This window comes from Streptomyces sp. NPDC048248, from assembly GCF_043201875.1.
GTDB lineage: Bacteria > Actinomycetota > Actinomycetes > Streptomycetales > Streptomycetaceae > Streptomyces.
The window spans coordinates 55,355-112,326 of the sequence record NZ_JBICZL010000008.1 but is presented as its reverse complement, the minus strand read 5'-3'; the positions used below and the strand labels follow the sequence as shown (position 1 = coordinate 112,326).

At 70.9% G+C, this 56,972-nt stretch carries 53 protein-coding genes and 1 pseudogene (2 of these 54 running past the window's edge); 46 read left to right on the top strand and 8 right to left on the bottom strand.

All coding sequences use genetic code 11. The features are described 5' to 3' along the window. Nucleotides 1–101, bottom strand: the 5' portion of a protein-coding gene (locus ACGFZW_RS18645) for a peptidylprolyl isomerase (RefSeq protein ID WP_393894223.1). It extends 721 nt beyond the left edge of the window; 101 of the gene's 822 nt are visible here — the first part of the coding sequence; its start codon is at nucleotides 99–101; the stop codon falls past the left edge of the window. Between the two features lie 171 nt (nucleotides 102–272). Here ACGFZW_RS18645 and ACGFZW_RS18640 point away from each other — a divergent pair, with 171 nt between their 5' ends. The 4 genes from ACGFZW_RS18640 to ACGFZW_RS18625 all read left to right on the top strand — a co-directional run bounded on the left by ACGFZW_RS18640 (nucleotide 273) and on the right by ACGFZW_RS18625 (nucleotide 4,673). After that, nucleotides 273–986, top strand: coding sequence for an MBL fold metallo-hydrolase (locus ACGFZW_RS18640; RefSeq protein WP_393894222.1), 714 nt, complete (start codon nucleotides 273–275; stop codon nucleotides 984–986). Nucleotides 987–997: 11 nt separating this feature from the next. Beyond that, nucleotides 998–2,260 carry a histidine--tRNA ligase gene (gene hisS, locus ACGFZW_RS18635; protein ID WP_393894221.1) on the top strand — a complete coding sequence of 421 codons (1,263 nt, stop codon included), beginning with the start codon at nucleotides 998–1,000 and terminating at the stop codon, nucleotides 2,258–2,260. A 340-nt stretch (nucleotides 2,261–2,600) separates the two neighbouring features. Beyond that, nucleotides 2,601–3,248 (top strand): vitamin K epoxide reductase family protein, encoded by a 648-nt coding sequence (locus tag ACGFZW_RS18630; protein WP_393894220.1) that lies wholly within the window; start codon nucleotides 2,601–2,603, stop codon nucleotides 3,246–3,248. 66 nt (nucleotides 3,249–3,314) lie between these two features. Then, complete coding sequence (locus ACGFZW_RS18625) at nucleotides 3,315–4,673, top strand: replication-associated recombination protein A (RefSeq protein ID WP_393894219.1); 1,359 nt, start codon at nucleotides 3,315–3,317, stop codon at nucleotides 4,671–4,673. 93 nt (nucleotides 4,674–4,766) lie between these two features. On the opposite strand, the gene ACGFZW_RS18620 is transcribed toward ACGFZW_RS18625, so the two are convergent. Continuing rightward, nucleotides 4,767–5,519: a DUF2470 domain-containing protein gene (locus tag ACGFZW_RS18620; RefSeq protein ID WP_393894218.1), complete on the bottom strand. Its 753-nt coding sequence runs from the start codon at nucleotides 5,517–5,519 to the stop codon at nucleotides 4,767–4,769. Between the two features lie 182 nt (nucleotides 5,520–5,701). On the opposite strand from ACGFZW_RS18620, the gene rpsD reads away from it, so the two are divergent. Next, nucleotides 5,702–6,313, top strand: a complete 612-nt coding sequence (gene rpsD / locus ACGFZW_RS18615) for a 30S ribosomal protein S4 (protein ID WP_393894217.1) — start codon at nucleotides 5,702–5,704, stop codon at nucleotides 6,311–6,313. Nucleotides 6,314–6,344: 31 nt separating this feature from the next. Here the strand turns inward: rpsD and ACGFZW_RS18610 are convergent, their stop codons facing one another. Then, the gene (locus ACGFZW_RS18610) at nucleotides 6,345–8,537 is read right to left on the bottom strand and encodes an ATP-binding protein (RefSeq protein ID WP_393894216.1); all 2,193 of its coding nucleotides are present in this window, start codon (nucleotides 8,535–8,537) and stop codon (nucleotides 6,345–6,347) included. Nucleotides 8,538–8,718: 181 nt separating this feature from the next. Between ACGFZW_RS18610 and ACGFZW_RS18605 the strand changes: the two genes are divergently transcribed. From ACGFZW_RS18605 to nusB, 14 genes are all read left to right on the top strand, one after another. Next, nucleotides 8,719–9,150 carry a DUF948 domain-containing protein gene (locus ACGFZW_RS18605; RefSeq protein ID WP_393894215.1) on the top strand — a complete coding sequence of 144 codons (432 nt, stop codon included), beginning with the start codon at nucleotides 8,719–8,721 and terminating at the stop codon, nucleotides 9,148–9,150. 8 nt (nucleotides 9,151–9,158) lie between these two features. Then, the gene (locus ACGFZW_RS18600; protein ID WP_393894214.1) at nucleotides 9,159–9,506 is read left to right on the top strand and encodes a DUF6167 family protein; all 348 of its coding nucleotides are present in this window, start codon (nucleotides 9,159–9,161) and stop codon (nucleotides 9,504–9,506) included. Continuing rightward, nucleotides 9,506–12,175 (top strand): alanine--tRNA ligase, encoded by a 2,670-nt coding sequence (gene alaS, locus ACGFZW_RS18595; RefSeq protein ID WP_393894213.1) that lies wholly within the window; start codon nucleotides 9,506–9,508, stop codon nucleotides 12,173–12,175. The genes ACGFZW_RS18600 and alaS overlap by 1 nt, the downstream gene beginning before the upstream one ends. Before the next feature lie 14 nt (nucleotides 12,176–12,189). Next, entirely contained in the window at nucleotides 12,190–12,654 is a 465-nt protein-coding gene (gene ruvX / locus ACGFZW_RS18590; protein WP_393894516.1) for a Holliday junction resolvase RuvX, read from the top strand. A gap of 128 nt (nucleotides 12,655–12,782) precedes the next feature. Further along, nucleotides 12,783–14,405: an endolytic transglycosylase MltG gene (gene mltG, locus ACGFZW_RS18585; protein WP_393894212.1), complete on the top strand. Its 1,623-nt coding sequence runs from the start codon at nucleotides 12,783–12,785 to the stop codon at nucleotides 14,403–14,405. After that, nucleotides 14,402–15,229 (top strand): shikimate dehydrogenase, encoded by an 828-nt coding sequence (locus ACGFZW_RS18580; protein ID WP_393894211.1) that lies wholly within the window; start codon nucleotides 14,402–14,404, stop codon nucleotides 15,227–15,229. The genes mltG and ACGFZW_RS18580 overlap by 4 nt, the downstream gene beginning before the upstream one ends. A gap of 141 nt (nucleotides 15,230–15,370) precedes the next feature. Continuing rightward, nucleotides 15,371–16,555 carry a chorismate synthase gene (gene aroC, locus ACGFZW_RS18575; RefSeq protein ID WP_393894210.1) on the top strand — a complete coding sequence of 395 codons (1,185 nt, stop codon included), beginning with the start codon at nucleotides 15,371–15,373 and terminating at the stop codon, nucleotides 16,553–16,555. After that, nucleotides 16,552–17,109: a shikimate kinase gene (locus tag ACGFZW_RS18570; RefSeq protein ID WP_393894209.1), complete on the top strand. Its 558-nt coding sequence runs from the start codon at nucleotides 16,552–16,554 to the stop codon at nucleotides 17,107–17,109. The genes aroC and ACGFZW_RS18570 overlap by 4 nt, the downstream gene beginning before the upstream one ends. Continuing rightward, nucleotides 17,106–18,197, top strand: a complete 1,092-nt coding sequence (gene aroB, locus ACGFZW_RS18565; protein WP_393894208.1) for a 3-dehydroquinate synthase — start codon at nucleotides 17,106–17,108, stop codon at nucleotides 18,195–18,197. Before ACGFZW_RS18570 ends, aroB begins: the two co-directional genes overlap by 4 nt. Further along, nucleotides 18,194–18,634 (top strand): type II 3-dehydroquinate dehydratase, encoded by a 441-nt coding sequence (aroQ, locus tag ACGFZW_RS18560; protein WP_393894207.1) that lies wholly within the window; start codon nucleotides 18,194–18,196, stop codon nucleotides 18,632–18,634. Before aroB ends, aroQ begins: the two co-directional genes overlap by 4 nt. A 242-nt stretch (nucleotides 18,635–18,876) precedes the next feature. Then, nucleotides 18,877–19,770 carry a Pro-rich N-terminal domain-containing protein gene (locus ACGFZW_RS18555; RefSeq protein WP_393894206.1) on the top strand — a complete coding sequence of 298 codons (894 nt, stop codon included), beginning with the start codon at nucleotides 18,877–18,879 and terminating at the stop codon, nucleotides 19,768–19,770. A gap of 72 nt (nucleotides 19,771–19,842) precedes the next feature. After that, complete coding sequence (locus ACGFZW_RS18550; protein WP_393894205.1) at nucleotides 19,843–20,949, top strand: aminopeptidase P family protein; 1,107 nt, start codon at nucleotides 19,843–19,845, stop codon at nucleotides 20,947–20,949. Between the two features lie 65 nt (nucleotides 20,950–21,014). Further along, entirely contained in the window at nucleotides 21,015–21,581 is a 567-nt protein-coding gene (gene efp / locus ACGFZW_RS18545; RefSeq protein ID WP_393685949.1) for an elongation factor P, read from the top strand. A 2-nt stretch (nucleotides 21,582–21,583) separates the two neighbouring features. Beyond that, nucleotides 21,584–22,018, top strand: coding sequence for a transcription antitermination factor NusB (gene nusB, locus ACGFZW_RS18540; RefSeq protein ID WP_393894204.1), 435 nt, complete (start codon nucleotides 21,584–21,586; stop codon nucleotides 22,016–22,018). A 192-nt stretch (nucleotides 22,019–22,210) separates the two neighbouring features. Here the strand turns inward: nusB and bldD are convergent, their stop codons facing one another. After that, complete coding sequence (bldD, locus tag ACGFZW_RS18535) at nucleotides 22,211–22,711, bottom strand: transcriptional regulator BldD (RefSeq protein WP_136743645.1); 501 nt, start codon at nucleotides 22,709–22,711, stop codon at nucleotides 22,211–22,213. Nucleotides 22,712–22,932: 221 nt separating this feature from the next. On the opposite strand from bldD, the gene pyrR reads away from it, so the two are divergent. From pyrR to ACGFZW_RS18460, 15 genes and pseudogenes are all read left to right on the top strand, one after another. Beyond that, entirely contained in the window at nucleotides 22,933–23,565 is a 633-nt protein-coding gene (pyrR, locus tag ACGFZW_RS18530) for a bifunctional pyr operon transcriptional regulator/uracil phosphoribosyltransferase PyrR (RefSeq protein ID WP_393894203.1), read from the top strand. Nucleotides 23,566–23,657: 92 nt separating this feature from the next. Further along, nucleotides 23,658–24,653: an aspartate carbamoyltransferase catalytic subunit gene (locus tag ACGFZW_RS18525; RefSeq protein ID WP_393894202.1), complete on the top strand. Its 996-nt coding sequence runs from the start codon at nucleotides 23,658–23,660 to the stop codon at nucleotides 24,651–24,653. Between the two features lie 2 nt (nucleotides 24,654–24,655). Beyond that, a complete protein-coding gene (locus ACGFZW_RS18520; protein WP_393894201.1) occupies nucleotides 24,656–25,942 on the top strand; it encodes a dihydroorotase in 1,287 nt (428 codons plus the stop codon). Continuing rightward, nucleotides 25,939–26,514: a hypothetical protein gene (locus tag ACGFZW_RS18515; protein ID WP_393894200.1), complete on the top strand. Its 576-nt coding sequence runs from the start codon at nucleotides 25,939–25,941 to the stop codon at nucleotides 26,512–26,514. Before ACGFZW_RS18520 ends, ACGFZW_RS18515 begins: the two co-directional genes overlap by 4 nt. Then, the gene (gene carA / locus ACGFZW_RS18510; protein ID WP_393894199.1) at nucleotides 26,511–27,653 is read left to right on the top strand and encodes a glutamine-hydrolyzing carbamoyl-phosphate synthase small subunit; all 1,143 of its coding nucleotides are present in this window, start codon (nucleotides 26,511–26,513) and stop codon (nucleotides 27,651–27,653) included. The genes ACGFZW_RS18515 and carA overlap by 4 nt, the downstream gene beginning before the upstream one ends. Next, on the top strand, nucleotides 27,646–30,957 hold the full coding sequence (gene carB / locus ACGFZW_RS18505) for a carbamoyl-phosphate synthase large subunit (protein WP_393894198.1): 3,312 nt from the start codon (nucleotides 27,646–27,648) through the stop codon (nucleotides 30,955–30,957). Before carA ends, carB begins: the two co-directional genes overlap by 8 nt. A 135-nt stretch (nucleotides 30,958–31,092) precedes the next feature. Further along, nucleotides 31,093–32,202 carry a quinone-dependent dihydroorotate dehydrogenase gene (locus tag ACGFZW_RS18500; protein WP_393894197.1) on the top strand — a complete coding sequence of 370 codons (1,110 nt, stop codon included), beginning with the start codon at nucleotides 31,093–31,095 and terminating at the stop codon, nucleotides 32,200–32,202. Continuing rightward, on the top strand, nucleotides 32,199–33,098 hold the full coding sequence (gene pyrF, locus ACGFZW_RS18495) for an orotidine-5'-phosphate decarboxylase (protein WP_393894196.1): 900 nt from the start codon (nucleotides 32,199–32,201) through the stop codon (nucleotides 33,096–33,098). The genes ACGFZW_RS18500 and pyrF overlap by 4 nt, the downstream gene beginning before the upstream one ends. Before the next feature lie 198 nt (nucleotides 33,099–33,296). Further along, complete coding sequence (locus tag ACGFZW_RS18490) at nucleotides 33,297–33,620, top strand: integration host factor (protein ID WP_043263484.1); 324 nt, start codon at nucleotides 33,297–33,299, stop codon at nucleotides 33,618–33,620. 38 nt (nucleotides 33,621–33,658) lie between these two features. After that, entirely contained in the window at nucleotides 33,659–34,276 is a 618-nt protein-coding gene (gene gmk, locus ACGFZW_RS18485) for a guanylate kinase (protein WP_393894195.1), read from the top strand. A 70-nt stretch (nucleotides 34,277–34,346) separates the two neighbouring features. Then, complete coding sequence (gene rpoZ, locus ACGFZW_RS18480) at nucleotides 34,347–34,619, top strand: DNA-directed RNA polymerase subunit omega (protein ID WP_017242218.1); 273 nt, start codon at nucleotides 34,347–34,349, stop codon at nucleotides 34,617–34,619. 124 nt (nucleotides 34,620–34,743) lie between these two features. Next, entirely contained in the window at nucleotides 34,744–35,979 is a 1,236-nt protein-coding gene (gene coaBC, locus ACGFZW_RS18475; RefSeq protein ID WP_393894194.1) for a bifunctional phosphopantothenoylcysteine decarboxylase/phosphopantothenate--cysteine ligase CoaBC, read from the top strand. A gap of 239 nt (nucleotides 35,980–36,218) precedes the next feature. Next, nucleotides 36,219–37,427, top strand: a complete 1,209-nt coding sequence (metK, locus tag ACGFZW_RS18470; RefSeq protein WP_393894193.1) for a methionine adenosyltransferase — start codon at nucleotides 36,219–36,221, stop codon at nucleotides 37,425–37,427. A 160-nt stretch (nucleotides 37,428–37,587) separates the two neighbouring features. Then, a pseudogene (locus tag ACGFZW_RS18465) lies at nucleotides 37,588–38,195 on the top strand (GNAT family N-acetyltransferase). A 227-nt stretch (nucleotides 38,196–38,422) separates the two neighbouring features. Beyond that, nucleotides 38,423–40,564, top strand: a complete 2,142-nt coding sequence (locus tag ACGFZW_RS18460) for a primosomal protein N' (protein ID WP_393894192.1) — start codon at nucleotides 38,423–38,425, stop codon at nucleotides 40,562–40,564. 393 nt (nucleotides 40,565–40,957) lie between these two features. Here the strand turns inward: ACGFZW_RS18460 and ACGFZW_RS18455 are convergent, their stop codons facing one another. After that, complete coding sequence (locus tag ACGFZW_RS18455) at nucleotides 40,958–41,500, bottom strand: hypothetical protein (RefSeq protein ID WP_393894191.1); 543 nt, start codon at nucleotides 41,498–41,500, stop codon at nucleotides 40,958–40,960. A 261-nt stretch (nucleotides 41,501–41,761) separates the two neighbouring features. On the opposite strand from ACGFZW_RS18455, the gene fmt reads away from it, so the two are divergent. Then, on the top strand, nucleotides 41,762–42,700 hold the full coding sequence (gene fmt / locus ACGFZW_RS18450) for a methionyl-tRNA formyltransferase (protein ID WP_393894190.1): 939 nt from the start codon (nucleotides 41,762–41,764) through the stop codon (nucleotides 42,698–42,700). 247 nt (nucleotides 42,701–42,947) lie between these two features. Continuing rightward, on the top strand, nucleotides 42,948–44,381 hold the full coding sequence (locus ACGFZW_RS18445; RefSeq protein ID WP_393894189.1) for an RsmB/NOP family class I SAM-dependent RNA methyltransferase: 1,434 nt from the start codon (nucleotides 42,948–42,950) through the stop codon (nucleotides 44,379–44,381). Nucleotides 44,382–44,552: 171 nt separating this feature from the next. On the opposite strand, the gene ACGFZW_RS18440 is transcribed toward ACGFZW_RS18445, so the two are convergent. After that, complete coding sequence (locus ACGFZW_RS18440; protein ID WP_393894188.1) at nucleotides 44,553–44,807, bottom strand: hypothetical protein; 255 nt, start codon at nucleotides 44,805–44,807, stop codon at nucleotides 44,553–44,555. A gap of 235 nt (nucleotides 44,808–45,042) precedes the next feature. Between ACGFZW_RS18440 and rpe the strand changes: the two genes are divergently transcribed. From rpe to ACGFZW_RS18405, 7 genes are all read left to right on the top strand, one after another. Next, entirely contained in the window at nucleotides 45,043–45,723 is a 681-nt protein-coding gene (rpe, locus tag ACGFZW_RS18435; protein ID WP_393894187.1) for a ribulose-phosphate 3-epimerase, read from the top strand. A 338-nt stretch (nucleotides 45,724–46,061) separates the two neighbouring features. Continuing rightward, on the top strand, nucleotides 46,062–47,051 hold the full coding sequence (locus ACGFZW_RS18430) for a sugar-binding transcriptional regulator (protein ID WP_393894186.1): 990 nt from the start codon (nucleotides 46,062–46,064) through the stop codon (nucleotides 47,049–47,051). Between the two features lie 175 nt (nucleotides 47,052–47,226). Continuing rightward, entirely contained in the window at nucleotides 47,227–47,706 is a 480-nt protein-coding gene (locus ACGFZW_RS18425) for a ribonuclease domain-containing protein (RefSeq protein ID WP_393894185.1), read from the top strand. Next, nucleotides 47,703–48,206, top strand: coding sequence for a barstar family protein (locus ACGFZW_RS18420; RefSeq protein WP_393894184.1), 504 nt, complete (start codon nucleotides 47,703–47,705; stop codon nucleotides 48,204–48,206). Before ACGFZW_RS18425 ends, ACGFZW_RS18420 begins: the two co-directional genes overlap by 4 nt. Before the next feature lie 116 nt (nucleotides 48,207–48,322). Further along, nucleotides 48,323–49,786 (top strand): GuaB1 family IMP dehydrogenase-related protein, encoded by a 1,464-nt coding sequence (locus ACGFZW_RS18415; protein WP_393894183.1) that lies wholly within the window; start codon nucleotides 48,323–48,325, stop codon nucleotides 49,784–49,786. 403 nt (nucleotides 49,787–50,189) lie between these two features. Further along, nucleotides 50,190–51,662 carry an amino acid permease gene (locus tag ACGFZW_RS18410; protein WP_393894182.1) on the top strand — a complete coding sequence of 491 codons (1,473 nt, stop codon included), beginning with the start codon at nucleotides 50,190–50,192 and terminating at the stop codon, nucleotides 51,660–51,662. 10 nt (nucleotides 51,663–51,672) lie between these two features. Beyond that, nucleotides 51,673–52,128 carry an Lrp/AsnC family transcriptional regulator gene (locus ACGFZW_RS18405; protein WP_393894181.1) on the top strand — a complete coding sequence of 152 codons (456 nt, stop codon included), beginning with the start codon at nucleotides 51,673–51,675 and terminating at the stop codon, nucleotides 52,126–52,128. A 74-nt stretch (nucleotides 52,129–52,202) separates the two neighbouring features. Here the strand turns inward: ACGFZW_RS18405 and ACGFZW_RS18400 are convergent, their stop codons facing one another. Next, entirely contained in the window at nucleotides 52,203–52,709 is a 507-nt protein-coding gene (locus tag ACGFZW_RS18400) for a nuclear transport factor 2 family protein (RefSeq protein WP_393894180.1), read from the bottom strand. 425 nt (nucleotides 52,710–53,134) lie between these two features. Here ACGFZW_RS18400 and ACGFZW_RS18395 point away from each other — a divergent pair, with 425 nt between their 5' ends. Then, nucleotides 53,135–53,944, top strand: coding sequence for a carbon-nitrogen hydrolase family protein (locus ACGFZW_RS18395; RefSeq protein WP_393894179.1), 810 nt, complete (start codon nucleotides 53,135–53,137; stop codon nucleotides 53,942–53,944). A gap of 152 nt (nucleotides 53,945–54,096) precedes the next feature. Then, nucleotides 54,097–55,791 (top strand): flavin monoamine oxidase family protein, encoded by a 1,695-nt coding sequence (locus tag ACGFZW_RS18390; protein ID WP_393894178.1) that lies wholly within the window; start codon nucleotides 54,097–54,099, stop codon nucleotides 55,789–55,791. A gap of 141 nt (nucleotides 55,792–55,932) precedes the next feature. Here ACGFZW_RS18390 and ACGFZW_RS18385 read toward each other — a convergent pair whose 3' ends face one another. Further along, nucleotides 55,933–56,565, bottom strand: coding sequence for a DUF5995 family protein (locus tag ACGFZW_RS18385; protein WP_393894515.1), 633 nt, complete (start codon nucleotides 56,563–56,565; stop codon nucleotides 55,933–55,935). 306 nt (nucleotides 56,566–56,871) lie between these two features. Here ACGFZW_RS18385 and ACGFZW_RS18380 point away from each other — a divergent pair, with 306 nt between their 5' ends. Next, on the top strand, nucleotides 56,872–56,972 hold the 5' end (the start) of the coding sequence (locus ACGFZW_RS18380; protein WP_393894177.1) for a phospholipase. It continues 352 nt past the right edge of the window; only the first 101 of its 453 coding nucleotides appear in the window; it begins with the start codon at nucleotides 56,872–56,874; its stop codon lies beyond the right edge, outside the window.

Sequence of the window (56,972 nt, the reverse complement as noted above, 5' to 3'; positions counted from 1 at the left end):
TTGCGGCGTTTGGTCTTCCGGCGGGCCGCGGACCGCCGTTGCTGCTGGCGCTCGAACTTCTCCCGGGCGAGCTTCCGCCGCCGCTGATCGCTGCTGACCACCGGTCGTCTCCTTGTCGTGAGCGTTGCGCCGCTCTTGTCTGCCGTGGCCGTACCGTATACGGGTTCGCCCCGCCGGGAGTCCCGCCGGTAGGCTCTCGAGCTGCCGAGATGTTCCGGGATCGGTCCCGCGGACCGCTCTCCGCCGACCTTCACCGACCTTTAAGGACGAACGTGCTGATTGCCGGGTTCCCCGCCGGGGCCTGGGGGACCAACTGCTATCTGGTCGCCCCCGCCGCAGGCGAGGAGTGCGTCATCATCGACCCGGGCCACCAGGCCGCCCAAGGAGTCGAGGACGCCGTCGCGAAGCATCGGCTCAAGCCCGTCGCGGTCATCCTCACCCACGGCCACATCGACCACGTCGCCTCGGTCGTCCCGGTGTGCGGCGCGCATGACGTCCCGGCCTGGATCCACCCCGAGGACCGCTACATGATGAGCGACCCGGAGAAGGCCCTCGGCCGCTCCATCGGTGCGCAGCTCATGGGCGAACTCACCGTGGGGGAGCCGGACGACGTCAAGGAGCTGACCGACGGCGGCGCGCTGGAGCTGGCCGGCATGGAGTTCTCCGTCGCGCACGCGCCGGGCCATACCAAGGGGTCGGTGACGTTCAGGATGCCCGAGCAGGCCGACATCCCGCCGGTCTTCTTCTCGGGCGACCTGCTGTTCGCCGGCTCCATCGGACGTACCGATCTGCCGGGCGGCGACCACGCCGAGATCCTGCAGTCGCTGGCGCGAGTGTGCCTGCCGCTGGAGGACTCCACCGTCGTGCTGTCCGGCCACGGCCCCCAGACCACCATCGGCCGCGAGCGCGCCGTCAACCCCTATCTCCGGGAAGTGGCCGCCGGCTTCGGAGACGGCTTCACCGCCGCTCCGCGACGAGGAATGTGACGAGACCTTCCGTGAGCACCTTTCAGGCCCCCAAGGGCACGTACGACCTGCTCCCCCCGAATTCCGCGACCTATCTCGCGGTGCGCGAGGCGATCTCCTCGCCGCTGCGGAACTCCGGGTACGGCTATATCGAGACGCCCGGCTTCGAGAACGTCGAGCTGTTCGCGCGGGGTGTCGGTGAGTCCACCGACATCGTGACCAAGGAGATGTACGCCTTCGAGACCAAGGGCGGCGACCAGCTCGCGCTGCGCCCCGAGGGCACCGCGTCCGTGCTGCGCGCGGCGCTCGAGGCCAACCTCCACAAGGGCGGCAACCTCCCCGTCAAGCTCTGGTACTCCGGCTCCTACTACCGCTACGAGCGTCCGCAGAAGGGCCGCTACCGCCACTTCTCGCAGGTCGGTGCCGAGGCGATCGGCACGGAGGACCCCGCGCTCGACGCCGAGTTGATCCTCCTGGCCGACCAGGCGTACCGCTCGCTCGGGCTGCGTGAGTTCCGCATCCTGCTGAACTCGCTCGGCGACGCCGAGTGCCGGCCCGTCTACCGCGCCGCCCTGCAGGAGTTCCTCCGGGGTCTGGAGCTGGACGAGGAGACCCGCCGCCGGATCGAGATCAACCCGCTGCGGGTCCTGGACGACAAGCGCGACGCCGTGCAGAAGCAGCTGGTCGGGGCCCCGGCCCTGCGCGACTACCTGTGCGAGGCGTGCAAGGCGTACCACGAGCAGGTGCGCGAACTGCTGACCGCGGCGGGCGTGCGGTTCGAGGACGACGAGAAGCTGGTCCGGGGCCTCGACTACTACACCCGCACCACCTTCGAGTTCGTCCACGACGGCCTGGGCTCGCAGTCCGCGGTGGGCGGCGGCGGTCGCTACGACGGTCTGTCCGAGATGATCGGCGGTCCCGCGCTGCCGTCCGTCGGCTGGGCGCTCGGCGTGGACCGTACGGTCCTGGCGCTTGAGGCGGAGGGCATCACGCTCGACATCCCCGCCGCAACCGCCGTCTACGCCGTCCCGCTCGGCGAGGAGGCCCGCCGGGTGCTGTTCGCCGCGGTCACCGCGCTGCGCAGGGCCGGCGTCGCCACCGACTTCGCGTACGGCGGCAAGGGCCTGAAGAACGCCATGAAGTCGGCCAACCGCTCCGGCGCGCGGCTGGCGCTGGTGGCCGGCGAGCGGGATCTGGCCGAGGGCCTCGTCCAGATCAAGGACCTGGAGAGCGGCGAGCAGACCCCGGTCGCGCTGGACGGCGTCGTCGACGAGATCCGGCGCATCCTGGGCTGAGCCCACGCACGGCAGGCAAGCGCATGAGGGGCCCGGACGGTGACAGCACCGTCCGGGCCCCTCATGTCGCGTGGGCGGTGCGAAGAGGGGCTTCCCCGTCAACGCGGGGCCCGGCCCTTCATCCCGCTGCATGATTCGTCCGCGGGCTCACCGGCGCCCGGGGCGGCGTGGCCCGGGCCGGAAACCGGCGGTGGCGCCGGTCGGGGCGCCCCGCGGCCGTTCGTCTTTATGTTCATCGAACGGTGACCCGTAGTGAAGGTGAGGCAGAATGAGGGACGGCCGCGGCCCCGCGGCTCCGCTAGCTCACCCTCATCTCCCATGGGATCGACGGAACGGCGATATGACGACGACAGCGATTGACGGCGACGTGTCCACCGAAGACGACCGCGCGAGCGGCGCGGGCACCATTGGATCGGGTCGCGGTCTCGCCTGGCTCTTGGTGATCACCGGCGCACTGGGCATCCTGGCCTCCTGGGTCATCACGCTCGACAAGATCGAGCTGCTGAAGGACCCGAACTTCAAGCCGGCCTGCAGCCTCAACCCGATCATCTCCTGCGGCAACGTGATGAAGAGCTGGCAGGCGGAGGTCTTCGGCTTCCAGAACCCGGTCGCCGGGCTGGTCGCGTTCGGCGCGGTCGTCGCGATCGGCATGGGTCTGGTGGCGGGCGCCCGCTACCGCCGCTGGTTCTGGATCGGCCTGAACATCGGCACGCTGCTCGGCACGGTCTTCTGCATGTGGCTGATGTCCCAGTCGCTGTACGTCATCAACTCGCTATGTCTGTGGTGCACGCTGACCTGGTGCGTCACCATCCTGATGTTCTGGTACACCACCGTGCACAACATCAAGCACCGCATCATCCCGTGCCCCGAGGGCCTGCGCAGGAACGTGCTGGAGTTCCACTGGGTCGTGCCGGTTCTCTGGTACGGCGTGATCACACTGCTGATCCTCACCAAGTGGTGGTCGACGTACTGGAGCACCCTGCTCTAGGTCCCCGCCTGCCGGTCAGGACCGTGGCAGGCGGCGTTGTCAGTGGCGTGACATAGGCTCGTGAGCGTGGAGCCCGACCTGTTCACCGCCGCTGCCGAAGACCGTCAAGAGAAGGACCCCGCGGGGTCTCCCCTCGCCGTGCGGATGCGCCCGCGCACCCTCGACGAGGTCGTGGGACAGCAGCATCTGCTCAAGCCGGGCTCGCCCCTGCGCCGCCTGGTGGGGGAGGGCAGCGGAGGACCCGCGGGGCCGTCCTCCGTCTTCCTGTGGGGGCCGCCGGGCATCGGCAAGACGACCCTCGCGTATGTCGTCAGCCAGGCGACGAACAAGCGCTTCGTGGAGCTCTCCGCGATCACCGCGGGCGTCAAGGAGGTCCGGGCGGTCATCGACGGCGCCCGGCGCGCCTCGGGCGGATTCGGGAAGGACACCGTCCTCTTCCTCGACGAGATCCACCGCTTCAGCAAGGCCCAGCAGGACTCCCTGCTCCCGGCCGTCGAGAACCGCTGGGTCACCCTGATCGCAGCGACCACCGAGAACCCGTACTTCTCGGTGATCTCCCCGCTGCTTTCCCGCTCGCTGCTGCTGACCCTCGAACCGCTCACGGACGACGACCTGCGCGGCCTGCTGCACCGGGCCCTGACCGACGCCCGAGGGCTCGCGGGCGCGGTGACCCTCCCCGAGGACACCGAGGCGCATCTGCTGCGTATCGCGGGCGGCGACGCCCGGCGGGCGCTGACGGCCCTGGAGGCGGGCGCCGGATCGGCGCTGTCCAAGGGGGAGAAGGAGATCACCCTCCAGACGCTGGAGGAGTCCGTCGACCGCGCTGCGGTGAAGTACGACCGCAGCGGCGACCAGCACTACGACGTCGCCAGCGCCCTGATCAAGTCCATTCGCGGCTCCGATGTCGATGCCGCTCTGCACTACCTCGCCCGCATGATCGAGGCGGGGGAGGACCCCCGTTTCATCGCCCGCCGGCTGATGATCTCGGCGAGCGAGGACATCGGTCTGGCCGATCCCTCGGCCCTGCAGACCGCGGTCGCCGCCGCCCAGGCCGTGGCGATGATCGGCTTCCCGGAGGCCCGGATCACCCTCGGCCAGGCCACCATCGCCCTCGCCCTGGCCCCCAAGTCGAACGCCGCCTACACCGCGATCGACGCCGCGCTGGCCGACGTCCGGGCGGGCAAGGCGGGCCCGGTGCCGCCGCATCTGCGCGACGGCCACTACAAGGGCGCGGAGAAGCTGGGCCACGGCAAGGGCTACCAGTACCCGCACGACCTGCCGGGCGGCATCGCGGCCCAGCAGTACGCGCCGGACGAGGTGCACGGCACGCGCTACTACACCCCCACCCGGCACGGCGCCGAGGCGCGCTACGCCGACGTCGCCGACCGGGTCCGTGCCCGGCTGCGCGGCGAGACCGGCGACTGACGGCCGCGACGGGCCGCAGCCCGTCGCGGTCAAGGTGGTGCGTCAGCCCCGGCGGCCGTCGTGTCGCCTCTTCGGGTCATTTCGATGCGGGAGTCATTCCGCCGCGGCCTCGAAGAGCGTGTGCATCGCGCGGCGGAGTTCGGCGACATCCCGGACCGGCTCCGGAAAGTCGAACCGGGCATCGAAGGAGCGGTGGTCGGTGTCGGTGAAGCGGACCCGCAGCCCGAAGCGGTCGAGCGCCACCGGCACGACCCGGTCACGCACGCCGCAGATCTGCGACCGGTCGCCGAGCAGCGCGCACAGCCCCCGCACCTGGTCGTCGTGCGCCGTGTGCAGATGCTGCAGCAGCTCCGCCTCGTGGGCCACCAGCGGATCGGGAACGGCGGCGGCGAACTCGTCGGGCTCGACGGGCTCGGCGCCCCACAGATCGTCCACCGCGCCCTCGCCGACCTCCAGGCGGAGCATCATCCAGGCGGCCCGTCCGGACAGCCCCGGCGCAGGCTGGGGCTGGAGTGCCTCGCCGATGCCGAGCAGCTCGCCGACGGGGTGCCGCTCGGCGAGGAGCATCGCCGCCTCGGCGCGCTGCTCGTTGCGTACGGCGGTCAGCCAGCCGGCCACCCAGGCCCGTCCGCGGATGCGGTGCGGTACCGAAACCGGCGCGACATCCGTGATCTCCATCACTGCGGTAAGGTCGTCGTCCTGCGCGTACGCAGCCGCCCGAGCCGCCGCACAGTCGCCAGGGACCAGCAATAGCAGGTCTCCGTCGGGTGTCACGGTTCGGCAGACCGGTGCCGAGAGACCGCTCTCATCGAGGTCCTCGACACCAGGGATGCTCAAAGACGCCATACCATTGGACTCGACGAGGGTTCGTACGCGCTCGGCAGCAGTGGGCTGCTGGGCGTCTTCCACGGGACGCGGCTGACCCGCCTCGGTGCTTTGGGCACTGGGCAGGGGGATCCCAGGTCGAAACATGCGTTCTCCTCGCGGTAAGGTAAGCCTCACCTAACTTACACGGAGGTCCGTTCCACGTGAACCAGTCGCGTCCCAAGGTCAAGAAGTCGCGCGCTCTCGGCATCGCCCTGACGCCGAAGGCCGTCAAGTACTTCGAGGCCCGTCCCTACCCGCCCGGCGAGCACGGCCGTGGCCGCAAGCAGAGCAGTGACTACAAGGTCCGTCTGCTCGAGAAGCAGCGTCTGCGTGCTCAGTACGACATCAGCGAGCGCCAGATGGCGCGTGCCTACGACCGCGCTCGGAAGGTCGAAGGCAAGACCGGCGAAGCGCTGATCATCGAGCTTGAGCGCCGTCTGGACGCGCTCGTCCTGCGGTCGGGCATCGCCCGCACCATCTACCAGGCCCGCCAGATGGTCGTCCACGGCCACATCGCGGTCAACGACCGCAAGGTCGACAAGCCGTCCTTCCGCGTCCGCCCCGGCGACGTCGTGATGGTCCGCGAGCGCAGCCGCGAGAAGCACCCCTTCCAGGTCGCCCGTGAGGGTGGCTACGACACCGACGGTGAGACCCCGCGCTACCTCGAGGTCAACCTGCCGGCTCTGGCGTTCCGTCTCGACCGGGACCCGAACCGCAAGGAGATCCCGGTGATCTGCGACGAGCAGCTCGTCGTCGAGTACTACGCCCGATAAATTCAGGCGCAGTCGCTCAGGCGAACGGCACTCAGCCCGCCGTCTCCCCACCGCTCGCGGAGGGGGAGGCGGCGGGTTCGTTCGTGAAAGAGGCCGTGATGCGCACCGAGCGACGGGGCCCCGGCACCCCCGGTCGGGTACGGCAGAGGATCCTGGCCACCGTCGCATCGAGATCCAGCCGGGCGCCCGCGTCCAGGCAGTCCGCGTAACGCTCGGCGCCCAGCAGGGCCCGTGCCCGCTCCTCGCACAGCGCGTGCGGCTGGTTGTAGTAGCGCGAGCCGAACAGCGGCAGTCCCACCGACGGCCAGATCCGGCCCGCGGCTCCCTGCAGCACCGCGGCCTCCTCCGCGTCCCCCTCGCCGAGGGTCACCAGCGCCAGCAACTCGATCGCCAGCACGGACCCCAGCAGGTCGTGGAAGGTGTGGTCGATGGTCAGGCACTCCTCCAGCAGCGCCCGGGCCCGTCCGCCCTCACCGCGGGTCCACGCCGCGTAGGCCAGGACGAACTGCGCGTACGCCAGCGTCCAGCGCTCGCCGTGGTCGTCGCACACCTGCTGGACTTCCTCGCACAGCTGCACCGCGCCTTCCAGCTCGCCCTGGAACGCCACCGCCATCGCCAGCTCGACCTGCCCCATGAGCACATTGCTGTTGAGTTCGCCGATCTCCCGGTAGCGGTCGAGCGCGTCGCGCAGCAGCGTCTCCGCGCGCGGCATGTCGTCGCAGACCAGCGCCAGGCAGCCGGTGCGGTGCAGGGCGTACGCCGCCGCCGTGGCGTTCCCGGTGCGCTCGGCGTCCTCCCGGCACTCCTGGAGCGCCCCCATCGCGCCCACCGTGTCTCCCTGGAGCACCGCGACGTAGCCGAGCACCCACAGCGCCTTCAGCCGTGCCTCGTCGTGGCCGCTGTGCAGCTCCAGTGCCCGTTCGAGCCAGTGCCGGCCCTCCGAGAGGCGGCCGCAACCCACCCAGTAGAACCACAGGGTGCCCGCTAGGTACTGGCCGAGGTGTGCGTCGAGCTCGCTCTCCAGGCTCTGCTCCAGGGCCACCCGCAGATTGGGCAGCTCCGACTCGATCCGGGCCGCGATCACGGCCTGCCGAGGGCTGAACCAGTCCAGTTCGCACCAGGTGGCCAGGCCCAGGTACCAGTCGCGGTGCCGACGACGCATCCGGTCGGCGTCGGCCGTCGCCTCCAGCCAGTCCGCGCCGTACGCCCGTACGGTGTCCAGCATCCGGTAGCGCACGCCGGTGGCAGTCTCCTCGCGCACCAGCACCGACTGGGCGACCAACTCCCCCAGGACGTCGAGGAGTTCCTCGGTCGGCAGCTCCGGGCCCGAGCAGATGTACTCGGCCGCCTCCAGGTCGAACTGCCCGGCGAAGACCGAGAGCCGGGCCCACAGCAGGCGCTCATCGGCCGTGCACAGCTCATGGCTCCAGCCGATCGCCGTCCGCAGCGCCTGGTGGCGTGGCGGTCCACCGCGGGTGGTGCCGGTCAGCAGCCGGAACCGGTCGTCGAGACGGTGCAGCACCTGTTCCACGGAGAGGGCGCCCAGCCGCCCCGCGGCCAGTTCCAGCGCGAGCGGAATGCCGTCGAGGCGGCGGCAGAGTTCGGTGACCGCGGCCTCGTTGGACGGTCGTACGGCGAAGCCGGTCACGACGCAGGCGGCACGGTCCGCGAAGAGCCCGACCGCGTCGGCGCGGCTCATCGGCCGCACGGGCAGGTTCTCCTCGCCCGCCACTCCCAGCGGGCGTCGGCCGGCGGCGAGTACCCGCAGGCCCGGGGCGCGCCGCAGGAGGGCGGCGACCAGCTCGGCGCACCCGTCCACCAGATGCTCGTATCCGTCGACGACGAGCAGCAGTTCACGGTCCGCGAGATGGTCGAGCAGGGCGGTGCGCGGTGGCCGCCCGGAGTGGTCGGCGACCGCAAGCGCCTCCACGAAGGCGTGCTCCAGCACCCCGGGGTCGCGTACCGCGGACAACTCGACCAGCCACGCCCCGTCGCAGAAGCGATCCTGCAAGATCGCGGCCCCGTGGATGGCGAGGCGCGTTTTTCCGATGCCCCCCAGGCCGGTCAAGGTCACGAGCCGGGCGGCATCCAGCCGCTGCGCCAGCACGGCCAGTTCGTCGTCCCGGCCGACGAAGCGATTGAGTTCCGCGGGCAGATTTCCCGGCGCCCGCACAGGGGCCGGAGCGGGGCGGGAAGGGCGTTCGGGGCGCGTGAAGCGTCGCATGGGACACGGAGCGTACTCGGAGGTGTGCGGACCGTACAATCACTCCTTCCGATTCCCTCTCGGGGCGCGGGGATCGGGGTGCGGACGGACAGTCACGGCGCGATAAGGTCAAGGTTGCCGTTCGAGCGGGCCGGCCGAGCGGGCCGATCCCAGAGCAGACCAGTCGGAGAGTGGTGCCAACGTGTCCGGTGGAGAGGTGGCCGGGATCCTCGTGGCCGTCTTCTGGGCGATCCTCGTGTCGTTCCTCGCCCTTGTGCTGGTGAGGCTCGCGCAGACGCTCAAGGCGACCACCAAGATGGTGGCCGAGGTGTCCGACCAGGCCGTCCCGCTCCTCGCCGACGCGTCCGAGACCGTCCGCTCCGCGCACAGCCAGCTCGCCCGGGTCGACGCCATCGCCGCCGATGTCCAAGAGGTCACCGCCAACGCCTCCGCGCTCTCCTCGACCGTCTCCTCCGCCTTCGGCGGACCGCTGGTCAAGGTCGCCGCGTTCGGCTACGGCGTACGCCGTGCGATCGGCAAGAAGGGCGCACCCGAGCCGCAGCGCACCGTCGTCGGCCGTACCCTGCCCGGCGCCCGCCGCGGCGGGCGCCGCAACCGTCGCTCCAAGGACTGATCACAGCGATGTTCCGCCGCGCATTCTGGTTCACCACCGGCGCCGCCGCCGGCGTCTGGGCCACCAACAAGGTCCACCGCAAGCTGCGCAAGCTGCAGCCCGACAGCCTCGCGGCGCAGGCCGCGGACAAGGCAGTCGAGACCGGCCACCGGCTGCGCCAATTTGCATTGGACGTACGCACGGGAATGGCGGACCGTGAAGAACAGCTGCACGACGCCCTCGGTCTCGGAGAGACGGGTGAGGCGCGCGAGCTGCCCGGACCGCGCTCGCGCGCGGTGCTCGAAACGCAGTACCGAACCACGAGAACAACCGGACCGACCGGGCTCACCGGACCGACTGGAAATGAGGACCACTGATGGAGTCGGCTGAAATCCGCCGCCGCTGGCTGCGCTTCTTCGAGGAGCGCGGGCACACCGTCGTGCCGTCGGCGTCGCTCATCGCGGACGACCCGACGCTGTTGCTCGTCCCCGCGGGCATGGTCCCCTTCAAGCCGTACTTCCTCGGCGAGGTCAAGCCTCCCTTCGACCGGGCCACCAGCGTCCAGAAGTGCGTGCGCACGCCGGACATCGAAGAGGTCGGCAAGACCACCCGGCACGGCACGTTCTTCCAGATGTGCGGCAACTTCTCCTTCGGCGACTACTTCAAGGAAGGCGCCATCAAGTACGCCTGGGAGCTGCTGACCAGCTCGCAGGCCGACGGCGGCTACGGCCTGGACCCGGAGAAGCTCTGGATCACCGTCTACCTCGACGACGACGAGGCCGAGCGCATCTGGCACGAGGTCGTCGGGGTGCCCAAGGAGCGCATCCAGCGCCTCGGCAAGTCGGAGAACTACTGGTCCATGGGCGTCCCCGGCCCCTGTGGCCCGTGTTCCGAGATCAACTACGACCGTGGCCCCGAGTTCGGCGTCGAGGGCGGCCCGGCCGTCAATGACGAGCGGTACGTGGAGATCTGGAACCTGGTCTTCATGCAGTACGAGCGCGGCGCCGGCACGGGCAAGGAGGACTTCGAGATCCTCGGCGACCTGCCCAGCCAGAACATCGACACCGGTCTCGGCCTCGAGCGCCTGGCGATGATCCTGCAGGACGTCCGCAACATGTACGAGACGGACACCCTGCGGGTCGTCATCGACAAGGCCACCGAGCTGACCGGCGTCCGCTACGGCGCCGCGCACGACAGCGATGTCTCACTGCGCGTCGTCGCCGACCACATGCGCACGTCCACGATGCTCATCGGCGACGGCGTCACCCCCGGCAACGAGGGCCGCGGGTACGTCCTGCGCCGCATCATGCGCCGCGCCATCCGCAACATGCGCCTGCTCGGCGCGAGCGGACTGGTCGTCGGCGAGCTGCTGGACGTCGTCATCAAGACCATGGGTCAGCAGTACCCGGAGCTGCTGGAGGACCGCCGCCGCATCGAGACGGTCGCCCTCGCCGAGGAGGCGGCCTTCGTCAAGACGCTGAAGGCCGGCACCAACATCCTCGACACCGCCGTCACCGAGACCAAGGCCTCCGGCGGGACGGTCCTGGCCGGCGACAAGGCGTTCCTGCTCCACGACACCTGGGGCTTCCCGATCGACCTCACCCTCGAAATGGCCGCCGAGCAGGGCCTTTCGGTGGACGAGAACGGCTTCCGCCGCCTGATGAAGGAGCAGCGGGAGCGCGCCAAGGCCGACGCCCAGGCCAAGAAGAGCGGCCACGTCGACCTCTCCGCCTACCGCGCGGTCGCCGACAAGTCCGGCGCCACGGAGTTCACCGGCTACAGCGCCACCGAGGGCGAGTCCAGCATCGTCGGCCTGCTGGTCAACGGCGTCCCGGCGCCCGCCGCCCACGAGGGCGACGACGTCGAGGTCGTCCTGGACCGCACCCCCTTCTACGCCGAGGGCGGCGGCCAGCTCGCCGACACCGGCCGGATCAAGCTGGACTCCGGCGCCGTCGTCGAGGTCCGCGACGTCCAGCAGCCGGTGCCCGGCGTCACGGTCCACAAGGGTGTGGTCCAGGTCGGCGAGGTGGTGCTCGGCTCGGCCGCGTACGCCGCCATCGACATCGCCCGCCGGCGGGCCATCGCCCGTGCCCACAGCGCCACCCACCTCACCCACCAGGCGCTGCGCGACGCCCTCGGGCCGACGGCCGCCCAGGCCGGGTCCGAGAACTCCCCGGGCCGCTTCCGCTTCGACTTCGGCTCGCCGGCCGCCGTGCCCGGCGGGGTCCTCACGGACGTCGAGCAGAAGATCAACGAGGTGCTCTCCCGGGAGCTCGACGTGCATGCCGAGGTCATGAGCATGCAGGACGCCAAGAAGCAGGGCGCCATCGCCGAGTTCGGTGAGAAGTACGGCGACCGCGTCCGCGTGGTCACCATCGGCGACTTCTCCAAGGAGCTGTGCGGCGGCACACACGTCCACAACACCGCCCAGCTGGGTCTGGTGAAGCTGCTCGGCGAGTCCTCCATCGGCTCCGGTGTCCGCCGGGTCGAGGCGCTGGTCGGCGTGGACGCCTACAAGTTCCTGGCCCGTGAGCACACCGTCGTCTCGCAGCTCACCGAGCTGGTCAAGGGCCGCCCGGACGAGCTGCCCGAGAAGATCTCCGGTGTCCTGGCCAAGCTGAAGGACGCCGAGAAGGAGATCGAGAAGTTCCGCGCCGAGAAGGTGCTGCAGGCCGCCGCCGGGCTGGCAGATGGCGCCAAGGACGTACGCGGCGTGGCGCTGGCCGCCGGACAGGTGCCCGACGGCACCTCCGCCGACGACCTGCGCAAGCTCGTGCTCGACGTGCGGGGCCGGATCCCCGGTGACCGCGCCGCGGTCGTGGCCCTCTTCACGGTCGCGAACGGCCGCCCGGTGACGGTCATCGCCACCAACGAGGCCGCCCGCGAGCGCGGCATCAAGGCCGGCGAGCTGGTCCGTACGGCCGCCAAGACGCTCGGCGGAGGCGGCGGCGGCAAGCCGGACGTCGCCCAGGGCGGCGGGCAGAACGCCGCCGCCGTGCCGGAGGCCATCGAGGCCGTCGAGCGCCTCGTCGCCGAGGCGGCCTGAACCACATGAGTTCCATGCGACGTGGCAGGCGCATCGCCGTGGATGTCGGGGACGCCCGCATCGGGGTCGCCTCGTGCGACCCCGACGGGGTCCTCGCCACCCCCGTCGAGACGGTGCCGGGACGTGACGTCCCGGCAGCTCACCGCCGTCTCAAGGCGATCGTCGAGGAGTACGAGCCGCTCGAGGTCGTGGTCGGCCTGCCCCGCTCCCTCAACGGGGGAGAGGGGCCCGCCGCGGCCAAGGTGCGGGCGTTCGCCCAGGAGATGGCGAAGAACGTCGCACCCGTAGGGGTCCGGCTGGTGGATGAGCGTATGTCGACGGTCACAGCGACCCAGGGCCTGCGGGCCTCCGGGGTCAGGAGCAAGAAGGGCCGCTCGGTGGTCGATCAGGCTGCTGCCGTGGTCATCCTGCAGAGCGCGCTGGAGACCGAACGCACCTCGGGGCAGCCCCCGGGCGAGAGCGTCGAAGTGGTCATCTGATCGCGGTACGGTAACGTTCCGCGCGATACGGCGGCGGTTCGAACAGCCGCGCGTGCAAGAAGAGGCGGATCGTTACAGCAGGCGCGCTGCCCGTCAGGAGCGCACCGCCTCTCGGCTCTAGGGGATCGATGACCGAGTATGGCCGGGGCTACGGCTCCGAACCGTGGCATCCCGAAGACCCGCTCTACGGAGAACAGGGGTCCTACGGAAGCCAGGCGCAGGAGCCTCAGTGGGGCGGACAGCAGCCCGACTCCTATCCCCAACAGCAGTACAACGGGGGCTGGGACGGCTCGCAGACCGGTCAGGTGCCGTACGACCCGTACGACCCCTACGGGCAGCAGCCGCCGGTCGATCCCTACAGCGGGGCGAGCCCCGACTACTACGGCACCCAGGACGCGTACCCGCCGCCGCAGCCCCAGCATCTGCGTCAGCAGGCGCCCCAGGAGCAGCAGCAATTCCAACAGCAGTTCCAGCAGCACCAGCAGCCCGAGCCGCACTACACCGACGCTGCCGGTGACGACTGGCGTGCCGAACCCGAGCCGCGAGAGCGCGAACCGGAGCCCGAGCACTCGTTCTTCGCGGGCGACGCCGACGAGGACGACGACCGTCCGGCCGGTCGCCGCGAGGAACGCCGGGCCACCCGCGACCGCCGGGGCAAGAAGAACAAACGCCGCAGCGGAATGGCCTGCCTGGTCATTGCGGGGGTATTCACCGGAATCATCGGAACCGTCGGCTATTTCGGCTACGACTTCTACATGAGCCACTTCGGCTCCGCCCCGGACTTCGAGGGCGAGGGCTCCGGTGCCGTGCAGGTGAACATCCCGGACGGCTCGTACGTCTCGGAAATGGGGCTGATCCTCAAGCGCGAAGGCGTGATCAAGAGCGCTGACGCGTTCACCGAGGCGGCCGGCGAGAACAAAAAGGCGAACAGCCTGCAGGGCGGCGCGTACTCCCTGCGCAAGCAGATGTCGGCAGCCGCTGCCATCGAGCTGATGCTGGACCCCAAGAGCCGTAACGGCCTCACGATCCGTGAGGGGCTGCGCTCGGGATCGGTCTACGAACTCATCGACAAAAAGCTCAAGCTCAAGACCGGCACCACGAAGAAGATCGCCAAGAGCCAGGTCAAGAACCTGGGACTGCCCACGTGGGCCTCCCATTCCGCCAAGCTCAAGGACCCGCTGGAGGGCTTCCTCTATCCCTCGACCTACAGCGTGGGTGAGGACGCGAAGCCGGCCGCGGTCCTGAAGCAGATGGTCGCGCGAGCCAATCAGGTCTACGAGAAGTACGACCTGGAGTCGAATGCGCAAAAGCTCAAGCTCGACTCGCCGATGCAGCTGCTCACGGTCGCCAGCCTCACGCAGGCCGAGGGCAAGTACAAGCACGACTTCGTGAAGGTCGCGACCGTCGTCTACAACCGTCTGAAGCCGGACAACACGGAGACCTACGGTCTGCTCGACTTCGATTCCACGGTGAATTACGCACGGTCCCAGAGCACCCTGGACACCGGGTCAGTCGACGATCTGCGGAATTTCAACGACCCCTACAACACCTACAAGTTCAAGGGGCTGCCGCCCGGCCCGATCGGGAATCCGGGCGAGGAGGCACTGAAGTCGGCCATCAACCCGGCACACGGCAACTGGTATTACTTCGTCTCGATCAATCCGGAAAAGACACTGTTCGCCGAGACGAACGAAGAGCACGAGCGCAACCGCCGTCTCTATGAACAGGAACGCGAGAAGGCCAGCGAATGAGCGCCCCACGCAGAGCCGCGGTCCTCGGATCGCCCATCGCCCACTCCCTCTCCCCGGTGCTGCACCGTGCCGCCTATGACGAACTCGGGCTGAGCGACTGGGAGTACGGCCGTCACGAGGTCGACGAAGCGGGGCTGCCCGCCTTCATGGAGCGACTCGACGCGGGCTGGGCGGGCCTGTCACTGACCATGCCGCTCAAGCGCGCCGTGATTCCGCTGCTCGACGAGATCAGCGAGACCGCGGCCTCCGTGGAGGCGGTCAACACCGTCGTGCGGACCGATGAGGGGCGCATCGTCGGCGACAACACCGACATCCCGGGCATGATCGCCGCGCTGCGCGAGCGCGGCGTGGAGCGGGTCGAACGGGCGGCGATCCTCGGAGCGGGAGCCACCGCCTCCTCGGCGCTCGCCGCGCTCTCGCGGATCTGCACGGGCGAGGTGACCGCGTACGTCCGCAGCGACGCTCGCGCGGCGGAGATGCGCGGCTGGGGCGAGCGGCTGGGAGTCACGGTCCGGACCGCGTCCTGGGAGGACGCCGCGGAGGCGTTCCGGGAGCCGCTGGTCATCGCCACCACGCCGGCCGGCAGCACCGACGCGCTCGCCGCCGCGGTACCGCACGACCCGGGCACCCTCTTCGACGTGCTGTACGAGCCCTGGCCGACCACGCTGGCCACCGCGTGGGCCGCGCACGGCGGCTCGGTGGTCGGTGGTCTGGACCTCCTGGTGCACCAGGCGGTGCTCCAGGTGGAGCTGATGACCGGGCGGACGCCTGCTCCGCTGGCCGCGATGCGCAAGGCCGGAGAGGCCGCGCTCGCGGCGCGCTGACCCGTCGGCCGGCCGGCCCCGTCCGGCGCATCCTCCCGTCCGTGCGAGGTCCGCACCCTGGACTGCACGCCGCCCTCCGCGTGCGACGTGGGAGGATCAGGGGGAGACCGTACGCGGATGAGCAGTACATGAGGAGCACCGTTGAGCAGGTTGCGCTGGCTGACGGCGGGGGAGTCGCACGGCCCCGCATTGGTGGCGACGCTGGAGGGCCTTCCGGCCGGCGTCCCGATCACCACGGAGTTGGTGGCGGATGCGTTGGCCAGGCGGCGGCTGGGGTATGGCCGTGGTGCCCGGATGAAGTTCGAGCGGGACGAGATCACGTTCCTGGGCGGGGTGCGGCACGGCCTGTCGCTGGGTTCGCCGGTGGCGGTCATGGTGGGCAACACCGAGTGGCCCAAGTGGGAGCAGGTCATGGCGGCCGATCCGGTGGATGAGGAGGAGCTGGCCGCGCTCGCGCGTAACGCGCCGCTGACCCGCCCCCGTCCCGGCCACGCCGACCTCGCCGGCATGCAGAAGTACGGCTTCGACGAGGCCCGCCCGATCCTGGAGCGCGCCTCCGCCCGCGAGACCGCGGCGCGGGTGGCGCTGGGCGCGGTGGCGCGTTCCTTCCTCAAGGAGACGGCCGGCATCGAGATCGTCTCGCATGTGGTGGAGCTGGCGGCGGCGAAGGCGCCGTACGGCGTCGTCCCCGAGCCCTCGGACGTGGAGAGGCTGGACGCGGATCCGGTGCGCTGCCTGGACGCGGATGCGAGCAAGGCGATGGTCGCGGAGATCGACCAGGCCCACAAGGACGGCGACACCCTCGGTGGCGTCGTCGAGGTGCTGGCGTACGGCGTGCCGGTCGGGCTGGGCTCGCACGTGCACTGGGACCGTCGTCTGGACGCTCGCCTGGCCGCCGCCCTGATGGGCATCCAGGCCATCAAGGGTGTCGAGGTCGGTGACGGTTTCGATCTGGCGCGGGTGCCGGGCTCCAAGGCACACGACGAGATCGTGTCGACGGACGACGGCATCCGGCGCACCTCCGGCCGCTCCGGTGGCACCGAGGGCGGCCTGACGACGGGTGAACTGCTGCGGGTGCGGGCGGCGATGAAGCCGATCGCGACGGTGCCGCGGGCGCTGGCCACCGTGGACGTGAGCACGGGCGAGGCGACCAAGGCGCACCACCAGCGCTCGGACGTCTGCGCGGTGCCGGCGGCCGGGATCGTGGCCGAGGCCATGGTCGCGCTGGTGCTGGCCGACGCGGTGGTGGAGAAGTTCGGCGGCGACAGCGTCCCCGAGACCCGTCGCAACGTCCGCAGCTACCTCGACAACCTGGCGATCAAGTGACGTCCCCGGTCGCCGTACTGATCGGCCCGCCCGGCGCGGGTAAGTCCACGGTGGGCGCGCTGCTGGCCGAGCGGCTGGGCGTCGCCTACCGGGACACCGACGCGGACATCGTCGCCGCGGCCGGCCGGCCGATCCCGGAGATCTTCATCGACGAGGGTGAGCCGTACTTCCGCGACCTGGAGCGGGAAGCCGTACGCGTCGCCCTGGAGAGCCACACCGGTGTGCTCGCCCTGGGCGGCGGCGCGATCCTCGACACCGGCACCCGCAAGCTGCTTGCGGGCCTCCCGGTGGTCTTCCTGGACGTCCAACTCGCCGATGCCATCAAGCGGGTCGGCCTCGACGCGCCGCGCCCGCTGCTGGCCGTCAACCCGCGCAAACGGTGGCGCGAGCTCATGGAGCACCGCCGCCCGCTGTACACCGAGGTCTCGCGCGCCGTGATCGCCACCGGGGACCGCACCCCCGAGGGGGTCGTCGACGCGATCATGGACGCTTTGGAGCTAGGGCAGGCCACGGGAGACGCCCGGCGGGCCGCCGACAGGGAGGAACAGGCATGACGGAGCAGGCCACCCGTATCCAGGTGGGCGGTACCGCAGGCACCGACCCCTACGAGGTGCTCGTCGGGCGGCAGCTGCTCGGTGAACTGCCGAGCCTGATCGGTGAGAGCGCCCAGCGGGTCGCGGTGCTGCACCCGGAGGCGCTGGCCGCCACGGGCGAGGCGCTGCGCGAGGACCTCGCCTCCCAGGGCTACGAGGCGATCGCCATCCAGCTGCCGAACGCCGAGGAGTCCAAGACCGTCGAGGTCGCGGCGTACTGCTGGAAGGCGCTGGGGCAGACCGGGTTCACCCGCAGCGACGTGATCGTCGGCGTGGGTGGCGGCGCCACCACCGACCTGGCCGGCTTCGTGGCCGCCACCTGGCTGCGCGGGGTGCGCTGGATCGCCGTCCCCACGACGGTCCTGGGCATGGTCGACGCGGCGGTCGGCGGCAAGACCGGCATCAACACCGCCGAGGGCAAGAACCTCGTCGGCGCCTTCCACCCGCCGGCCGGTGTGCTCTGCGACCTGGCCGCCCTCGACTCGCTGCCGGTGCACGACTACGTCTCCGGTCTGGCCGAGGTCATCAAGGCCGGCTTCATCGCCGACCCGGCGATCCTCGACCTGATCGAGTCGGACCCGGAGGCCGCCAAGCGTCCGGACGGCGCACACACCGCCGAGCTGATCGAGCGGGCGATCCGGGTCAAGGCCGAGGTGGTCTCCGCGGACCTCAAGGAATCGGGTCTGCGCGAGATCCTCAACTACGGCCACACGCTGGCGCACGCCATCGAGAAGAACGAGCGCTACAACTGGCGGCACGGCGCGGCCGTCTCGGTCGGCATGGTCTTCGCCGCCGAGCTCGGCCGGATCGCCGGCCGCCTCGACGACGCCACCGCCGACCGGCACCGCTCGGTCCTGGAATCCGTCGGCCTGCCGCTGACCTACCGCGGTGACCAGTGGCCCAAGCTGCTGGAGACCATGAAGGTCGACAAGAAGACCCGCGGTGACCGGCTGCGCTTCATCGTGCTGGACGGTCTCGCCAAGCCGACCGTGCTGGAGGGCCCGGACCCGGCGATGCTGCTGGCCGCACACGCCGAGATCGCCGCGTGAGCCGCCGCGTCCTGGTGCTGAACGGCCCCAATCTGGGCCGGCTCGGCTCCCGTGAGCCCGACGTGTACGGCGCCACCTCGTACGCCGGTCTGGTCGAGCAATGCGCCACGCTCGGCAAGGAGTTGGGGTTCGAGGCGGAGGTCCGCGAGACCAACGACGAGGGCGAGATGATCCGCTGGCTGCACGAAGCCGCCGACGGATCGATTCCGGTCGTCATCAACCCCGGTGCCTTCACGCACTATTCGTACGGCATGCGCGACGCGGCCGCCCAGCGGACCGCGCCGCTCATCGAGGTGCACATCTCCAACCCGTACGCCCGCGAGGAATTCCGCCACACTTCGGTCATCGCTGCGGTCGCCAGCGGTACGGTCGCCGGCTTCGGTATCGGCTCCTACCGCCTCGCGCTGCGGGCGCTGGCGGAGGAACTGAACGGCTGATCCCGCACTCGGGCACTCCCGGCCGTCCCCGGTCGTTCACACCGCGAACGCCGGGGATGGCAGAGTACCGTTCGCAGTAATACCGCCCGTGCCGACGACTGCCGGGCACAACGGCCCCTGAGGGCCGGTCGGTTACCGCACGACACCCCGGGCGGCCCGGCCCGGCGCCCAGGGGCACCCCACCCGGCGTGAGCCGGGGGAGCACCGCACCACGTCGACCGCACGAGACGGAGAGCCACCGGATGCAGTACGCAGTGGGGGCTCCGCTGCCACCGCCCCACCGGCAGGGACCGGGCCATCCGGGACAAGGCGTCAGCATGAACTGGAACCCCCAGCAGGGCGGGCCCGTGCCGCCCGGCCCGCCGCCTTCCCCCTCGCCGCAGCCGGCTCCCGCCGCGCCCCCGGCCCCACCCGCGCCGACCCCGCCCGCCTCCGGGCAGGGCTGGAACGGCTCCGCGCCGCACCAGGCCCCGCCCGCCCCGCACAGCACGGACATCACCGGCCACATCCAGCTGCCGCCGGGCGCCCCCGTACCGCTGCCCAGCCCGCCGACCGACGCCGCCGCCCCGGATGTCGCGAACGCCGCGGTCGCGGTGCTGCTCATCGGCCCGGCGGGCGCGGGCAAGACCAGCGTCGCCCGCCACTGGGCCGACACCCGGCGGGTGCCGACCGCGCACATCAGCCTCGACGACGTCCGTGAATGGGTCCGCTCCGGCTTCGCCGACCCGCAGACCGGCTGGAACGACCACTCCGAGGCGCAGTACCGCCTCGCCCGCCGCACCTGCGGCTTCGCGGCCCGCAACTTCCTCGCCAACGGGATCTCCTGCATCCTTGACGACGCCGTCTTCCCCGACCGGCCCGTCGTCGGACTCGGCGGCTGGAAGCGCCATGTGGGCCCCGGCCTGCTGCCGATCGTGCTGCTCCCCGGACTGGAGATCGTCCTGGAGCGCAATGCCCGACGCAGCGGCAACCGCAGGCTCTCCGACGAAGAGGTGGCCCGTATCCACGGCCGGATGGCCGGTTGGTACGGCTCCGGGCTGCCGATCATCGACAACTCCGCACACGACGTCCCGACGACCGTTCGGGTGCTCGACGACGTCGTCGCCCGCAGCATCGCCAGCCCGCCCAACTGGTAGCCGGAAACCCCGCGTCCCCCGGGCGGCTGCTCTCGACCGGCCGTCCGCGGAGACCCGCCGTAGGCTCGTGATATGTCCGAGTTGTACGCGGTCCGACGCACGCGGCTGCGCGACCGCTGCGCCGCAACCGGAAGTACCGCCGCCCTGATCTCGCGCCCCGCCAACGTCCGCTACCTCACCGGCTGTGCGCCGCCCGGCGCGGCGCTGCTCCTGGGCCCCCAGGAGGACATCCTGCTCTGCGGAACGCCGCTGAGCGGTGACCCCTCCGAAGGCCGGCCGGCCGAGGACGTGCGGGTGAGCGTGCTGCCCACGCGCGGTGGTGACCCCGTCGTGGCCTGCGCCGATCAGGCCGCCAAGGCCGGTGCGGACACCCTGGCGGTGGAGGAGCACCATCTCACCGTCACCCGCCACCGGGCGCTCTCCCAGGTCGCCCCGCGGATGCGACTCGCGGACCTGGCCTGCGCGGTCGAGGCGCAGCGGCTGGTGAAGGACGACGATGAGATCGCCTGTCTGCGGATCGCCGCCGAGATCACCGACCAGGCCCTCGGCGAACTCCTCGAATCGATTCTCGTCGGCAGGACCGAGCGGCATCTCGCCCTGGAGTTGGAGCGCCGGCTGGTGGATCACGGCGCGGACGGCCCGGCCTTTCCCACATCCGTCGCCACCGGCCAGAATTCGGGACGTCCCGGGCACCTGCCCACCGACCGCAGGGTGGAGGAGGGTGACTTCCTGACCGTCGGCCTCGGCGCCAACTACCGCGGCTACCGTTGCGAGATCGGCCGGACCTTCGTCATCGGCACCACCCCGGCCGACTGGCAGATCGAGCTCTACGATCTCGTTTTCGCAGCCCAGCGGGCCGGCCGGGAGGCCCTCGCGCCGGGTGTGGAGTGCCGCGAGGTGGACCGGGTGACGCGTCATGTGCTGGACGCGGCGGGGTACGGTGAGGGCGTCGGGCCGTGGACCGGCCATGGCGTGGGGCTCGAAATCGACGAGGACCCTCAGTTGTCGCCTGCCGCCATGGGTAAACTGGACGCTTGCGTGCCGGTCACCGTCGAACCGGGGGTTCACCTCCCGGGCCGCGGGGGTGTCCGGATCGACGACACACTCGTCGTCCGCCCCGAGGCGGACGGCGGGCCCGAGCTACTCACGATCACGACCAAGGAGCTGCTCGCACTGTGAGCCATACGGTTCATCGCGGCGGCTTTTAGGTACCCACCACCTGCAGTCCAGGAGATTCCGCAACCGTGGCTTCCACGAACGACCTCAAGAACGGCCTGGTGCTCAAGCTCGAAGGGGGCCAGCTCTGGTCCGTCGTCGAGTTCCAGCACGTCAAGCCCGGTAAGGGCCCGGCCTTCGTCCGCACCAAGCTGAAGAACGTGCTCTCCGGCAAGGTGGTGGACAAGACCTTCAACGCCGGTGTGAAGGTCGAGACGGCCACTGTCGACAAGCGCGGGATGCAGTTCTCGTACATGGACGGCGAGTACTTCGTCTTCATGGACATGGACACCTACGACCAGCTGATGGTCGACCGCAAGGCCGTCGGAGACGCCGCGAACTTCCTCCTCGAAGGCTTCGAGGCCGTCGTGGCGCAGCACGAGGGCGAGGTGCTCTACGTCGAGCTGCCGGCCGCCGTCGAGCTCGTCATCCAGCACACCGAGCCCGGCGTTCAGGGCGACCGCTCCACCGGTGGCTCCAAGCCGGCCACGCTGGAGACCGGCTACGAGATCCAGGTGCCGCTCTTCATCACCGAGGGCGAGAAGATCAAGGTCGACACCCGCTCCGGCGAGTACCTCGGTCGGGTGAACAGCTAACCGTGGCTGCCCGCAACAAGGCCCGCAAGCGCGCCTTCCAGATCCTCTTCGAGGCCGATCAGCGCGGCGCCGACGTGCAGTCCGTGCTCGCGGACTGGATGCGTCACGCCCGGACCGACCCCCGGCAGCCGCCGGTGAACGAGTACACCCTGCAGTTGATCGAGGGGTACGCGGACCACACCGATCGTATTGACGACCTGATCTCCACCTACTCCGTGGACTGGGCGCTGGACCGGATGCCGGTCGTGGACCGCAGCATTCTGCGGCTCGGCGCCTACGAGTTGATCTGGGTGGACGACACCCCGGACGCGGTGGCGATCGACGAAGCGGTACAGCTCGCCAAGGAGTTCTCCACGGACGACTCCCCGGCCTTCGTCAACGGCCTTCTGGGCCGCATCAAGGAGCTGAAGCCGGGCCTGCGGCGCGAAACGCAGTAGGCGGACGGCAGAGAGCGTGAACGGGCCCGGAGTGATGCAGGATGCTCCGGGCTCGTCGCGTGCCCGGAGAAGGCCGCCTGGCCGCCTTCTGCGCCCCATGCGCCTCACGCGTCCCGGGCGTTCCGGACAAAAAACAACCGCCGCCCCGGTGGCCCGGGGCGGCGGTACGTTTCTGCAGGTGACGGTCAGGCGTCAGATGTCGTCGTGCGCCACGGCGCGGCGCGCATCGGCGTCCAGCACGCCCCAGCTGATCAGCTGCTCGGTCAGGACCGAGGGCGACTGGTCGTAGATGACGGCGAGGGTGCGCAGGTCGTCCTGGCGGATCGAGAGGACCTTGCCGTTGTAGTCACCGCGCTGGCTCTGGATCGTCGCGGCGTAGCGCTGCAGCGGTCCGGCCTTCTCCTGCGGGACATGGGCCAGGCGCTCCAGGTCGAGCACCAGCTTCGGCGGCGGCTCGGCCGCTCCGCCGGGCGTCGTACCCGGCAGGAGCTCCTGCACCGGTACGCCGTAGAAGTCCGCCAGCTCGGCGAGGCGCTGCACGGTCACTGCACGGTCGCCGCGCTCGTAGGAGCCCACCACCACGGCCTTCCAGCGACCCTGGGACTTCTCCTCGACGCCGTGGAGAGAGAGGCCCTGCTGAGTGCGGATGGCGCGGAGCTTTGCCCCGAGCTGTTTGGCGTATTCGCTGGACATAAAGCTCCCCAGACGGCTGTATCGATATGCGGCTCCGCCGCGTGGCCGGTAACTCACTGTGAGGTTACGCAGCGTAATTTGGCTTCGTCAAGCCGAATGGGCCAGACCTTCGACCGTAGGGGGTGCCCCCGGGTCCCGGAGCGGCCCCTGGTAGTCTGGGCTGCGTAATTTGACGTCCTTTAAGGTCCGTCCCGTGAGGCGGAGAAGGGGGTCCGTTTCGTATGGACGCAAGCAGTTCCGACACAGGGGATCAGATCCCCGCGCGCCCGGTGCTCGAAGGCCCGGACATCGCGCGGATGCTCACCCGCATCGCCCACGAGATCGTCGAACGCGCCAAGGGTGCGGAAGACGTGGTGCTGCTGGGCATCCCCACCAGGGGCGTCTTCCTCGCCCGGCGGCTGGCCGCCAAACTCCAGGAGATCACCGGGCGCACCATCCCGGTCGGCTCGCTCGACATCACGATGTACCGCGACGACCTGCGCCTGGGCCCGGCCCGCACGATCGGCCGCACGGAGATCCCGGCCGACGGCATCGAAGGCCGCCTCGTACTCCTCGTCGACGACGTCCTCTTCTCCGGACGCACGATCCGCGCCGCGCTGGACGCCCTGGGCGACATCGGCCGGCCGCGCGCCGTGCAGCTCGCGGTCCTCGTCGACCGCGGACACCGCGAGCTGCCCATCCGCGCCGACTACGTGGGCAAGAACCTCCCCACGTCGCTGCGGGAGACGGTCAAGGTCCAGCTCACCGAGGAAGACGGCCGGGACGCCGTGCTGCTCGGCGTGCGCCCGCCCCGCCCCGGCTCGTCGGACGGGTCCGCGGAAGCCGAGCAGACCACCCCGGCAGGCGAGCGATAGCGCACCGCGTACGGACCCGGTGATCCCGGGGCCGCGCTCTCGCCTGCTCGACGGACATTCCCGCACACCTCCCTCACTCACGGAGTACCCGGATGAAGCGTCACCTCATCTCGGCCGCCGACCTCACCCGCGACGACGCCGTCCTGATCCTCGACACCGCCGAGGAGATGGCTCGCGTCGCGGACCGGCCGATCAAGAAGCTCCCCACCCTCCGCGGCCGCACCGTCGTCAACCTCTTCTTCGAGGACTCGACCCGCACCCGCATCTCCTTCGAGGCCGCCGCCAAGCGGCTCTCGGCGGACGTCATCAACTTCTCCGCGAAGGGCTCCTCGGTCTCCAAGGGGGAGTCGCTCAAGGACACCGCCCTGACGCTGGAGGCGATGGGCGCGGACGCCGTCGTCATCCGGCACCACGACTCCGGCGCCCCGCACCGCCTGGCGACCTCCGGCTGGATCGGCGGCTCGGTGGTCAACGCCGGTGACGGCACCCATGAGCACCCCACCCAGGCGCTGCTGGACGCGTTCACGATGCGCCGCCGCCTGGTCGGCGCCGACGCCGGGCTGGGCCAGGACCTCGCCGGGCGCCGCATCACCATCGTCGGCGACATCCTGCACAGCCGGGTGGCCCGCTCCAACGTCCACCTGCTGACCTCGCTCGGCGCGGAGGTCACCCTCGTCGCGCCGCCGACGCTGGTGCCCATCGGCGTGGAGAAGTGGCCCTGCCAGGTCTCGTACGACCTGGACTCCGTGGTCGCCGGGTCGGACGCGGTGATGATGCTGCGCGTCCAGCGCGAGCGGATGAACGCCGCCTTCTTCCCCACCGAGCGTGAGTACGCGCGGCGCTACGGCCTCGACGGCGACCGGATGGCCCGGATGCCGAAGGACGCGATCGTCATGCACCCCGGGCCGATGAACCGCGGCATGGAGATCACCGCCGAGGTCGCCGACTCGCCCCGCTGCACCGCCGTCGAACAGGTCACCAACGGTGTCAGCATCCGTATGGCGGTCCTCTATCTGCTTCTGGGCGGCAACGAGCCCGCCATCACCGCCGGCACCGGCACCAGCACGCGCACCGAGGAGAGCAAGTAACCATGAGCAAGATCCTTATTCGTGGGGCCAAGGTCCTCGGTGGCGAGCCGCAGGACGTGCTGATCGACGGCGAGACCATCGCCGAGGTGGGCACGGGGCTGAGCGCCGAGGGCGCCCGGGTGATCGAGGCGGACGGCCAGATCCTGCTGCCGGGCCTGGTCGACCTGCACACCCACCTGCGCGAGCCGGGCCGTGAGGACTCCGAGACGGTGCTGACGGGCACCAAGGCCGCGGCGGTCGGCGGTTTCACCGCCGTGCATGCCATGGCCAACACCTTCCCCGTGGCCGACACCGCCGGCGTCGTCGAGCAGGTCTGGCGGCTGGGCAAGGAGTCCGGCTACTGCGACGTCCAGCCGATCGGCGCGGTGACCGTCGGCCTGGAGGGCAAGAAGCTCGCGGAACTGGGCGCGATGCACGACTCCGCGGCCGGTGTCCGGGTCTTCTCCGACGACGGCAAGTGCGTGGACGACGCGGTGATCATGCGCCGTGCCCTGGAGTACGTGAAGGCCTTCGACGGCGTCGTGGCCCAGCACGCCCAGGAGCCGCGGCTCACCGAGGGCGCCCAGATGAACGAGGGCATCGTCTCCGCCGAGCTGGGGCTGGGCGGCTGGCCCGCGGTCGCCGAGGAGTCGATCATCGCCCGCGATGTGCTGCTCGCCGCGCACGTCGGCTCCCGGGTGCACATCTGCCACCTGTCCACCGCAGGTTCCGTCGAGCTGGTCCGCTGGGCCAAGTCCAAGGGCTGGAACGTCACCGCCGAGGTCACCCCGCACCACCTCCTCCTCACGGACGAGCTCGTACGGTCCTACAACCCCGTCTACAAGGTGAACCCGCCGCTGCGCACCGAGGCCGATGTCCTCGCGCTGCGCGAGGCGCTCGCCGACGGCACGATCGACTGTGTGGCCACCGACCACGCGCCGCACCCGCACGAGGACAAGGACTGCGAGTGGGGCGCAGCGGCCATGGGCATGGTCGGCCTGGAGACCGCGCTGTCCGTCGTCCAGCACACGATGGTCGACAGCGGACTGCTGGACTGGGCCGGCGTCGCCGACCGGATGTCCTTCCGTCCCGCCCACATCGGCCGCCTCGGAGGTCACGGCCGTCCCATCTCGGCTGGTGAGCCCGCCAACCTCACGCTGCACGATTCCGCTTACCGTGGAGTGGTGGACCCCGCAGGCTTCGCCTCCCGCAGCCGCAACACCCCCTACGAGGGTCGTGAGCTGCCGGGACGCGTCACCCACACCTTCCTGCGGGGCCGGGCAACGGTCGTCGACGGGAAGCTGGCGTGACTCCTCCTCTGATCCCCCTGGCCGCCGCGCAGAAGTCCGCGGAGGTCACCGACTGGGCCGCGCGGATCGGCTGGGTCGTCGGCCTGCTGCTCTTCATCGCACTGGTCTACTGGCTGATGCGGGAGGGCTGGAAGTGGCGCGGCACGCTCCAGGGCGATGTGCCCGAGCTGCCCGCCGCACCCGCCGAGGCCGGCGAGCCGCGGCTGACACTGCACGGCCGCTACCACGGCTCCACCACCGCAGGCCAGTGGCTCGACCGCATCGTCGCGCACGGCCTGGGCACCCGCAGCCGCGTCGAACTGACCCTGACCGACCAGGGCCTGAACGTCGTACGACCGGGCGCGCAGGACTTCTTCGTGCCGGCCGCCGCCCTGCGCGGCGCACGGCTCGACAAGGGCATCGCCGGCAAGGTCCTGCCCGAGGGCGGCCTGCTGATCGTCACCTGGGAGCACGGGAACAAGGAGATCGACTCCGGTTTCCGCTCCGACCGGGCCGCGGAGCACCCGGCGTGGGTCGCGGCCCTCACCACACAGAGCACCACCGAGCACACCGAAACGGAAGGCGCACGATGACGACCTCCACCAGGGGAACTGCGAAGGTTCCCGCCGTACTCGTCCTGGAGGACGGCCGCAGCTTCCGCGGCCGTGCCTACGGGGCCGTGGGGGAGACCTTCGGCGAGGCGGTGTTCTCCACCGGCATGACCGGCTACCAGGAGACCCTGACCGACCCGTCGTACCACCGCCAGGTCGTCGTCATGACCGCCCCGCACATCGGCAACACCGGCGTGAACGACGAGGACAACGAGTCCGGCAAGATCTGGGTCTCGGGCTACGTCGTGCGCGACCCCGCCCGTATCCCCTCCAACTGGCGCTCGGTCCGCACCCTGGACGACGAGCTGGTCGCCCAGGGCGTCGTCGGCATCAGCGGAGTCGACACCCGGGCGCTGACCCGCCACCTCCGCGAGCGCGGTGCGATGCGGGTCGGCATCTTCTCCGGCGACGCGCTGCCCGACGCGGGCACGATGCTGGCCAAGGTGCGCCAGGCCCCCGAGATGCAGGGCGCGGACCTCTCCGCCCAGGTCGCCACCAAGGAGACCTACGTCGTGCCGGCCATCGGCACGAAGAAATTCACCGTCGCGGCGATCGACCTCGGCATCAAGGGCATGACCCCGCACCGCATGGCCGAGCGCGGCATCGAGGTGCACGTCCTGCCCGCCACGGCCACCGTCGAGGACATCTACGCGGTCGAGCCCGACGGCGTGTTCTTCTCCAACGGCCCCGGCGACCCGGCCACCGCCGACCACCCGGTGTCCGTGATGCAGGGCGTGCTGGAGCGCAGGACGCCGCTGTTCGGCATCTGCTTCGGCAACCAGATCCTGGGCCGCGCCCTCGGCTTCGGCACCTTCAAGCTCAAGTACGGCCACCGCGGCATCAACCAGCCGGTGCAGGACCGTACGACCGGCAAGGTCGAGGTCACCGCGCACAACCACGGGTTCGCCGTCGACGCCCCGCTCGACAAGGTCACCGAAACCCCCTTCGGCCGTGCCGAGGTCTCCCACGTCTGCCTCAACGACAACGTGGTGGAGGGTCTGCACCTCCTCGACCAGCCGGCCTTCAGCGTCCAGTACCACCCCGAAGCCGCAGCGGGGCCGCACGACGCGGCCTACCTGTTCGACCGCTTCGTCTCTCTCATGGAGGGCCAGCGTGCCTAAGCGCACCGATATCCAGTCCGTCCTGGTCATCGGCTCCGGCCCGATCGTCATCGGCCAGGCCGCGGAGTTCGACTACTCCGGAACCCAGGCCTGCCGGGTTCTGAAGTCCGAGGGCCTGCGGGTCATCCTGGTCAACTCCAACCCGGCCACGATCATGACCGACCCGGAGATCGCCGACGCCACCTACGTCGAGCCGATCACCCCCGAGTTCGTCGAGAAGATCATCGCCAAGGAGCGCCCCGACGCGCTGCTGCCGACCCTGGGCGGCCAGACCGCGCTGAACACCGCGATCTCCATGCACGAGCAGGGTGTGCTGGAGAAGTACGGTGTCGAGCTCATCGGCGCCAACGTCGAGGCGATCAACAAGGGCGAGGACCGCGACCTCTTCAAGGGCGTCGTCGAAGAGGTCAAGAAGAAGATCGGGCACGGCGAGTCCGCCCGCTCGTACATCTGCCACTCCATGGACGACGTCCTCAAGGGTGTCGACGAGCTCGGCGGCTACCCCGTCGTCGTCCGCCCCTCCTTCACCATGGGTGGCGCGGGCTCCGGCTTCGCGCACGACGAGGAGGAGCTGCGCCGCATCGCCGGCCAGGGCCTGACGCTCTCCCCGACCACCGAGGTGCTCCTGGAGGAGTCGATCCTCGGCTGGAAGGAGTACGAGCTGGAGCTGATGCGCGACAAGCACGACAACGTCGTGGTCGTGTGCTCCATCGAGAACTTCGACCCGATGGGCGTGCACACCGGCGACTCGATCACCGTCGCCCCGGCGATGACGCTGACCGACCGTGAGTACCAGACACTGCGGGACGTGGGCATCGCGATCATCCGCGAGGTCGGCGTCGACACCGGCGGCTGCAACATCCAGTTCGCGGTCAACCCCGAAGACGGCCGGATCATCGTCATCGAGATGAACCCGCGCGTCTCGCGCTCCTCGGCGCTGGCCTCCAAGGCGACCGGCTTCCCGATCGCGAAGATCGCCGCCCGGCTCGCGGTCGGCTACACGCTGGACGAGATCCCCAACGACATCACCGAGAAGACCCCGGCCTCCTTCGAGCCGACCCTCGACTACGTCGTCGTGAAGGTGCCGCGCTTCGCCTTCGAGAAGTTCCCGGCCGCCGACGCCACCCTCACCACGACCATGAAGTCGGTCGGCGAGGCCATGGCCATCGGCCGTAACTTCCCCGAGGCGCTCAACAAGGCCCTGCGCTCGCTGGAGAAGAAGGGCAGCCAGTTCGACTTCGTCGGCGAGCCCGGTGACAAGGCCGAGCTGCTGCGCACCGCCCAGGTCCCGACCGACGGCCGGATCAACACGGTGATGCAGGCGATCCGGGCCGGCGCCACGCAGCAGGAGGTCTTCGACGCCACCAAGATCGACCCGTGGTTCGTCGACCAGCTCTTCCTGGTCAAGGAGATCGCGGACGAGATCGCGGACGCCGAGAAGCTCCACCCGGAGATCCTTGCGGACGCAAAGCGGCACGGCTTCTCCGACGCCCAGATCGGCGCCATCCGCGGTCTGCGCGAGGACGTCGTCCGCGAGGTCCGGCACGCACTCGGCGTCCGCCCGGTCTACAAGACCGTCGACACCTGCGCCGCCGAGTTCGCGGCCAGGACGCCGTACTTCTACTCGTCCTACGACGAGGAGACCGAGGTCGCCCCGCGCGAGAAGCCGGCAGTGATCATCCTCGGGTCCGGCCCGAACCGCATCGGCCAGGGCATCGAGTTCGACTACTCCTGTGTCCACGCCTCGTTCGCGCTGAGCGACGCCGGCTACGAGACCGTGATGGTCAACTGCAACCCCGAGACCGTCTCCACCGACTACGACACCTCCGACCGGCTCTACTTCGAGCCGCTCACCCTGGAGGACGTCCTGGAGATCGTGCACGCCGAGACCGCGGCGGGACCGGTCGCCGGTGTCATCGTCCAGCTCGGCGGCCAGACCCCGCTGGGCCTGGCGCAGGCGCTCAAGGACAACGGCGTGCCGATCGTCGGCACCTCGCCCGAGGCCATCGACCTCGCCGAGGAGCGCGGCGCCTTCGGCCGGGTGCTGACCGACGCCGGTCTGCCCGCTCCCAAGTACGGCACCGCCTTCTCGTTCGACGAGGCCAAGAAGATCGCCACCGAGATCGGCTACCCGGTCATGGTCCGCCCCTCGTACGTCCTGGGCGGCCGCGGCATGGAGATCGTCTACGACGAGCCGTCGCTGGGCGAGTACCTCACCCGCCACGCCGGACTGATCGACCAGCACCCGGTCCTCATCGACCGGTTCCTCGACGACGCCATCGAGATCGACGTCGACGCCCTCTACGACGGCACCGAGCTCTACCTCGGCGGCGTCATGGAGCACATCGAGGAAGCCGGCATCCACTCCGGCGACTCCGCCTGCGCGCTGCCCCCCATCACCCTGGGCGGCTTCGACATCAAGCGGCTGCGCGCCTCCACGGAGGCCATCGCCAAGGGCGTCGGCGTCCGCGGTCTGATCAACATCCAGTTCGCGATGGCCGGGGACATCCTCTACGTCCTGGAGGCCAACCCGCGCGCCTCGCGCACCGTCCCCTTCACCTCGAAGGCGACCGCGGTGCCGCTGGCCAAGGCCGCCGCGCGGATCTCGCTCGGCGCCACCGTCGCCGAACTGCGCGCCGAGGGCATGCTCCCGGCGACCGGCGACGGCGGCACCCTGCCGCTGGACGCGCCGATCTCGGTCAAGGAAGCCGTCATGCCCTGGTCGCGGTTCCGCGACGCGTCCGGACGCGGCGTGGACACCATCCTCGGCCCGGAGATGCGCTCCACCGGCGAGGTCATGGGCATCGACTCGGTCTTCGGCACCGCCTACGCCAAGTCCCAGGCCGGCGCCTACGGAGCGCTCCCCACCAAGGGCCGCGCCTTCGTCTCCGTCGCCAACCGCGACAAGCGTTCGATGATCTTCCCGGCCCGTGAGCTGGTCGCGCACGGCTTCGAGCTGCTGGCCACCTCCGGCACCGCCGAGGTGCTCCGCCGCAACGGCATCAACACCACCGTGGTGCGCAAGCAGTCCGAGGGCGAGGGCCCGAACGGCGAGAAGACCATCGTCCAGCTGATCCACGACGGCCAGGTCGACCTGATCGTCAACACCCCGTACGGCACCGGCGGCCGACTGGACGGCTACGACATCCGTACCGCCTCGGTGGCCCGCGGCATCCCCTGCCTGACCACGGTCCAGGCGCTCGCCGCCGCCGTCCAGGGCATCGAGGCCGTGTCCCGCGGCGATGTGGGCGTGCGTTCCCTCCAGGAACACGCGCAACATCTCACCGCCGCCCGCGAGGAGTAAGGCGCACGAGGGGGACACCGGAACGGTGTCCCCCTCTTCGTGGGCCCCCGCCCGCTCCTCCGGTGTCCGGGGCCCTTCCGGGACCGATCCGTCCCGCACCCGCTCGCGCCCGCTCTCTCGCGTGGAAGGCACGCCATGTATCAGCTGTTCTTCAAGCTCTTCTTCCAGCGGATGGACCCGGAGCAGGCCCACCACCTGGCCTTCGCCTGGATCCGCCGCGTCGCCCGCGTCCCGGTCCTGCGCACCTTCGTCGCGGCCGCCCTCGCGCCGCGCCACAAGGAGCTGCGCACCGAGGCCCTTGGCCTGCGGATGCACGGCCCCTTCGGCCTGGCCGCCGGCTTCGACAAGAACGCCGTCGCCATCGACGGCATGACGATGCTCGGCTTCGACCACGTCGAGATCGGCACCGTGACCGCCCTGCCACAGCCGGGCAACCCCAAGAAGCGCCTGTTCCGGCTGGTGCCGGACCGCGCGCTCATCAACCGCATGGGCTTCAACAACGAGGGCTCCGCGGCCGTGGCGGCCCGTCTGGCCGCCCGCAACCCGGTCTTCCGGACCACCGTCGGGGTCAACATCGGCAAGACCAAGATCGTTCCGGAGGAAGAGGCGGTCGGCGACTACGTCACCTCCACCGAGCGACTCGCCGCCCACGCCGACTATCTGGTCGTCAACGTCTCCTCCCCGAACACCCCGGGCCTGCGCAACCTCCAGGCCGTCGACCACCTGCGCCCGCTGCTGACCGCCGTCCGCGAGGCCGCCGACCGCACGGTCACCGACCGCCGGGTCCCGCTGCTGGTCAAGATCGCCCCGGACCTCGCCGACGCGGACATCGACGCCGTCGCCGACCTCGCCGTCGAGCTCGGCCTGGCCGGCATCATCGCCACCAACACCACCATCGCCCGCGACGGTCTCGGCCTGACCTCCGAGCCGGCCCTGGTGGCCGAGACCGGCGGCCTGTCCGGCGCACCCGTCAAGGAGCGCTCCCTGGAGGTGCTGCGCCGCCTGTACGCCCGTGTGGGCGACCGGATCACCCTCATCGGGGTCGGCGGCATCGAAACCGCCGAGGACGCCTGGCAGCGCATCCTGGCCGGTGCCACCCTGGTCCAGGGCTACAGCGCCTTCATCTACGAGGGCCCCTTCTGGTGCCGCGCCCTGCACAAGGGCCTGGCCGCCCGGCTGCGCAACAGCCCGTACGCCACCCTCGCCGACGCCGTCGGCGCCGAGCACAAGAAGGTGACCGCATGACGGCCGGCCCCGCGCCCGACCACAGCCCCTCGACGGCGCCCTCCGGGCCGCGGCAGTCCCCGCCGGCCTTCGGGGCCCGGCTGCGCCGCGCCATGGACGAGCGTGGCCCGCTCTGCGTCGGCATCGACCCGCATGCCTCGCTGCTGGCCGACTGGGGCCTGAACGACGACGTGGCGGGCCTGGCACGGTTCACCCGTACCGTCGTCGAGGCGCTGGCCGACCGCGTCGCCGTCCTCAAGCCGCAGTCCGCCTTCTTCGAACGCTTCGGCTCCCGCGGCGTCGCCGTCCTGGAGACGGCGGTCGAGGAGGCGCGGGAGCGCGGCGCGCTGGTCGTCATGGACGCCAAGCGCGGCGACATCGGCTCGACCATGGCCGCCTACGCCGCCACCTACCTCGACCCGGCCTCCCCGCTGTTCTCGGACGCCGTCACGGTCAGTCCCTACCTGGGCTACGGATCGCTGCGCCCCGCGGTGGATCTCGCCCGCGAGCACGGCTGCGGTCTGTTCACGCTCGCTCTCACGTCCAACGAGGAGGGGCAGGAGGTCCAACGGGCCGTACGGTCCGACGGCTCCTCCGTCGCCGCCACGATGCTCGCCCACCTCGCGGCCGAGAACGCCGGCGCCGAGCCGCTGGGCTCCTTCGGCGCGGTGGTCGGTGCCACGCTCGGCGATCTCTCGTCGTTCAACCTGGCGATCAACGGCCCGCTCCTCGCGCCCGGCATCGGCGCCCAGGGCGCCACCCCCGCCGACCTCCCGGCGGTCTTCGGAAGTGCGGTGCGCAACGTCGTCCCGAGCGTCAGCCGAGGGGTGCTTCGGCACGGCCCGGACATCGCCGCACTGCGCGCGGCCGCGGCGCAGTTCGCCGACGAAGTGCACGCGGCGGTCCTTCAGCCGTAGGTTTGATCCCGAATTGTCCTGGTCAGCAGAGTCTGACCAGGACTTTTCGTCTGTTCTCGCTGACTCTGGCGCCATCGGCCGCTAGTCTCCGTCGAGAGCACTGCACGTAAGCGCGTTGCTCGTTGCTCCGCAGGTGCGGGGCGACTAGGTTCCACACCGGTCCGTATCCGACAGTTCGACATCCGAGGTGACGTAGGCGTGGCTCTTCCGCCCCTTACCCCTGAACAGCGCGCAGCCGCGCTCGAGAAGGCCGCCGCGGCTCGCCGGGAGCGCGCCGAGGTCAAGAATCGGCTCAAGCACTCCGGTGCATCCCTCCATGAGGTCATCAAGCAGGGCCAGGAGAACGACGTCATCGGCAAGATGAAGGTCTCCGCCCTGCTGGAGTCCCTGCCCGGCGTAGGCAAGGTCCGCGCCAAGCAGATCATGGAGCGGCTCGGGATCTCCGAGAGCCGCCGCGTACGGGGTCTTGGCTCCAACCAGATCGCGTCGCTGGAGCGCGAGTTCGGCAGCCCGGCTTCCTGAGTTTCCCGGCACCACCGGGAAGCTGGAATAATCGCCCCATGGCTGCAACATCCCGGGGGACGACCCCCGCGCCCCCGGACGCTCGTCCGCGACTGACCGTGCTCTCCGGCCCCTCGGGGGTCGGCAAGAGCACGGTCGTCGCTCATCTGCGCAAAGTCCACCCCGAGGTCTGGCTCTCGGTTTCGGCCACCACCCGCAAGCCGCGCCCCGGGGAACGGCACGGCATCCACTATTTCTTCGTCGAGGACGAGGAATTCGACAAGCTCATCGCCAACGGTGAGCTGCTGGAGTGGGCGGAGTTCGCGGGCAACCGCTACGGCACCCCGCGCCAGGCGGTCCTGGACCACCTGGAGTCCGGGGAGCCGGTCCTGCTGGAGATCGATCTGCAGGGCGCCCGCCAGGTCCGCGAGACCATGCCGGAGGCGGAGCTGGTCTTCCTGGCGCCGCCGAGCTGGGAGGAGCTGGTCCGCCGGCTCACCGGGCGGGGCACCGAGGCCCCCGAGGTCATCGAGCGCCGCCTGGCGGCCGCGAGGGTCGAGCTGGCCGCGGAGAAAGAGTTCGATGTGACCCTTGTCAACACCTCCGTCGAGGACGTCAGCCGTGAGCTGCTAGCCTTGATGCTGCGTCGACCTGGGGACCAGAAGAACAGCGGCTGACCCCGCGGACCTCCAGACCGCCCAAGATTTTTGCGTTGCACCCGCTTCATCCCCCTTCGGAAGGTAGAGAGTGTCCTCTTCCATGACCGCACCCGAGGGCATCATCAACCCGCCAATTGATGAGCTTCTCGAGGCCACCGACTCGAAGTACAGCCTTGTGATCTACGCCGCCAAGCGCGCGCGTCAGATCAACGCGTACTACTCGCAGCTCGGCGAGGGCCTGCTCGAGTACGTCGGCCCGCTCGTCGACACGCACGTCCACGAGAAGCCCCTGTCGATCGCGCTCCGCGAGATCAACGCGGGTCTGCTGACCTCCGAGGCCATCGAGGGCCCGGCTCAGTAAGCAGCACCATCTGCACACCGAGGGCCCGGTGGGGGCACCTGTCAGCGTCCAAGCTGGGGGAGCGTCTGCCGGGCCCTTGGTATGTCACCGTACGGACGGACCTAGCTCGGGGAGCAGCGAAGCGATGGACATGCGGGAGCGGGACAAGCCCAAGGTCGTCCTGGGGGTCAGCGGCGGGATCGCCGCGTACAAGGCGTGCGAGCTGCTGCGGCGGCTGACCGAGTCCGGCCACGACGTACGGGTGGTGCCGACCGCGGCGTCGCTGCACTTCGTCGGCGAGGCCACCTGGTCGGCGCTGTCCGGCAACCCGGCCTCCACCGAGGTCTGGGAATCCGTCCACGAGGTCCCGCACGTCCGCATCGGCCAGGCGGCCGACCTCGTCGTGGTGGCCCCCGCCACCGCGGACCTGCTGGCCAAGGCCGCCCACGGACTCGCCGACGATCTGCTGACGAATACGCTGCTCACCGCGCGCTGTCCGGTGGTCTTCGCCCCGGCGATGCACACCGAGATGTGGGAGCACCCCGCCACGCAGGAGAACGTCGCCACCCTGCGCCGTCGTGGCGCCGTCGTCATCGAGCCCGCGGTCGGCCGGCTGACCGGCGTGGACACCGGCAAGGGCCGCTTCCCCGACCCGGTCGAGATCTTCGAGCTCTGCAGCCGGGTGCTGGCCCGGGGCGCGCGGGCGCTGACGCAGGACCTGGCCGGCCGTCATGTCGTGATCAGTGCCGGTGGCACCCGCGAGCCGCTGGACCCCGTGCGCTACCTGGGCAACCGTTCCTCGGGCAAGCAGGGCTACGCCCTCGCCGGGATCGCGGCGGCCCGCGGCGCCCGTGTCACGCTCGTCGCCGGCAACACCGAGCTGCCCGATCCCGCCGGGGTCGATGTCGTGCGCGTCGGGACGGCCGTCCAGCTCCGGGAGGCCGTACTGAAGGCCGCGGCGGACGCCGACGCGGTGGTCATGGCGGCCGCGGTCGCCGATTTCCGACCGGCCGTCTATGCCACCGGCAAGATCAAGAAGCAGGACGGACAGGAGCCGGATCCGGTCACCCTGGTTCGTAATCCGGACATCCTCGCCGAGATTTCCGCCGATCGCGCCCGGCCGGGCCAGCTCGTGGTCGGCTTCGCCGCCGAGACCGACAATGTCCTTGACAACGGACGCGCCAAGCTCGCCCGAAAGGGCTGTGACCTGCTGGTCGTCAACGAGGTCGGGGAGCACAAGGCCTTCGGCTCCGCGGAGAACGAGGCGGTCGTCCTCGCCGCCGACGGGAGCGAGACCCCGGTGCCCTACGGGCCCAAGGAAGCGCTGGCCGAAACCGTGTGGGACCTGGTGACGGCGCGACTTGCCGAGCCCTGTCCCTGAGTTCCCCGTTACGCCGTATTCACCGCACGACTGCCGGTGCGCCCCCTTGACCCAACCGTTTCTCAAGGTGATCGTCCTACCGTGAGCCATGGTGTCCCAGGTCACGGGGGTCCATAAATCGAGACTGCGTGCCCCAACGTCACCTACGACCGATAAACTGGCCGTGGATCGGGCCGAGCGCAGCTCTCGGCCCTTCCGCCAATGATCAGCCAGCAGCCGCTGCAACCCCAGGGAGCGATGTGTCCCGCCGCCTGTTCACCTCGGAGTCCGTCACCGAGGGCCACCCCGACAAGATCGCTGACCAGATCAGCGACACGATTCTCGACGCACTCCTCAAGGAGGACCCGACATCCCGGGTCGCCGTGGAGACGTTGATCACCACCGGCCTGGTGCATGTGGCCGGCGAGGTGACGACGAAGGCGTACGCCGACATCCCGAACCTTGTGCGCAACAAGATTCTCGACATCGGCTACGACTCGTCCAAGAAGGGCTTCGACGGCGCTTCCTGTGGTGTCTCGGTCTCCATCGGCTCGCAGTCCCCGGACATCGCCCAGGGCGTCGACACCGCGTACGAGAAGCGGGTCGAGGGTGACGAGGACGAGCTGGACAAGCAGGGAGCCGGCGACCAGGGCCTGATGTTCGGGTACGCCTGCGACGAGACCCCGGAGCTGATGCCGCTCCCGATCAATCTCGCGCACCGCCTGTCCACGCGCCTGTCCGAGGTGCGCAAGAACGGGACCATCCCCTACCTGCGCCCCGACGGCAAGACCCAGGTCACCATCGAGTACGACGGCCACAAGGCCGTGCGGCTGGACACCGTCGTGGTCTCCTCGCAGCACGCCTCGGACATCGACCTGGACTCGCTGCTCGCTCCGGACATCCGCGAGTTCGTCGTCGAGCACGTGCTCAACCAGCTCGTCGAGGACGGCATCAAGCTGGACACCGACGGCTACCGCCTGCTGGTGAACCCGACCGGCCGCTTCGAGATCGGCGGCCCGATGGGCGACGCCGGTCTGACCGGCCGCAAGATCATCATCGACACCTACGGCGGCATGGCCCGGCACGGTGGCGGCGCCTTCTCCGGCAAGGACCCGTCCAAGGTCGACCGCTCGGCCGCCTACGCCATGCGCTGGGTCGCCAAGAACGTCGTCGCGGCCGGCCTGGCCTCCCGCTGCGAGGTCCAGGTGGCCTACGCGATCGGCAAGGCGGAGCCCGTCGGCCTGTTCGTCGAGACCTTCGGCACGGCCACGGTCGACACGGACAAGATCGAGCAGGCCATCGGCGAGGTCTTCGACCTCCGTCCGGCCGCGATCATCCGCGACCTCGACCTGCTCCGCCCGATCTACTCCCAGACCGCTGCCTACGGCCACTTCGGCCGTGAGCTGGAGGACTTCACCTGGGAGCGCACCGACCGCGTCGAGGCGCTGCAGAAGGCCGCCGGCCTCTAGGCACGCCCTGCCGCACGGCATACCCCACGGCCCGGACCGATCGGTCCGGGCCGTGGGCTTTCTGCTGCCGGGGACGGTCACCCATCGACCCGGTCCCTTGGCCGCGGCGAGCGGAGCATCCGCAGCCCGTCGGAGATCATCAGGGGGCAGAATGATCCGCATGCCGATAACGGCCACCCCGAAGATGGCGACGCTCGACGACGCTCACCTGGTCAGCCGTACCCTGGCCCGCGCTTCGACGACGACCCGATGATGCGCTGGTTCTTCCCCGATGCTTCCGTTCGCGGGGCGGGGATGGACCGGTACTTCACCACACTCTTCAGCCGGCAGTACGTCCACCACGGGGTGTGCGAGCGTACCGAGGCCGCTGCCGCCTTCTGGGTCCCCCCGGAGGGGCAGGCCAAGACCGTTCCCGACGCGGAGACCGTCCAGGAACTCAAGGACATCCTCGGCGACCGGGCGCTGCTGTTCCGTGACACCGTCGAGGCGGCCGCCGAGCATGCTCCGCAGGAAGCTCACTGGTACCTGGCGGTCATCGGTGCCGATCCGGCCGCCCAGGGCCGGGGACACGGGGCCGCCCTGCTGCGCTCGGGGCTGGCCAAGGCCGACGCGGCGGGCCTGCCCGTCCTTCTGGAGTCCTCCAAGCCGTCCAACCTCCCCTTCTACGGGCACTTCGGCTTCAGCGTGCGCGAGGAGATGCGACTGCCGGGGGGCGGACCGACGCTGTGGAGCATGCGGCGCGAGCCCTGCCCTCCGGCGGGCGTCTGAGGTCCGTCCGGGCGGGCTGTTGAGGGAGCCGCCATGGAATGGCTTCCGCGAGGGCCGTGCCGTGGACGAAAGTGGGGCCGGGCCTGGTGAGGCGGTCGCCTCGGCTGCCGTGGTCCGTGGTGTCCCGCTCTCGGGACGGCGGGTGTCCGACTGCGGTGATGTGCGGGGGCGTCGAGGCTGTGGAGCGTGACCGGGCGTTGTCATAGGCGTCTGATAGGACTGATGCTGTGAGCAGGCAGAACGGGCGACCGGAGGCGGGGGCGGAGTCGGGTGGGGGCGAGCAACTGGCCCTCATCCGGGAGACCGTGCGCGAGACCAAGGCGGAGCGCGCGAAGCCGCGGACCTGGCGAGGCGCGGAGCTGGCCGCCGGGCTTCCGGTGGCGCGGGTGCTGGTGGACAAGGGGCTGGTGCACCTCGACCGCTATTTCGACTACGCGGTGCCCGCCGCCATGGACGCCGAGGCCCAGCCCGGGGTGCGGGTGCGGGTGCGGTTCGGGGCGGGGGAGAAGGGCGGCCGCCGCGAGGGCGGCAAGCTGGTCAGCGGGTTCATCGTGGAGCGGGCCGCGGAGAGTGACTACCGCGGGGTGCTCGCCCCTCTCGCGCAGGTGCTGTCGACCGAGCGGGTGCTGACGCCCGAGCTGCTGACGTTGTGCCGGTCCGTCGCGGACCGGTATGCCGGCACCCTCGCCGATGTGGTCCAGCTGGCGGTGCCGCCCCGTCGGGCGCGCGCGGAGGCCAAGCCGTCGCCCGCCCCGCTGCCTCCCAACGCGCCACCGGACCCCGGCAGTTGGGAGCGGTATGCGGCGGGGGCCGGGTTTTTGACGGCCCTGGCGCGCGGGGATGCGCCGCGCGCTGTATGGACGGCACTGCCCGGCCCGACCTGGCCGCAGGAGCTGGCGCGGGCGGTGGCCGCGGCCTTGGCCTCGGGGCGTGGCGCGCTTGTCGTGGTGCCCGACGGTCGGGCCGCGGCGCGGGTCGACGCGGCGCTCGGCGAGCTGGTCGGGGAGGGCAGGCATGTCCTGCTCACCGCCGATTCCGGCCCCGAGGAGCGCTACCGCCGGTGGCTCGCGGTCAGCCGTGGCTCCGTACGCGCAGTGATCGGGACTCGCGCCGCGATGTTCGCACCGGTGGCCGATCTGGGCCTGGTCGCCCTGTGGGACGACGGCGACGCCAGCCACAGCGACCCGCACGCCCCGCAACCGCACGCCCGCGAGGTGCTGATCCAGCGGTCGGTCAACGAGCGCGCCGGATTCCTGCTGGGTGGGCTGAGTTGCACGGTCGAGGCGGCCCAGCTCGTCGAGACCGGCTGGGCGCGGCCCCTCGCCGCTGACCGGGAGCAGGTGCGGGCCGCGGCCCCGATGGTGCGTACGGTCGGCGACGCCGACGAGGCGCGGGACGCCGCGGCCCGGGCCGCCCGGCTGCCGACGATGGCGTGGCAGGTGGTGCGGGAGGGACTGCAGCGCGGACCGGTGCTCGTTCAGGTCCCGCGCCGCGGGTACGCCCCTCGGCTGGCGTGCGAGCGGTGCCGGGCCCCGGCCCGCTGCCGGGCCTGCGCCGGGCCCCTGGAGTCGCAGGACGCCGGCGAGCTGGCCTGCGCCTGGTGCGGTCGCGCTGAGCCCGACTGGCACTGCGCGGACTGCGGTGGCGTCCGGCTGCGGGCCCAGATCGTGGGGGCGCGGCGGACGGCGGAGGAGCTGGGCCGGGCGTTCCCTGCCGTCCCGGTGCGCACCTCGGGCCGCGACCACGTACTGACGTCGGTGCCCGGTGCCCCCGCCCTGGTGGTGAGCACCCCGGGCGCGGAGCCGGTGGCCGAGGGCGCCGGGTATGCCGCGGCACTGCTGCTGGACGGCTGGGCGCTGCTCGGGCGGCCCGACCTCCGGGCGGGGGAGGAGGCGCTGCGCCGCTGGCTGAGCGCCGCCGCGCTGGTCCGCGGTCAGTCCGACGGCGGTACGGTCGCCGTCATCGCGGAGGCGACCTTGCGTCCCGTCCAGGCGCTGGTGCGCTGGGATCCGGCCGGGCATGCGGTGCGTGAGCTGGCCGAGCGGGCGGAGCTGGGCTTTCCGCCGGTGTCGAGGATGGCCTCGGTGGCCGGCCGTGGCGACGATGTCGTCGAGCTGCTGAAGGCGGCGCAACTCCCGCAGGGTGCCGAGGTGTTGGGTCCGGTACCGCTGCCGGTACCCGACCCGGGCCGCCCCCGTCGGCCGGGTGACCCGCCGCCGGGGGAGGTGTGGGAGCGCGCTCTCGTACGTGTCCGCCCGGGGCAGGGTGCCGCCCTCGCCGCGGCTCTCAAGGCCGCGCGCGCAGCGCGGCTGGTCAAGCGCGAGGGGGAGCCGGTGCGGGTACGGATCGACCCACCGGACCTCGGCTGAGGGCGGGGCGGGCGCCGGGTCGCCGGCTGTTGTCCGTTGCGGAGTGACTGCCGAGCCTCGGGGCCGATGCCCGCGGTCGGGCCCGACGCGCACCGTACGCGCCTCTGTCGACGGAGCTGCTCGTGGGTTCCGGTGCCGGTTCGATCACCCCGCCGAGGTGCCGTGATCCGATCCATACGAGAACGGATTGACCACCGCCTCCCGGGAGTTGGCGGGCCTTGCCACTCATCTCCCGTACGGGTAAGGCGTCGAGCCGTCACTCGTACAGGGAATTCACACCTCAAGGCCCCGAACCTCTTGCGGATATGGCGCCGCCCCGGGACCGGTGTCGGCGGGCGGTCCCGGGGCGTTGGCGAGCGTCGGGGAGTGCTGCTCCCGGCGTCGGTGTCGGCGTCAGCCGTTACGGGGGCCGGGGAAGGCACCGGATCGAGCATCTTCCCTGGTGGCCGCGGACGGCTGGGCGGGCAGGGAGCGGGCGGGGACGGGCGGCGTACCGGGCATGCCCGCGGCCACGGTCACGGCGCGGGGCGCGGGGGCCTCGGGCGAACGAACTGCCGACTCGCCTCCGTCGACAGCGGGTTGGGCGGCGGCGCGACGGGCGCCGTAGCGGCGGTGCACCGCCTGCTTGGTGACGCCGAGCGCAGAACCCACCGCGTCCCACGAGAAGCCCAGGGAACGGTCGAAGTCGACCGCCGCCGTGACGAGTGTCTCGACGCTGTCCCGCAGCTCCTGGGCGAGGCGCACCGTCGGTGCGGGTGCGCGTCCGTAGACGACGAACCCCGCGGAGGGGCCCGTCCGCCGTGGCCGGTAGACGTTGCCGAGCTGAGCGGTCAGCGTGCGCAGCGCGTCCACCTGCCGGCGGACCCGCTCGATGTCCCGCACCAGGAGATGCAGGCTGGCGCGCGCCTGGGCGTCGTGGGTTGCGTGGTCGGCCATGAGCAAGCCTCTCGAACCGGCGTGGAAAGGAAGGGTGATGACGACCGGGCCGTGATACCGCCCGATCAAGGTCAATGCTGTTTGACCAACGCGGCAGCAGCGGCTCTGGTCACGGTATGGGGGCGTACGAGCTTCCACGCGGGGCGCGGGCAGGACCGCACGCCCCCTTGAGCGACGGTGGGAGTCACCGACCGGCCGCCGGGCCCGCGCCCCCTAGACTGGTGTGTCGTTCCGTTGCGTGTGAGAGGTAGTGCGCCACCCATGAGGCTCGTCTTCGCCGGCACCCCCGAGGTCGCCGTACCCGCCCTCGATGCCCTGATCGCCTCGGACAGGCACGATGTCGTGGCCGTTGTGACCAGGCCGGACGCGCCCGCGGGGCGTGGGCGTCGGTTGGTCGCCAGCCCCGTCGCTGAGCGTGCGGAGGAGGCGGGCATCGAGGTGCTCAAGCCCGCCAAGCCGCGGGACGAGGACTTCCTGGCCAGGCTGCGGGAGATCGCGCCGGACTGCTGTCCGGTGGTCGCCTACGGGGCGCTGCTGCCGAAGGCCGCGCTCGACATTCCCGCGAAGGGGTGGGTCAACCTGCACTTCTCGCTGCTCCCCGCGTGGCGCGGCGCGGCGCCCGTCCAGCACGCGGTGCTGGCCGGTGACGAGGTGACCGGCGCCTCGACGTTCCAGATCGAGGAGGGGCTGGACTCCGGCCCCGTTTACGGTGTGTTGACCGAAGAGGTCCGGCCCACGGACACCAGCGGGGACCTGCTGACCCGCCTGGCGTTCGCCGGCTCCGGACTGCTGGCCGCGACGATGGACGGCATCGAGGACGGCACCCTGCGCTCCGTGCCGCAGCCGGCCGAGGGCATCTCGCTCGCGCCGAAGATCGAGGTGGAGGACGCCAAGGTGGACTGGACGGCGCCGGCCCTGCGCGTCGACCGGGTGATCCGTGGCTGCGCTCCCGCGCCGGGCGCGTGGACGGTCTTCCGCGGCGAGCGCCTGAAGCTGATGACGGCCACCTCGGCCGCGCAGCACGCGGAGTTGGGCCTCGCCCCCGGTGAACTCGCCGTGACGAAGCGGGCGGTGTACGTCGGTACGGGGAGCCACGCCGTCGAACTCGTCTGGGTCCAGCCGCAGGGCAAGAAGCCGATGAAGGGCGCCGATTGGGCGCGTGGGGTCCGGATCGAGGCCGGGGAGCACCTGGGGGACTGACGCCGACGGCGGGGCGGCGGCCGGGTCGCGGAAGACCCGATTCGGCACAGCGGGCCCGCACCGGGCCCCTCCCCTCCGCCCCCGCTCCGTGAAGATGCGCCCTGCCGGACACCACGACCTCGGGATCGGTTGCGGGCCGGGTGGGGGAGGGCGCCTGCCCGTGGCGCCCCGTCCCGACGCGTGCCCTCGCGGGCCTCCGCGTAGGCTGGGGACGCACCTCTCCTCTCGTATCCGGAGCACCTTTTCTGTGACTGAGCAGCCGCGTCGTCGCCCCAGCAAGCCCTATCGCCGCCCGCAGAAGGACCCGGTCAGGATCCTCGCGTTCGAGGCACTGCGGGCCGTGGACGAGCGGGACGCGTACGCGAACCTCGTGCTCCCGCCCCTGCTGCGCAAGGCACGGGAGAAGGGCGACTTCGACAACCGGGACGCGGCGCTGGCGACGGAGCTGGTCTACGGAACGCTGCGCCGCCAGGGGACGTACGACGCGATCATCGCGCAGTGCGTGGACCGGCCGCTGCGCGAGGTCGACCCGCCGGTGCTGGACGTGCTGACACTCGGCTCGCACCAGCTTCTCGGGACCCGCATTCCGACACACGCCGCCGTCAGCGCGAGCGTCGAGCTGGCGCGGGTGGTGCTCGGCGACGGGCGGGCGAAGTTCGTCAACGCCGTACTGCGCAAGGTGGCGGCGCACGACCTGGACGGCTGGCTGGAGCGGGTCGCCCCCGATTACGACGCGGATCCCGAGGACCACCTCGGCATCGTGCACGCGCACCCCCGCTGGATCGTCTCCGCCCTGTGGGATGCCCTCGGCGGCGGGCGCGCGGGCATCGAGGACCTGCTGGAGGCGGACAACGAGCGCCCCGAGGTGACCCTGGTGGCGCGTCCGGGCCGTGCGACCGCGCAGGAGCTGCTGGACACCGTCGGCGAGGACAGCGCGCTGCCGGGGCGCTGGTCCCCGTACGCGGTGCGGCTCGCCGAGGGTGGCGAGCCGGGAGCGCTGGACGCCGTCCGTGAGGGGCGTGCCGGTGTGCAGGACGAGGGCAGTCAGCTCGTCGCGATCGCGCTGGCGAACGCGCCCGTCGAGGGCCGTGACAAGGCCTGGCTTGACGGCTGCGCGGGCCCCGGCGGCAAGGCCGCACTGCTGGCAGCGCTCGCCGCGCAGCGTGGTGCCGCGTTGCTGGCATCCGAGAAGCAGCCGCATCGTGCCCGCCTGGTGGCCAAGACGCTCGAAGGCAATCCCGGTCCGTATCAGGTCATCGCCGCCGACGGCACCCGTCCGTCCTGGCGGCCCGGCGCCTTCGACAGGGTGCTGGTGGATGTGCCGTGCACCGGTCTGGGAGCGCTACGCCGCAGGCCGGAGGCTCGTTGGCGCCGCCGCCCCGAAGACCTGGACGGCTTCGCGCCGCTCCAGCGCGAGCTGCTGCGGCAGGCGCTGGCGGCGGTGCGGGTGGGCGGCGTCGTCGGCTACGCGACGTGCTCGCCGCACCCGGCCGAGACGCGGGCCGTGGTGGAGGACGTCATCAAGGGGCGGGGCGGTCCGGCCGTCGAGGTCGAGTGGATCGACGCGCGGCCGCTGATGCCTGATGTGCCGGTTCTCGGCGACGGGCCGGACGTGCAGCTCTGGCCGCATCTGCACGGCACGGACGCGATGTATCTGGCTCTGTTGCGGCGAACGGCCTGAGGCGGCGACAGTTCGTCGCGGGTGTCTGCGCGATGGGCTGTCAGCTGAGGTCGTCGGCGGGGGAGCCTTCCTTTCCCTGCGCGGTCGATGAATCGACAAATGGGCCTCGGCGCCCGTCCTTGGTGGCGGGCGCCGAGGCTCATGGTCATCTACCTACGCTGCTGCCGTTGCTCAGTGACCGTGGCCCCCGCCGCAGCCCATGATCGAGCCCACGTGGGTGTCCTGCCCACCCGGGTCTCCCTCGCCGTTGATCAGGTTGCCCGCAATGCCGTTGGCGATCCCGATGTCATTGAGGAGAGCGACATTCAGGTCGTGCGACTTGCAATAGCCGTCATGCGCCGGCTGGGCCGAGGCCGTGCCGGCGCCGAGGAAGCTGACGCTGGCGAGAGCGGCGGCCACGACGGCAGCCTTGCGAAGGTTGCGCATTACTCCTCCATCAATTGAGCGGTTGCGTTCTGCGAGAGATCCGCTTCGTGCAGTGACAAGAGGCTAATACGAAATATGTTGATATGTCCGTTAAGGGTCGTTCTCAGAGTGTTGGGCGGGTCGAGCGGTCAAGCGGGTGCGGAGTGCCCGCTTCTGCCGTACGGATCGTCGAGCGGTTCGAGCGTTACGCCGCCCGCTTCTCTTGGGCGGGGCAGGCCGCGCCATACTGGGGGGCATGGCCTTGATCAACCCCAGCATCCTGTCCGCGGACTTCTCCCGCCTCGCCGAGGAGGCGAAGGCCGTCGAGGGCGCCGACTGGCTCCACGTCGACGTGATGGACAACCACTTCGTCCCGAACCTCACGCTCGGCGTTCCGGTCGTCGAGTCGCTGAGCAAGGCGACGGACACCCCTCTCGACCTGCACCTGATGATCGAGGACCCGGACCGCTGGGCGCCTCGGTACATCGAGGCGGGGGCCGGTTCTGTCACCTTCCATGCCGAGGCCGCGGCGGCGCCGGTGCGTCTCGCCCGGGAGATCCGGTCGCAGGGTGCGCGGGCTTCCATGGCGCTCAAGCCGGCCACGCCGATCGAGCCGTACGAGGACCTGCTCCCCGAGCTCGACATGCTGCTGATCATGACGGTGGAGCCCGGGTTCGGCGGCCAGGCGTTCCTGGACATCATGCTGCCGAAGATCCGCCGCACCCGTGAGCTGATCTCCCGGCACGGCCTGGAGATGTGGCTGCAGGTGGACGGCGGGGTCTCGGCCGACACCATCGAGCGGTGCGCGGAGGCAGGCGCGGACGTCTTCGTCGCGGGCTCCGCGGTGTACGGCGCGCAGGATCCCGCGAAGGCGGTCCGGGAGCTGCGGGACAAGGCGGAGAAGGCGACGGCCGCCGGCTGGGGCTGCGCGCACTGACGCCAGGCCCCTCGGAATGCCGAGCCGCCCGTCACCGGTCCTCGCCGATGACGGGCGGCCGCCTTCCACACTCCGTCCGTCGTTGGACGGGCGGTTGTCCTTTCCGGACGGATGCGGTCCGTCCGGACCCGTGGCGGTCTCAGCGGGCGGGCGCACGGCCGGTTTCGGTGGTCGCGCGCCTGGTTGGCCTGGTTCTCCTCGGCGCGCCATCGAGCGTTCACGCCCGCCGGGGCGGCCATGGTCCCCGCCGACCACGGGTTTCTGAAAGGATGAGCAAAGACTCGATCAGATGCGCCAAAGGGGAGAATTTCGTGGTAGCCAGCCGCCCACAGTCCGGAATGGGCCCTGCCGAGCTGGTGCAGGCCGCGGCCATGGCCCGCCGTTTCTATCTCGAGGGCAAGTCGAAGATCCAGATCGCGGAGGAGTTCGGCGTCAGCCGGTTCAAGGTCGCCCGCGTGCTGGAGACGGCCCTGGAGCGTGATCTCGTACGGATCGAGATCCGTGTGCCCTCGGAACTGGACGCCGAACGCTCCGATGCCCTGCGCGCCCGCTACGGCCTGCGGCACGCGGTCGTCGTCGAGTCGCCCGCTGACGCGTCCGAGGACGCCGCCGACCCGGAGAACCTCGGCGAGGTGGCGGCCGACCTCCTGGGCGAGCTGGTTGCCGAGGGGGATGTGCTCGGCCTGGCATGGGGCCGGTCGACCATCCACATGGCGGCCGCGCTGCACCGGCTCCCGCCCTGCACCGTCGTACAGCTGACCGGCGTCTACGACGCGGGCACCGCCGACCGCGGGTCGGTCGAAGCGGTCCGCCGGGCCGCGGACGTCTCCGGCGGCGAGGCCCACCCGATCTACGCGCCGATGCTGCTGCCCGACTCGGCGACCGCCGCAGCGCTGCGCGGCCAGACCGGGATCGCCCGCGCGTTCGAGTACTTCGACAAGGTCACCGTCGCCTGCGTCTCCATCGGCTCCTGGGAGCCGGGCGTCTCGACCGTCTACGACATGCTGTCGGAGCAGGAGCGGGAGCACTACGCCTCGCTCGGCGCCGCGGCCGAGATGTCCGCGCATCTCTTCGACGCCGAGGGGCGCCGGATCGGGCGGGACCTCGGCGAGCGCTGCATCACCGTCGAGGCGGACCGACTGCGCCGCATCCCCGAGGTCGTCGCGATCGCCGGCGGAGCCCGCAAGGCCGCAGCGATCGGTGCGGTGCTGCGCTCCGGGCTGGTCACGAGCCTGGTGACGGACACCGCCGCCGCCGATCACCTGCTCCTGGAGACGGGCCCCGGCACGCGCCCCGCCCTCGACCGGACGGATCCTGACGGGGCGTGAAGGTCCGGTAGGGCCCGGGGACATGAGTCACCGGCCGGCGGCGGGCGTGCGGCCCGTCGCCGGCCGATTCGTTTCCCCCAGCAGCGGCGGCCCCTCGTGTCCGGAGGGCGCTTTCGCGGTTGCGCGCGGCGGCACCGGCGGGCGGCTCGGGCGCTGCTGTGACAGCATCGGCGCCATGGTGATCCGTACCGCCCCGCGCCGTGCCGCAGCCGTTCTCGGCGCGCTGCTCGCCGGGCTGCTTCTGGCGCTCACCGGCTGCGCCACGAGCGAGGTCGGCAACGGGAGTTCACACGGATCGTCGCCGTCCGCCACCGGCGCCGCCGGTACGGATTCCTCCGGCGGGTCCGCCCCGTCCGACGTACCGGCCTGGGCGAAGGGGATGCCCCGCGTGCCGGCCGACCGGCTCCCCGCCCAGGCGCAGGACACCCTGAGGCGCATCGACGCCGGCGGGCCCTACCCGTACGCGCAGGACGGGGCCGTCTTCGGCAACTACGAGCGGCTGCTGCCCCGTCAGCCGCGCGGCCACTACCACGAGTACACCGTCCCCACGCCGGGTTCGCGGGACCGTGGCGCCCGCCGTCTCATCACGGGCGAGAGCCATGAGACGTACTACACCGATGACCACTACCGGACGTTCAAGGCGGTGCTCCGATGACGGGTTCTGTGCCCAGGCCGCTCGCGGCGGTGCTCGACGGCAGTACACCCGCGGGGGTGCTGCCCTGGCCCCCCGACCGCGCGGTTTCGGACGCCCTGTGTGCGGCGCGGGACGCGGGCTGGAGCGGCGCGACCCTCGATCTCGAAGGGGTTCTGGACAAGGACGGGTTCATGGCCCGCTGCGCCCGGTCGCTGCGGCTGCCCGACTGGTTCGGACGCAACTGGGACGCGCTCGCCGACTGCCTCACCGACCTGTCGTGGTGCCCCACGGACCGCGGCCGGCTCCTGGTGATGACGGGCTGGCAGGGGTACGCGGCCGCGGCGCCGGAGGACTGGAGCATCGTGGAGGGCGTCCTGGCGGACGCGGTCGGGTACTGGCGCGGCACGGACACGGCACTGGCCGTGATCATGGCCCGGGGGCGGCCGACGCAGGGTGCCGGGCCCGCGTTCGGGGAGCGGGAGGCGGGAGCGGGGCAGGGGGCCTGCGATACCCCTGGGTGAGGGGTGGACGGGCATTCCGTACCGCAGGGTGACGGCCGTTCGGCAGATCACACACACGGCTCACCGAGTGGTCGGACAATCGCATGAGTGCTGGTCAGGGCCCGTATCCTGGCGGTATGCGATTCCTGAATCCGAAGAACGGCGCCCTCGAAGAGAGTTCTTCGGTGCCCTACGACCTGACGTACGACGACGTGTTCATGGTGCCCAGCCGCTCCGCGGTGGGATCCCGCCAGGGCGTGGATCTCTCCTCCCCCGACGGGTCCGGCACGACGATTCCGCTGGTGGTCGCCAACATGACCGCGATCGCCGGCCGCCGGATGGCCGAGACGGTGGCCCGCCGTGGCGGCCTCGTGGTCATCCCGCAGGACATCCCGATCGACGTCGTCACCGAGGTCGTGACGTGGGTCAAGCGCCGTCATCTCGTCCTGGACACCCCAATCGTGCTGGCGCCGATCGCGACCGTCGCGGACGCCCTGTCGCTGCTCCACAAGCGGGCGCACGGCGCGGGCATCGTCGTCGAGGGCGGCCGGCCCGTCGGCGTCGTCACCGAGCACGACCTGGCCGGTGTGGACCGCTTCACCCAGGTCTCCGAGGTCATGTCCAAGGACCTGCTGGTGCTGGACGCGGACATCGACCCGCGGGACGCCTTCAACCGCCTGGACGCCGCGAACCGCAAGCTCGCCCCCGCGGTCGACAAGGACGGCATGCTCGTCGGCATCCTGACCCGCAAGGGGGCCCTGCGCGCCACCCTCTACACCCCGGCCACCGACGCGGACGGCAACCTGCGCATCGCGGCAGCCGTCGGTATCAACGGCGATGTGGCGGGCAAGGCGAAGGCACTGCTGGACGCGGGCGTGGACACCCTCGTCGTGGACACCGCGCACGGCCACCAGGAGTCCATGATCGCCGCGGTGAAGGCCGTCCGGGCGCTGGACCCGCAGGTCCCGATCGTGGCGGGCAACATCGTCGCCGCTGAGGGCGTGCGCGACCTCGTCGAGGCCGGCGCGGACATCATCAAGGTCGGAGTGGGCCCCGGCGCGATGTGCACCACCCGCATGATGACCGGTGTCGGACGCCCGCAGTTCTCCGCGGTGCGGGAGTGCGCGGCCGAGGCCAAGAAGTTCGGCAAGTACGTCTGGGCCGACGGTGGCGTGCGCCACCCGCGTGATGTGGCGATGGCACTGGCCGCAGGCGCGTCCAACGTGATGATCGGCTCCTGGTTCGCCGGCACGCTCGAATCGCCCGGCGACCTCCAGCACACCGCCGACGGCCGTCCGTACAAGGAGAGCTTCGGCATGGCCTCCGCGCGTGCGGTGCGCAACCGTACGAGCGAGGAGTCCGCCTACGACCGGGCCCGCAAGGGTCTCTTCGAGGAGGGCATCTCCACCTCGCGGATGTTCGTCGACCAGTCCCGCCCCGGTGTCGAGGACCTGATCGACTCGATCATCGCGGGTGTCCGCAGCTCCTGCACCTACGCCGGTGCGGGATCCCTGGAGGAGTTCGCCGAGAAGGCCGTGATCGGCGTGCAGAGCGCCGCCGGTTACGCCGAGGGCAAGCCGCTGCACGACAGCTGGAACTGACCCGTCGGGGGCCGCTGTCGGCCCCCTGGGCAGAGCCTCGCCCGCGTACGCTCCGCCGGCCCCGCACCGATCACGGTGCGGGGCCGCTGCCGTTCAGGGTGTTCCGGGCCGTCGGGCCGTGGCCGATTTCCGACGGTGGCCGGGAGTTCGTATGCTCGGTGGGCGCCGGGCGGGGCGCAACGAACCACCGTCGCCCGCGCCGGTGCGCAACGATCGGCCGCGGTTGCGCAAGGAACCTGCATTACGGCAGGTCAGGGGCGGCCCGTAAGGTCAAGCGCTGTACGTGGAGTGGCGGTGACCGCCTGCTCGGCGGTCTCCTGCAGCGGGCTGTTCTGCCCTGCCCGCGCATGCACCCGCCGTCGGTCGCCGTCATCTGACCGGCAGCGATGAAGGAGCCACCCCAGTGTTGGAGCACGGCGCAGCCCCACCCGGAGGGAACCGCGATCCGCGGCCGCCCTCCGCCGGAGGTCTCGGCACCCGGCTGATGCGACGCAAGCCGGTCGAGCGGCTGGTCGCCGAAGGGGGCCAGGGTGAGGGCGGAACGCTCCGCCGTTCGATGGGCATGTGGCAGCTGACCATGATCAGCATCGGTGCCACGCTCGGCACCGGCATCTTCGTCGTCCTCGGCGAGGCGGTTCCGGACGCCGGGCCCGCCGTCGTCATCTCGTTCGTCATCGCCGGCATCACCGCCCTGTTCTCCGCCCTGTCCTACGCGGAGCTGGCCGGCAGCATCCCGGTCTCGGGGTCGTCCTACTCCTACGCCTACGCCACTCTCGGTGAGCTGATCGCCTGGGTCTGCGGATGGTGTCTGATCCTGGAGTACGGCGTCTCGGTCGCTGCGGTCGCCGTCGGCTGGGGCCAGTACCTCAACGAACTGCTCGACGGGACCCTGGGATTCACCATTCCCGACGCGCTCTCCGCCCCTCCGGGCGACGGCGGCATCTTCAATCTGCCGGCCCTGCTCGTCGTGATGCTCGCGATGGTCTTCCTGCTGGGCGGTGCCAAGGAGAGCGCCCGCGCGAACACCATCATGGTCGCCGTCAAGATCCTCGCGCTGCTGCTGTTCTGCGGCGTCGCGGTGCAGGGAGTGAAGTCCGGCAACTACGCCGACTTCATGCCGATGGGCATGGCGGGCGTCAGTGCCGCAGGCGCCACCCTCTTCTTCTCCTACATCGGCTTCGACGCGGCCTCCACGGCCGGTGAGGAGGCCAAGAACCCGCAGCGCGATCTGCCGCGCGCGATCATGCTCTCGCTGGTGATCGTCACCGCCCTGTACTGCCTGGTCGCGGCCATCGCCGTGGGCGCGCTGCCCTGGAAGCAGTTCGAGGGCTCGGAGGCGGCGCTCGCGGGGATCATGAAGGAGGTCACCGGGCAGAACATCTGGGCGGTGCTGCTGGCCGTCGGCGCGGTCGTCGCCATCGCCAGCGTCGTGCTGACCGTGCTGTACGGCCAGACCCGCATCCTCTTCGCGATGTCCCGGGACGGCCTGGTGCCGAAGGTGTTCTCCAAGGTGCACCCCAAGAGCGGCGCGCCGCGGGCCAACACCGTGATCGTCTCGCTCTTCTGCGGTGTGCTCGCCGCGGCGGTGCCGCTGGGCCAGCTGGCCGACGCCACCAGCATCGGCACCCTCTTCGCCTTCGGCCTGGTCAACGTCGCGGTGATCGTGCTGCGCCGCACCCGGCCGGACATGCCGCGATCCTTCCGTACGCCGCTCTCCCCGCTGTTCCCGGTGATCGGCTTCGCGCTGTGCGTCTACATGATGGGCAGCCTGGACGTCGTGACCTGGGTGGTCTTCGGCGTCTGGATGGCCGTGGGCCTTGTGGTCTACTTCGGATACGGCATGCGCCGGTCCCGATTGGCCACGGCAGAGAAGTGATCCACCCGCAGTGCGACTGAACGATCTCGACGAACGCATCGTCCACGCCCTCGCCGAGGACGCCCGGCGCAGCTACGCCGACATCGGCCAAGAGGTCGGCCTGTCCGCGCCGGCCGTCAAGCGCAGGGTGGACCGGCTGCGGGCCGACGGGGCCATCACCGGCTTCACGGTGCGGGTCGATCCGGCCGCGCTCGGCTGGGAGACCGAGGGCTTCATCGAGCTCTACTGCAGCCGCAACACCTCGCCGGAGGCGATCCACCGCGGCCTGTCGCGCTACCCGGAAGTGGCGTCCGCCTCCACCGTCACCGGTGAGGCGGACGCCATCGTCCAGGTCTTCGCCGCCGACATGCGGCACTTCGAGCGGGTCCTGGAGCGGATCGCGGGCGAGCCGTTCGTGGAGCGGACGAAGTCCGTGCTGGTGCTCTCACCGCTGCTGCGGAGGTTCGGGTCCGGGGCGCCGCGCTAGGGGTAGCGGGGCAGACAGGGCTGTGCGGACCCCGCTCGGAGCCTGCCCGGGCCGGCCGGGGGTCGTGGACCCGCTCACTCCGGCCCTGGGGAAACCAGGGCGCCCGGCCCCGCGGACATGTCCTGCGGTAGCCGGGGCGGAGTGCCCCGGGTCCATACGATGCGCAGCGACGTGGCATGGATCCGCCAGCCCTCCGCGGTTCTCAGCAGTTCGGTGTCGGCGAGACCGGCGGAGACGAAGAGGCTCTCGGAGCCGTCTTCCAGGATGTGGGTGCTCAGCTGGGCACCGCGCACGGTGGCGCGGTCGCCGTCGATCTCGATGGCGGCGTTGGCGCCCAGGTGCACGGTCCGGTCGAAGAGGGTCATCGCACGGCTGACGTGTGCAAGCAGCTCGTCGCGGCCGTGGACGGTGCCGATGGGCAGGACGGCCGTGACGTCCTCGGTGTGGAACGCGCGAGCCCACCGCTCGTCGAGGACTTCTTCGTCGAAGGACCGGGCGTAACGGGCGAGCAGGTCGTCGATCCCGGCGCGGTCGGTGAGGTACCGGAGCTGGTGCCGCATCGCTGCGGTGGAGGTGTCCATGCCGGCGATCCTGCTACCTCAAGCGGACTTCAGGTCAAGCGCCGCCGAGTGCCGGCTTGCCGTCAACTCGCCCGTCGGCCTCGGCGCTGAGGCCGAGAAGCCGCAAGCCGCAAGGCTGAAATCGGCCGGTCACCTGTTGCCTGCCGCTGCCGCCCGCCGCGGTGGTGCGCCCCGGTGGGCACGCTGCACGGAACAACGGCGCCCCGCCCGCGCCGCACTGCCCTGAAACCGCGCCCTCCCGCCCCCGGGGCCATGCCCACCACCCCCTCCCGACCTGCGGTAACGCCGACGCAACGAATCGCCGCCGAGGCGCTTCAACGCGCAACGAATGCTCCATCGGCGCGCAACGGTGGCGTCTTGTCCCGGGTCACCGGGGGCCCGTACCGTCAATGCGTCCCGCCCGAACCGTCCCGCCGAGGGGTCCCATGTCGTCGCTCCGCACCGCCCTGCTCCAGAGTTCGGGACGGCCCGGCGACGTCGCGTACAACCTGCGCGTGCTGCGCGACGCGGCACGTGAGGCGGCGGCCGCCGGCGCGGGGCTGCTCGCCTGTCCCGAGCTGTTCCTCACCGGCTACGCAATCGGCGACGGCATCCACCGCCTCGCCGAGCCCGCCGACGGCCCCGGTGCCCGCGCCGTCGGCGAGATCGCCGTAGAGCACGGCATCGCGGTGCTCTACGGCTACCCGGAGCGTGCCGTCCCGGACGAGGGGGCGCCGGTCCACAACTCCGCGCAGCTCATCGGCCCGGACGGTGCCCGGCTCGCGAACTACCGCAAGACGCACCTCTTCGGCTGCTTCGAGCGCGAGTGGTTCACCCCCGGGGAGCAGCCGGTGGTCCAGGCCGAGCTGGACGGCGTACGGGTCGGCGTCATGATCTGCTACGACGTGGAGTTCCCGGAGAACGTCCGCGCGCACGCCCTGGCCGGTACGGATCTGCTCCTGGTGCCCACCGCCCAGATGCACCCCTTCCAGTTCGTCGCCGAATCCGTCATCCCGGTGCGCGCCTTCGAGAGCCAGATGTACGTCGCGTACGTCAACCGGGTCGGCGCGGAAGGCGAGTTCGAGTTCGTGGGGCTCAGCTGCCTGGCGGGTCCCGACGGGATCGTCCGCACCCGCGCCGGCCGCACCGAACAGCTGGTGCACGCCGATGTCGACGCCGCCTTCCTGAAGGAATCACGGGAGAACAACCCGTACCTGCACGACCGGCGTCCGGAGCTGTACGGCCCGCTGACGTGATCCGACCCGCCGCACCCGCCATGGAGTGAACCGGCCGCCCCACCGGCCCTGCCCCCCCGATCTGCCGCGCCCGCCCCGGCGCGCCCGCCCGTCCCGGCGCAGTCCGCGGACTGCTGCCCGCCGACCGCCCGTTCGCAAGGAGTCCGTACCCGATGACGTCCACGGTGCCCACCGCCGCCACCCCCCACGCGGATGCCCAGCCGCCGATCACCATGTTCGGCCCGGACTTCCCGTACGCCTACGACGACTTCCTCGACCACCCGGCGGGCCTCGGCCAGGTCCCCGCGGTCGAGCACGGCAAGGAGGTCGCGGTCATCGGCGGCGGTCTCTCCGGCATCATCACCGCCTACGAGCTGATGAAGATGGGCCTCAAGCCCGTCGTCTACGAAGCGGACTCCATAGGCGGCCGGCTGCGGACCGTCGGCTTCGAGGGCTGCGACCCCTCGCTGACCGCCGAGATGGGCGCGATGCGCTTCCCGCCGAGCTCCACGGCGCTGCAGCACTACATCGACCTGGTGGGGCTGGAGACCAAGCCGTTCCCCAACCCGCTGGCGCCGGACACCCCGTCGACGATCGTCGACCTCAAGGGCGAGTCGCACTACGCGCGGACCGTGGACGATCTCCCCGAGGTCTACCACCAGGTCATGGAGGCGTGGAACGCCTGCCTGGAGGAGGGCGCGGACTTCTCCGACATGAACCAGGCGATCCGCGAGCGCGACGTACCGCGCATCCGCGAGATCTGGTCCCGGCTGGTCGAGAAGCTCGACAACCAGACCTTCTACGGCTACCTCTGCGACTCGACCGCCTTCAAGTCCTTCCGGCACCGGGAGATCTTCGGTCAGGTCGGCTTCGGCACCGGCGGCTGGGACACCGACTTCCCCAACTCCATCCTGGAGATCCTGCGGGTCGTCTACACCGAGGCCGACGACCACCACCGGGGCATCGTCGGCGGCAGCCAGCAGCTGCCGCTGCGCCTGTGGGAGCGGGAGCCGGAGAAGATCGTGCACTGGGCGCAGGGCACGTCGCTGTCCTCGCTGCACGACGGCGCGCCGCGCCCCGCGGTGACCCGGCTGAACCGCACCGCGGGCAACCGCATAACCGTGACGGACGCCGACGGGGACATCCGGACGTACGAGGCGGCCGTCTTCACCGCGCAGTCCTGGATGCTGCTGTCGAAGATCGCGTGCGATGACGCGCTCTTCCCCATCGACCACTGGACGGCGATGGAGCGCACCCACTACATGGAGTCCTCCAAGCTGTTCGTGCCCGTCGACCGGCCGTTCTGGCTGGACACCGACGAGGAGACCGGCCGGGACGTGATGAGCATGACGCTCACCGACCGGATGACCCGCGGTACGTACCTCCTCGACGACGGTCCTGACCGGCCCGCCGTCATCTGCCTCTCCTACACGTGGTGCGACGACAGCCTGAAGTGGCTGCCGCTGAACGCCAACGAGCGGATGGAGGTCATGCTCAAGTCGCTGTCGGAGATCTACCCGAAGGTCGACATCCGCTCGCACATCATCGGCAACCCGGTCACCGTGTCCTGGGAGAACGAGCCCTACTTCATGGGCGCGTTCAAGGCCAACCTGCCGGGCCACTACCGCTACCAGCGGCGGCTGTTCACGCACTTCATGCAGGACCGGCTGCCCGAGGACAAGCGGGGAATCTTCCTCGCAGGCGACGACATCTCCTGGACGGCCGGCTGGGCCGAGGGCGCGGTGCAGACCGCGCTCAACGCGGTGTGGGGCGTGATGCACCACTTCGGCGGTGGCACCGACGCCACCAACCCGGGCCCCGGGGACGTCTACGACGAGATCGCGCCGGTGGAACTCCCCGAGGACTGACCGGACTCCGGTACGGGTGAGCAGGCGGCGGACCGAGGGACGGTCCGCCGCCTCTGCCGTCCCGTGAGGGCCCGTGCGGGGGCGGCCCCTGACCGGCGGATGCCTCTCCGGTGAGGTACGGGAGCCGTCGCTTCGGCCGGGTCAGTTCAGCGGGGTCAGCAGGCACCGGCCGACCATGCCGACACTCGCGTCCAGCCGCTCGGTGAACTCCTCGGCGACCTCCGGCAACCGGCGGGCGCCCCACAGCATCCGGGCCGCGGCCCATGCCCCGTCCCTGGCCATCTCCAGGCTCCAGGAACCGGCGAGATGGGTCAGCGGATCGGCGATGTCCAGCACGTCGGGGCCGGGCATCAGACTCTCCCTGATCCGTTCCTCCAGGCCCGTCAGTACGGCCCCGATGCGCTCGAAGTCCCCTTCCAGGAAGGCCGGTTCGCAGTCAAGCGTCCGGCAGGTGTCGACCACGGCGAGCGCAAGATCGTGGCCGATGTGCGCGTTGATGCCGGCCAGCGCGAACTGGAGGGGACGCACGCCGGGATGGTGACGCAGCTGGAAGAGCGGTCGCCAGCAGGCCGGCGGCCGCAGCCCGGCGGTGTCGGCGTCCACGGCACCGAAGTACCTTCGCGCGAACCGGACGTCCAGCTCGCCCGCGGCCACCGGATCCTGGAATTCGCCCTGGTCGATGCGCCGCGCCACCTCTTCGGTGACCCCCAGGTAGATCCGGTTGAAGACGGCCAGTCCGTCCTGCGCGGGCAGCGCCGCGTCCAGGTCCCGCATCCGCGCGAGCACATGCCCCACGCCCGCGGTCGTCGCGGGCCCCGCGCCGGCGGCGGGCACCGGGGCGTCGTGCTGCCGGTCGAGTCCGCCGCGCTGCTGAGTCGTCGTCATCCGCTCAGCGTGACACCCGGTGGGCGAATATCGGGGTGAGCTGTGTGGCGATGACCGGAACGGGGTAATAACGGCGCACCTCTTGTGACTTTCGCACGAGCCGCCACGAGCGGCAACGGCCTTTGAAAAGCGCATCAATTCGGCATTCCTGGATCCGCCGCGGACAACGCGGTGCCGCATTCCGGAGGTTGACGCATGGCCAGAAGACTCGCCGCCGCCCTCTCCGTTCCCCTTCTGAGTGCCACCGCCGTGCTGGTGGCAGCCCTCCCGGCGCAGGCCGCACCCGCCGACAAGCC

Coding starts and splice junctions, on each gene's coding strand:
- ACGFZW_RS18630 (WP_393894220.1), top strand. CDS start 2,601: ATGACGACGACAGCGATTGACGGCGACGTGTCCACCGAAGACGACCGC.
- ACGFZW_RS18620 (WP_393894218.1), bottom strand. CDS start 5,519: ATGGCGTCTTTGAGCATCCCTGGTGTCGAGGACCTCGATGAGAGCGGT.
- ACGFZW_RS18610 (WP_393894216.1), bottom strand. CDS start 8,537: ATGCGACGCTTCACGCGCCCCGAACGCCCTTCCCGCCCCGCTCCGGCC.
- ACGFZW_RS18600 (WP_393894214.1), top strand. CDS start 9,159: ATGTTCCGCCGCGCATTCTGGTTCACCACCGGCGCCGCCGCCGGCGTC.
- alaS (WP_393894213.1), top strand. CDS start 9,506: ATGGAGTCGGCTGAAATCCGCCGCCGCTGGCTGCGCTTCTTCGAGGAG.
- ruvX (WP_393894516.1), top strand. CDS start 12,190: ATGCGACGTGGCAGGCGCATCGCCGTGGATGTCGGGGACGCCCGCATC.
- mltG (WP_393894212.1), top strand. CDS start 12,783: ATGACCGAGTATGGCCGGGGCTACGGCTCCGAACCGTGGCATCCCGAA.
- ACGFZW_RS18580 (WP_393894211.1), top strand. CDS start 14,402: ATGAGCGCCCCACGCAGAGCCGCGGTCCTCGGATCGCCCATCGCCCAC.
- aroB (WP_393894208.1), top strand. CDS start 17,106: ATGACGGAGCAGGCCACCCGTATCCAGGTGGGCGGTACCGCAGGCACC.
- ACGFZW_RS18555 (WP_393894206.1), top strand. CDS start 18,877: ATGCAGTACGCAGTGGGGGCTCCGCTGCCACCGCCCCACCGGCAGGGA.
- ACGFZW_RS18550 (WP_393894205.1), top strand. CDS start 19,843: ATGTCCGAGTTGTACGCGGTCCGACGCACGCGGCTGCGCGACCGCTGC.
- bldD (WP_136743645.1), bottom strand. CDS start 22,711: ATGTCCAGCGAATACGCCAAACAGCTCGGGGCAAAGCTCCGCGCCATC.
- pyrR (WP_393894203.1), top strand. CDS start 22,933: ATGGACGCAAGCAGTTCCGACACAGGGGATCAGATCCCCGCGCGCCCG.
- ACGFZW_RS18525 (WP_393894202.1), top strand. CDS start 23,658: ATGAAGCGTCACCTCATCTCGGCCGCCGACCTCACCCGCGACGACGCC.
- ACGFZW_RS18520 (WP_393894201.1), top strand. CDS start 24,656: ATGAGCAAGATCCTTATTCGTGGGGCCAAGGTCCTCGGTGGCGAGCCG.
- carA (WP_393894199.1), top strand. CDS start 26,511: ATGACGACCTCCACCAGGGGAACTGCGAAGGTTCCCGCCGTACTCGTC.
- ACGFZW_RS18500 (WP_393894197.1), top strand. CDS start 31,093: ATGTATCAGCTGTTCTTCAAGCTCTTCTTCCAGCGGATGGACCCGGAG.
- pyrF (WP_393894196.1), top strand. CDS start 32,199: ATGACGGCCGGCCCCGCGCCCGACCACAGCCCCTCGACGGCGCCCTCC.
- gmk (WP_393894195.1), top strand. CDS start 33,659: ATGGCTGCAACATCCCGGGGGACGACCCCCGCGCCCCCGGACGCTCGT.
- coaBC (WP_393894194.1), top strand. CDS start 34,744: ATGGACATGCGGGAGCGGGACAAGCCCAAGGTCGTCCTGGGGGTCAGC.
- ACGFZW_RS18455 (WP_393894191.1), bottom strand. CDS start 41,500: ATGGCCGACCACGCAACCCACGACGCCCAGGCGCGCGCCAGCCTGCAT.
- fmt (WP_393894190.1), top strand. CDS start 41,762: ATGAGGCTCGTCTTCGCCGGCACCCCCGAGGTCGCCGTACCCGCCCTC.
- ACGFZW_RS18440 (WP_393894188.1), bottom strand. CDS start 44,807: ATGCGCAACCTTCGCAAGGCTGCCGTCGTGGCCGCCGCTCTCGCCAGC.
- rpe (WP_393894187.1), top strand. CDS start 45,043: ATGGCCTTGATCAACCCCAGCATCCTGTCCGCGGACTTCTCCCGCCTC.
- ACGFZW_RS18430 (WP_393894186.1), top strand. CDS start 46,062: ATGGGCCCTGCCGAGCTGGTGCAGGCCGCGGCCATGGCCCGCCGTTTC.
- ACGFZW_RS18425 (WP_393894185.1), top strand. CDS start 47,227: ATGGTGATCCGTACCGCCCCGCGCCGTGCCGCAGCCGTTCTCGGCGCG.
- ACGFZW_RS18420 (WP_393894184.1), top strand. CDS start 47,703: ATGACGGGTTCTGTGCCCAGGCCGCTCGCGGCGGTGCTCGACGGCAGT.
- ACGFZW_RS18415 (WP_393894183.1), top strand. CDS start 48,323: ATGCGATTCCTGAATCCGAAGAACGGCGCCCTCGAAGAGAGTTCTTCG.
- ACGFZW_RS18400 (WP_393894180.1), bottom strand. CDS start 52,709: ATGGACACCTCCACCGCAGCGATGCGGCACCAGCTCCGGTACCTCACC.
- ACGFZW_RS18395 (WP_393894179.1), top strand. CDS start 53,135: ATGTCGTCGCTCCGCACCGCCCTGCTCCAGAGTTCGGGACGGCCCGGC.
- ACGFZW_RS18390 (WP_393894178.1), top strand. CDS start 54,097: ATGACGTCCACGGTGCCCACCGCCGCCACCCCCCACGCGGATGCCCAG.
- ACGFZW_RS18385 (WP_393894515.1), bottom strand. CDS start 56,565: ATGCGGGACCTGGACGCGGCGCTGCCCGCGCAGGACGGACTGGCCGTC.